Source organism: Devosia sp. J2-20 (assembly GCF_055808475.1).
Map to the genome: position 1 here is coordinate 2,976,056 of NZ_CM147870.1, position 54,662 is coordinate 3,030,717.

Sequence of the window (54,662 nt, forward strand, 5' to 3'; positions counted from 1 at the left end):
GTTTCATCACCTGGCAGTTGAGCGACGAGGCGCAGCTTGAAGGGCTGGCGAAAAACCTGATCCTGCCATCGCGCAGCGATCTGGCCAACAATGCCTATTTCCAGGATGAGCCACGTTACATCACCACGGCCAAGGCGGTCGGCATCGGGCAGACGCCCTACGCCTTCCACTTCAATGACATGGTCAATGCCGATCAGAGCCCCTGGCTGACCATGCTGCAGACGGCCGTGTTCGATGGTGACATTGAGGGCGCCATCGAGGATGCGCGCGCCACCATGCTCGAAATTGCCGCCGAGTAATCGCGGCACGGGCGGCGGCCCTCCCTTTGCCGCCGCCCAATCCTTATCATTCCTGCCGGGGCCAGACCGTGTCAGCCATTCCCAATCGCCATCTGGGCCTGCTCTACGTGGCCCCTGCCCTGATCTTCGTCACCGCTTTCGTGCTGGTGCCATTCGGACAGCTGATCTACCTGTCACTGACCGACACCTCACTGCTGGGCGGGGGCGACTGGGTGGGGCTGGCCAATTATGAAAAAGCGCTGGGCGACAAGGCATTCTGGCGGGCGCTGGGCTTCACCGCGAAATATACCATTGTCATTACCCCCATCCTGATGGGTCTGGGCTTCGGGCTTGCCCTGCTGACATCGCAGAACACGCCATTGCGGCTGCTGACGCGGGCCACGGTGTTTCTGCCGGTGGTGATCGGGCTGGGCACATCGAGCCTGCTCTGGTTCTGGCTGCTGGATCAGCAGGTGGGTCTGTTCAACAAGATACTGGTTGATCTGGGTCTGGTGGCCGATATGCCGGTCTGGTTCACCAAGGCAGATTCCGCCCTGATCGGGGTGATCATTTCGGTCACCTGGAAGGTGGTTGGCTTCGGCATGATCCTGTTCGTGGCAGCGATCCAGTCGATCAATGGCGAGGTGCTTGAAGCCGCCACCATTGATGGCGCCACCTATTGGCAGAAGGTCCGCCGTATCATCGTGCCGCTATCGATGCGAACCATCCTGCTGGTGACGCTGATTTCGGTGATCGGCTCGATCCTGGCGTTCGACCAGTTCTACATCATGACCGGGGGCAATCCGCGCGGGCAGACCTTCACCTCGGTCTATCTGATCTACCAGAACAGCTTCATCAGCTTCAAACTGGGTTACGGGGCGGCACTGTCGATTATCCTGACCGCGATCATTCTGGTGTTCGCCGCCATCCAGGTCTTCATCACCAGCCGGAGTGACAGCCAATGAGCGGGATCCTGCAATATGGCACGTCGCTGCTGCGCGGGCGCAGTCTGGTGGTGGCGGCAATCTGCGTGCTGGTGATCACGCTGATGCTGGGGCCGATCTTTCTCAGCCTGATGGCATCGATCAAGCCACCGGCCGAGGCGTCGGCTTCCCCGCCCAACTATCTGCCGCAAAATCTGAGCCTGGAGAACTACCAGAAGGTGTTCGATTATCAGGCCGGGCTGATGACCTATGCCGGCAATTCGCTGCTGGTGGCCGGGATTGCCATCGTGCTGTGCCTGGCGCTGGCAGTGCCGGCTGGATACGGGCTGGCGCGCTTTCAACTGCCGGGCAAGGAGTTCCTGTTCGTGCTGATGCTGGCGCCGCTGATGATCCCCTATCAAGCCATCCTGATGCCGATCTATCTCAACTTTTCCAAGATCGGGCTGGCCAATTCGCATCTGGGGCTGGCCATCGTGCATGCAGTGCTGCAGTTGCCCTTCTCGATCTATCTGATGCGCAATGCCTTTGAGGCCATCCCGCGCGAGATCGAAGAGGCCGCCATGATGGACGGCGCGACCTCGTTCACCGTGCTGCGGCGCATCTTCCTGCCACTGGTTCTGCCCGGCATGGTGACCGTGACGCTATTCACCTTCATCAACTCCTGGAACGAGTTTCTGGCCGCGCTGATCTTCATGAACAAGGAGAGCGCGTTCACCATGCCCATCATGCTGGTGTCGGTGCGCTCGGGACGGTTGGGCGCTGTGGATTGGGGCGCGCTGCAATCGGGCGTCATCCTGTCGATTCTGCCCTGCATTCTGATCTATCTGTTGCTGCAGAAATACTATGTGTCCGGCTTCCTCAGTGGCGCGGTCAAATAGGAGACGGGCAGCATGACCGACAAGACCGACATCGAGACGGGCGCCGAGCGCTATCCGGAGCGCGCTACCATTCGCGACGTGGCGGCTCGCGCCGGTGTGTCGATTGGCACAGCGTCCAAGGCGCTCAACGACAATGGACGGCTCAAGCAGGAAACACGCGACAAGGTCATCGCGGCCGCCCAGGAACTGGGGTTCCGGCCCAATGCCATGGCGCAAAGCCTGCACCGGACCAAATCGATGACCGTTGGCATCCTGACCACTGACAGTGTGGGCCGCTTCACCTTCCCGATTTTCGAGGCGCTCGAAGAGCGGCTGGCCGAGCACGGCATAGCGGTCTTCATGTGCAATGCCACCGAAGATCCAGCGCGTGAAAAGCAGCATATCGACCAGCTGCTGGGCAAGCGGATTGACGGGCTGGTGGTGACGGCACGGCGCATGGACCGGCGCCCGGCCATTGCCGTGCCAGGCAAGACCATGCCGGTGATCTATGTGTTCTCGCAGACGGACGATCCTGATGCGCTGTGCCTGGTACCCGATGACTATGGCGGGGCCGTATTGGGGGTGGAACACCTGATTGCCGGCGGGCGCAAGCGCATTGCCCATATCACCGGGCCTGAGCGTTTTGAGGCCGTGACGCTGCGTCAAAAAGGGTTTGCTGACGCCCTGAGCAAAGCAGGATTGCCACAGATTGCGGGCTTTTACCGCAATGGCAAATGGTCCGAGCAGTCGGGACGCGAAGCGGTGGCCGAACTGTTCGACGGCGAGCAGACCCAGCCAGACGCGCTGTTCTGCGGCAATGACCAGATCGCCCGCGGCGCCACCGATGCGCTGCGCGAGCGCGGCCTGCGGGTGCCGCAGGATGTGGCGGTGGTCGGTTTCGACAATTGGGACGTGATGGCATTGGCAGCGCGACCGCCACTGACCAGCGTCGACATGAATTTGCGCGCGCTGGGGCGCGCGGCTGGCGAGCGACTGATCGCCATGATCGCCGGGGAGCGCCTCAAGGGCGTCGAACGGCTGCCCTGTTCACTGGTGGTTCGCCAATCGTCGGACCCCTGCAATTCCAAAAAGACGACCGAGGAGAATCAATCATGAGCCGCTATGCCCCCGTCAACTTTCCCGACGTCAAACTGGAGGGCCAGTTCTGGCATGAGCGACTCGAAACCGTTCTGACCCGGACCATCCCCAGCCAGCACAAAAAGCTGAGCGAATATACGATTCTGGATTCGCTGAAGCTCAAACAGCCACCGCCACCCTTGCGGTTTCCGCGCCACGCCAACGGTTTCACCGTTCAGGTGTTCTGGGACAGCGATATCGGCAAGTGGATTGAAGCGGCCAGCTATGCGCTGGCACATCGCCGGGATGAAGATATCGAAGCCAAGATCGAGGCTATTGTCGATGATTTTGAGACGGCGCAGGCGCCCGATGGCTACCTCAATTGCTGGTATCTTGGCCATGAGCCAGACAAACGCTGGACCAATCTGCGTGACAATCACGAGATGTATAATGCTGGCCATTTGCTCGAAGGCGCGATTGCCTATTTCCAGGTAACCGGCCGCCGGCGCTGGCTCGACATCATGGAGCGCTATCTCGAGCACATCTATTCGGTTTTCGGTACTGGCCCGGGGCAGAAGCGCGGCTATGACGGGCATGAGGAGCTCGAGCTGGCGCTGATGAAGCTGTACTATCTGACGCGCGACAAGAAGCATCTCGATTTCGCCACCTATCTGATCAATGAGCGCGGCCAGCAACCACCGCATTTTTTCGACGTCGAACGCGAAGCGCGGGGCGATGCAGAAAAGCAGCAGCGTTATGTGCAGGGCAATTACGAATACAGCCAGAGCCACAAGCCGGTGCGCGAGCAGGACAAGGTTGTCGGCCACGCGGTGCGCGCGATGTATCTCTACACAGCCATGGCGGACCTTGCTGCCGAGATCGGTGACGCCGATCTCAAGCGTGCCTGCGAGGTGCTGTGGGACGATGTGATGGAGACCAAGATGTATGTGACGGCGGGCCTGGGCCCCTCGGCACAGAACGAAGGCTTCACCCATGATTTCGATCTGCCCAATCAGACGGCCTATGCCGAGACCTGTGCGTCGGTAGCCCTGATTTTCTGGGCCCAGCGCATGCTGCATCTGGACCTCGATGGCAAATATGCCGACATCCTTGAACTGGCAATGTTCAATGGCGCGCTGAGCGGGCTGAGCCGGGATGGGGAGCAGTATTTCTATGCCAATCCTCTTGAGAGTGACGGCACGCCGACCCGTTGGGACTGGCACACCTGCCCGTGCTGCACGATGAATGTCAGCCGGCTGGTGGCCTCGGTGGGCGGGTATTTCCTCTCTACCGCGCAGGATGGCGTGGCGTTCCACCTTTATGGCGGGATCGATACCGAGGTCGAGATTGCCGGCACCATGGTCGCGCTGCGTGAGATCTCGACCTATCCCTGGAGCGGGGATATCCGGATTGAAGTTGATCCCAAGGTGCCAACGACGTTCGACCTGAAGCTGCGCATTCCAGGCTGGTGCGAAGGCGCCAAGGTGTCCGTCAATGGCAATGCCGTGGACGTCGCGGCGGCAGTCCATGGCTATCTGACCATCAACCGTGACTGGTTCGAGGGCGATGTAGTGACCATGGATCTGCCCATGCCGCCGGTCCGGCTTTATGCCCATCCCGGCGTGATCATGGATGCGGGCCGGATTGCGCTCAAACGCGGGCCGTTGGTCTATTGCGTCGAGGAAGCCGACAATCCAGGCGGGCGTGTGCAGCGGCTCAAGCTGCCCCGGGATGCCCAGCTCAAGACCGAGACGCGTGCCGATCTGTTTGATGGCGTTGTGACCCTGAAGGCCGATGCCCTGGCAATCAAGGAAGGTGACTGGCAGGCGTTATATCGCACCGACCCACCGCAGGATGAAAAGGCGACGCTGACCGCGCTGCCCTACTATCTGTGGGCCAATCGCGGACAGGGATCGATGGTGGTCTGGGTGCCTGAAGTGCAATAGGCAAACAAAACCGGCGCTCCCGCAAGGGAGCGCCGGCGTGCAATGATCAGGTGATCAAAGCGGTTGGCGCGGGTTAGATCCAGTATGGAGCCACACCGTAATAGTCATAGACGCGCCGGCCGTTATCGGCAGTCCAGAAGTTCTCGTCGCCGTCATATTTTGGCGCGCCCTCAAGCTGCTGCTTGGTCACATCGACCTGATAGCCGCCGAGGTCTTCCACATAGTCCAGTTTGGACCATGGCAGCGGGTAATGGTCGTGGCCGATACCGAAGAAGCCGCCAAAGCTGAGCACAGCGTAGGATACCTTGCCGCCGCGCTTTTCGACGAGAATGCGCTCGATTGAGCCGATGTGCTCGCCGCTTGGATCGTAGACCTTGGTGCCCTCAACCTTGTCGGATGCGATGAGATCGTGGGTTTCCTTGACGTCTGCATTTCGGTCGCGAATGTCATCGTAAGCCATTTTACGAACTCCTCTTGGTTGCGTGTGACCGGCTAACGTGACGGTGCGCCGCTAAGTTCCACGATCGAAAAATGTGATCGGGGCGGTGCTTTAGGTGTGGAACCAAAGGCCGCTGTAATGCGCGACCCAAGCCCGCCAGCGGAACCGCGACACGCCTGTGGCGTTTACTGATCATCGAACACGAAGGGGATCACCATGGTTTTTGATAGCCTGCGCGAGCGTATGGGAGGGCACGACAATCTCTCGCCCATGCAAATCGCCCACAACACGCTCTTCACCGCCAAAGAGAAAATCGACCTGCTGCACCAGCTCAAGGCCGAAGTCACCAGTGCCAATGCCAATGGCAACGATGTCGGCTTCAGCGCGGACGAGATCGACGCTGCCATCGCCGAAGTGCGGCAGGGCGCCGAGAACGACGTTGGTGCCGACACCGTCCTGAAAGGGGATTTCTGATGGCTACTGCTCCAAAACAACCGGCGGCCAATGCCGCCCGCGTCGATGCCTTGATCGACGAGAATGGCGCGCGTCTTGACGTACCCGACAACTCGCCACTCAAGGTGGCGGGCGAACACGAGGCGACTGTGGGATCGACCGGCCCAACCAATTGGTGGCTCTATGGTCTGATCGGTCTGGCGATCGTCATCGCACTGCTGTTCCTGATGCAGATCCTGACAGGGGCGCCCGGCACAGATGTGCAGTCGGGGACGCCTGTGTCGGCACCTGTTGTCGAACCAGCCATCCCGACACAATAAAAAAGCGCGGCTCAATGGCCGCGCTTTTTCGTATCGATGATCTAACTGATCAGCCCTTATTGATAGGCGCGATCTGGATTTCCACGCGACGGTTCTGAGCACGGCCCTGCTCGGTTGCGTTGGAAGCGATCGGGCTCGTTTCGCCCTTGCCTTCAATATAGAAGCGGCGCTGATCGATGCCCTGATTGGCCAGGATTGTCGCGACCGAAACGGCACGACGCTGGCTCAGGCTGAGATTGTAGGCGTCGTCGCCCTGACTATCGGTGTGGCCGTAGACGTCGATGATCGACTTGTCGAACTTCTTGAGCACCAGGGCAACCGACACCAGGGTCGAGTTGAATTGCGGCTGAACATTGGACTGGTCGGTGGCGAAGGTGATGTTGGATGGCATGTTCAGAATGATGTTCTGACCAACACGGGTCACCGAAACGCCGGTGCCCTGCAGCTGTGCGCGCAGCTCGGCTTCCTGCTGATCCATATAGGCGCCAATGCCGGCGCCGGTCAGACCGCCAACACCTGCACCGATCAGGGCGCCAACGCGGGGATCGCCGCCAACGGCCGCGCCAACAAGCGCACCAGCAAGAGCGCCGCCGCCCGTGCCGATCAGCGCGCCGCCAGTGGTGTTGGAAAGCTGGGACTGGCCCGTGTACGGATTGGTGGTGGTGCAGGCGGTCAGCGCCAGCGTCGCGGCAAGCGCAACAAAAATCTTCGACTTCATAGAATATCCCCCTGAAGGATTCGGTTTGGTGGCCTGTAGGTGCCCCCTGAATACGGCAGGATGGTGATGAACGAAAGAGCCTGAACAGTTGATGAACGGGATCAGCTGTTGGCCCAGCCGCCATCGACAAGAAATTGTTGGGCTGAAATCATGGCGCTGTCGTCGGCGGCAAGGAACAAAGCCATGCGTGCAACGTCATCGGGATAGATGTGACCCGCCAGCGCCTGCGCGTCCGAAATGCCCTTGAGCGCGGCTTCATCAAGCCAGTGCGCGAGCTGTCGTTCGGTGACGATGGCGCCGGGAACCAGCGAGTTGACACGGATGCCGGACTTGCCCAGCTCGCCCGCCATAGCCCGGGTCAGACCATGGGTGGCAGCCTTGGCGGTTTCATAAACCGGCAGCTCAGGCGTCATGACCATCCAGCTGATCGAGCCGGTATTGATGATGGAGCCCTTGCCAGCCTTGATCATGCCCGGCGCCACGGCCTGAATGGCAAAGAAAGCGTGCTTGAGGTTGACCGCCATGCGGTCATCCCAATAGGCGGGCGTCACTTCTGTCCAGTCGTGGCGCTGATCGTGGCCAGCGTTGTTGACCAAAACCAGGGCATCGCCATGGGCTGCGGCAAAATCGGCGATCGCAGCCTGATAGGCCGCAGTATCGGTGATATCGCAGTCTGCGAACTTGACCGTCTGTCCACTATTGGTGAGTTCAGCGGCCAGAGCCTGGCCCGCCTCGCGCGCAATATCGACAAAGCCTACCCTGGCGCCCTGAGCCGCAAAATTGCGGACGAGCGCTGCGCCGATTCCCGACGCGCCGCCTGAAATGACGACCGGCATGCCTGTCAGGCTGGGGTAGTTGGCAAATTCGGTCATGATGGCTCCCGGTGTTTATCGCCCCCGATCTAGCGCGCACTGGTCGGGGCGACAAGCGCGGGAGGCGGGCGATCAAAGTGTCGGGAGGCGGCTGACTTCTGCTGCCTGCGAGCTTCTGGCACATTGGCAGCGCGGGCTTTGCAGTTTAGAACGAGTCTCATGTTGATGATCCAAATCGTGGGCCTCGACATTTCGGCGCGGCAAGCAGCGAGAGATTGACGTGGGTCAATGCACCAGCTGCCGCAGCTTATATGGCTAGTCGAGATCGGACGCCGACCTGTCCGCGGCAGACAAAAGGACGTTTCGATGGACTATCGCGGCATATTCGAAGATGCGGTTGATACGCTACGGGCGGAAAAGCGCTACCGGGTCTTTGCTGACCTCGAGCGGGTTGCGGGCCATTTCCCCAAAGCCATCTATCGCGACGATGCCGACAATGAGCGCGACATCACCATCTGGTGCTCCAATGACTATCTGGGCATGGGCCAGCACCCCAAGGTGATCGGCGCGATGCAGGAGACCGCAGGCAAGCTTGGCGTTGGTGCCGGCGGCACGCGCAATATTTCAGGCACCAATCGCCCGCTGGTCGAGCTTGAGCGTTCGCTCGCCGACCTGCATCGCAAGGAAGCGGCGCTGGTGTTCACATCGGGCTTTGTGTCCAATGAAGCGGGCATTTCGACCATTGCCCGGCTGCTGCCGGACTGCATCATCTATTCGGACCAGCTCAACCACGCCTCGATGATTCAGGGTGTGCGTCAGTCCGGCATGCAGAAGGTGATCTTCCGCCACAACGACGTGGCCCATCTGCGCGAACTGCTCAGCCAGGTCGATCGCAAGCGGCCCAAGCTGATCTGCTTTGAATCCGTCTACTCGATGGATGGCGATATCGCCCCGATCAAGGAAATCTGCGATCTGGCTGAAGAGTTCGGCGCCCTGACCTATATCGACGAAGTGCACGCCGTTGGCATGTACGGCCCCCGCGGCGGCGGCATGGCCGAGCGTGATGGCCTGATGGACCGGATCGACATCATCGAAGGCACTCTGGCCAAGGGCTTTGGCACCATGGGCGGCTATATTGCCGCCAACAAGGCGATCATTGATGCGGTGCGCTCGTATGCGCCCGAGTTCATCTTCACCACCGCCCTGCCCCCAGCGCTGTGCGCTGCTGCCCGGGCGTCTATCGAGCACCTCAAGGTCAGTGGCCATGAACGCATGATGCAGCAGCGTCAGGCACGCGTGACCAAGGCCATTCTGGCCGATGCCGGCCTGCCGGTGATGGACACCGAAACCCATATCGTGCCGTTGATGGTGGGGGATGCGCGTCAGTGCAAGGCGGCCAGCGACATGCTGCTGGAAAAGCACAACATCTATATCCAGCCGATCAATTATCCCACCGTGCCCAAGGGAACCGAGCGCCTGCGGATCACCCCGACACCGCTGCATACCGATGAGATGATCTTCGAGCTGCGCCACGCGCTGGTCAGCGTCTGGACCAGCCTGGAACTGCCGCGCGAGCGGGCCGATGCCCGGATCACTGCGAGCAAGCTCACCTCAGGCGATCTGACATTGCCCACCGTCGGCGGGTAGTTTTCGGCGCGATCAGGCAGCTCAGCTGGTCAGGACGATCCGCATCAGATCGGCCGTGTTGCGGGCGCCGAGTTTTTCCATGACCCGGGCGCGGTGCACCTCAATGGTGCGCGGCGAAATCCCCAGCGCACGACCGGCTTCCTTGTTGGACTGGCCATTGGTGATCAATTGCAGCACTTCGCGTTCGCGCGGGGTGAGTTGTTGAAAGCCGCGAACCTCAACAGCGCGGCGCCCGCCCTGCATGCCGTTCAAATGCACATCCTGGCAGAGTGCCTCGCGGATGTCGGTCAGCAGATGCTCGGTATCGATGGGCTTGCTGATGACATCGGAGGCGCCGATTTTCATGGCGGTGACGGCGGCTTCAAGCTGTGGATAATCGGCCAGCATGAAAACCGGTGTTCCCGTTCCCATCGACTTGACCCGCCGCAGCAGGCTTAGCCCGCTCTCCTCGCCCAGCCTGAGATTGAGCACCACGACATCGGGTTTTCGCCGTTCAAGCCCAATCAGAAAATGGGCGGCCTCCACCGAGAAGGTGGTCTGAAACCCCTCGAGCCGGAACAGTACGCTGAGTGCCTCGCATGTGGCCGGATCGGAATCGACGATGTGCACCAGCCGATCGCGGTTGAGTGAAGACCGATAATGGATGTTGTCGCTCATCTTGCCCCCTGCCCTGGCAAACTTGCTTCAAACCGACACCGCTCCAACGATGCGTTTGCGCTGGTAGTTTGCACTAAGGGTTCCCGCTCGCCGATACGGACTATACGGACTATACGTAGGCGTTGCTACCTACTATAGGTTTATTTGCCTATTTCTGATCTGTCAATGGACTATGTTCCTACCTTGTGAGCGCGAAAAAGGCCAGCCCGGAGGCTGGCCTTATCGACTTACTTCTTGCGCAGTGCGTCGCGAATTTCGGTCAGCAGCACCTCTTCCTTGCTCGGCGCCGGCGTGGCCGCAACTGGTTCGGCAGCGGCTTCGCGCTTCATCGAGTTGATACCCTTGACCACCATGAACAGCACAAAGGCCACAATGGTGAACTTAACCACAGCGTTGATGAACAGGCCGATATTGAGCGTGGCGATACCAGCTTCCTGAGCAACCGCAAGCGATGGCACAGCAATGTTATCCGGGTTGGAGAGCACGAAGAACAGGTTCGAGAAGTCGATGCCACCCAGGATCAGACCGATCAGCGGCATGAACACGTCGTCAACCAGCGAAGACACAATGGCACCGAACGCTGCGCCAATAATCACACCGATCGCCAGATCGACCATGTTGCCCTTGATGGCAAAGTCCCGAAATTCTTTAAACATTGGTAGCCCCTTTTGTTGTGTTCCGCCTTTCCCCAGGCGGCCCGCACGACCCGCGGGTAAGTAGCATTGATGAGTGATGGGTCAAAAGCAATGACCCGCGGGTTGTTCTTGCGCAGGTTTGCGAGGGGGCAGATAGTCCGGAATATCCCCACAAAGGTCGCCTCTCGCCCATGCCGCCAAACAGCCTTGCCCCAACCACCAGCCTGAGCCAGGCAATCGACCACATTCCGCAGGGCATAGCCGTGTTTGATGCCAGCCTGCGACTGGTAACGTCCAATGCGCGGTACAATTCGCTGCTTGAAGTGCCCGAAGTCCTGCAAAAGGTCGGCACGCCGCTGTTCGATATCGCGCTCTATCTGGGGGATCGCGGGGATCTGGGCGATGGCGACGCAGCGCGTCTGGCTATAGAGCGGATCAACATGCTGACTTCTTCACCCGTCACAGTGACACAGCGGCGGGGCAATGGGGGGCAGACACTGGAGTTTCATTCCAGCCGATTACCCGATGGCGGCCTGGTCATTGCCTTTGCTGATGTCACAGCGCGGGTCAAAGCCGAGCGCGAACTGGAACGGGTCAATCTTTCGCTCGAAGCGCGTGTTGCCGAACGCACGGCAGCGCTGACGCGGGTCAATACCGAGCTTGAAAGCGCCCGCGCCAAGGCCGACGCGGCCAATCATGACAAGACGCGGTTTCTGGCTGCGGCCAGCCATGACTTGCTGCAGCCGCTCAATGCAGCGCGACTCTATACCTCGACTCTGATCGAGCGGGCCAAATCAACGGGACTGGCGGAACTGGCCAATTCGATCGAAGCGTCACTGACGGCAGTGGAAGACATCATGTCGGCGCTGCTGGACATTTCGCGCATCGATAGCGGGGCACTCAAACCCGCTCCTGTGCCGGTCGCAGCGCGCGACATGCTGAAACGGATCGAGGTGGAGTTTGGCCCCATGGCGCGCGAGCGCAATATTACGTTGCGCATCGTGCCGAGCAAAAGCTCGGTGCTGGTGGATCGCTCCCATGTGGGTCGCATCGTGCAGAATCTGGTGTCGAACGCGATCAAATACACCAATCCGGGCGGCAAGGTGCTGGTCGGGTTGCGCCGTCGCGGCAATCGCATGCGGCTTGATGTGATCGACACCGGTATCGGCTTCAACAAGGACCAGCACCGGCTGCTATTCGCCGAATTTTCGCGGCTGGAGCGGGGCGCCCGCATGGCACAGGGGCTGGGGCTGGGGCTGTCGATCGTGCAGCGTCTGGTGACCGCCCTTGGGCTGACCATGGAACTGGATAGCAGCGAGGGACGCGGATCACGGTTTTCGCTGTTCCTGCCGCTGACCCGGACAATCCGTCCGACGGCCGAGATGGGGCCTGCGCCGGCTGAAACCAATTTCGGCACGCTGGGCCTCAAAGTGCTGTGTGTGGATAATGAGCGCGCCATCATCGAGGCCATGGAAGGGCTGCTGCGCCATTGGGGATGCGATGTTCGCAGTGCGCTATCGCTCAAGCAGATCGACAAGGAACGCCTGCTTGAGGGCTGGTATCCCGATCTGGTGCTGATGGACTATCACCTCGATCAGACCTCGGGGCTCGATGCCATTGAATGGCTACGGCACAATGTGGGGGGACATTTGCCGGCGGCGCTGGTGACGGCTGACCGCAGCCCTGCGGTGCGGGCACTGGCCGAGGAGCGCAGCATTGCGGTGGTGACCAAGCCGGTCAAGCCGGCAGCGCTGCGGGCGGCAATCAGTGGGCTGGCCAATCAAAGCCGCAGTCCCGGCGGCCGAAGCAGCTAGGCAGCGGGGCTGAACAGCCCGGCCTTACGACGTTCAAGCGCCCACCAATAGATCACGCCTCGGGCGATGAACCAGCTGTGCAGCGCCAGCCACAGCCCCCAATTGCCCAGCAATGGCTGCGCCACCAGCGCCACCGCCAGGAACACCACCAGCGAGATCACCATGCCATTGCGCATGGTGGCGTTGAGCGTGGTGCCAATCAGTATGCCGTCATAGACAAAGGCGGGCATGAAGGTGACGGTGCACAGCGCGGCGATGGGCAGATAGGTCAGGGCATAGGCCTGGACTTCGGCATTGGTGGTCATCACGCCAATAATCAGCGGGCCGGAAAAATACCAGGCCAGTCCCATGGAGACGGTCAGCACCAGACCCCAGACAAAGCTCAGTCCATAGGCCTGATCAAAGGCCGGACGCCAGTTGGCGCCCACGGCCTTGCCGGTCAATTGCTCGGCGGCCTGCGCCACCCCATCAAGGAAGAACGATACGACCATGAGCAGGTTGAGCAGCACAGCATTGGCTGACAGGGCCACCTCCCCCATGCGCGCGCCCTGCGCAGCAAACCAGGCATAGGCTCCCATCAGGGCTGCCGAGCGGATCATCAGATCGCGGCTGAGCCCGAACATGCGTTGCAGCGCCGTAGTATCGAGCAGTTCGATGCGCGGTGCCCGATCAAGCAGACGGCGCAGGCCACCATAGTGGCGCACCAGCAGAATCAAGCCAAGCACGGCAGCAATAGTGCCGCCCAGCACAGTGCCCAGAGCCACCCCACGCACGCCCATGCCAAAGCCGAACACCAGTACAATGCTGGCCACAATATTGATGCCATGCAGCAGGATCTGCAGCATCATCCCGGTCGCAGCGGCGGCACGCCCATAGAACCAGCCGAGCAGGCACTGGTTGATCATCACCACCGGGGCGGCCCAGATACGAACGAAGAAATACTCGCTCAATGCAGCGCTGACGCCGGGCCCGGGCGCCAGCAACGCCTGGCTGGCCCAGTGCAGCGGCACGGCCAGCGCAATCATGCCCAGACCGATGATCACGGCCAGCACCAAGGCGCGGCTGACGTGGAGCAGGCCGTCGCGCGGATCGCGTGCCCCGACCGCCTGTGCGGTCAGACCAGCAGTGCCGATGCGCAGGAAATAGGTCATCGAAAAGATGACATCAAAGACCAGGGCGCCCAGCACCAGACCACCGAGCAGGCCGGCATCACCCAACCGGCCAATGACGGTGATATCAACAATGCCGACAAGCGGCTCGGTGATGAAGGCCACAGAGGCCGGAACGGCTATCTTCCACACATCTGCATGGCGCACGACAAAGGGGTGTTGCGGACGGGCGCCGGTGGTCATGATGGGGCTCGCAGACTCAGTGGTCGGTGATCAGGGAGATCACCACATCTGCACGGTCCTGCGACAGACAGACAAGATCATAATTGGGCAGGTCGTTACGCTCGATATGGGCGCGGTTGCGCTCTTCGCTGAACAGGCCTTCCTCGCCATGCCGCTTGAGCAGTCTGGCTTGCACCAGATCACGCGGCACATCAATGAAGACGGCGTAGTCCAGTAAGGGCCGGGCGCCGGCAAACGGACCTTCGCTGAGCAGCAGATAGTTGCCCTCCACAATCAGCACGCGAACTTCGGGCGCAACGGTGAAGGCTTTTTCGACGACATCTTCGATCTTGCGGGAGTAGCCGGGGCCACTGACTTCCTGCTTTGCCGATTTGAGGTGGTGCAGGAAGCTGACGAACTCGGCGCCTTCGAAGGTATGCGGCGCCCCCTTGTAGTCGGTTTGCCCCATGGCCTCGAGCTTGGCGTGCTTCATGTGGAAGCCATCCATGGGGATCAATTGGGCGCTACCGGGATGGGTGGCATTGAGCATGGTCACCAGTTCAGCGGCGAGCGTGGACTTGCCGGTGCCCGGACCACCAGCGATGCCAATCGCAATGCGGGCGTGAGCCTTGGATTCCATTTCGAGGATATGGGGCACCAGACGCGACAGGGCTTGCTGCGGGGTGAGGTTGAGGTGCTCGGGTGCCATCAGCCTTTCCTCGTCAGTCGGATCAGCAGCCAGATGGGCACAACCAGAGCGGCGCCGGTGAGGATATAGCCGCCCAGGCTGCGGAACACACCAGCACCATCGCGCAGGGCTTCGCGGAACAGCTCGATTGTGCCGCGCACGATCTGCTGGGCATCGACACCAAAGACCGACATGAGAAAACCAACCAGCAGCGAGAGCAGAACGAGCCGGACAATCACCTTGCCCGGCCGGTCCCCGAGCAGGCGTTCGAACCTTGTGGGTCGATCATACTCGCTGCGTGATGGATCACTCATAATTGCTCCGGCTGTCTATTGTGCGTTGAGTGACCATATAGTGAGTTTTGTGATTTGCAGAAGCCTTCCGCGCTTCTGGCGGAGCTTCGATTTGGCTGAACTGCCTGCCATCATCGCCGACTGGTTTGCCACCAAGGGCTGGGCACCACGGCAGCATCAGCTTGATGTTCTGGGAAGCTGGCAGGCAGGCGCCTCGGCGCTGCTGATTGCGCCCACCGGCGCGGGCAAGACACTGGCGGGTTTTCTGCCCAGCCTGACCGATCTGGTCCAGAGCGATCATGACGGGTTGCACACGCTCTATATCTCCCCGCTCAAGGCGCTGGCGGTGGATGTGCAGCGAAATCTGACCGGCCCGATCGACGAGATGGGTCTCAAGATCAAGGTCGAGACCCGCACCGGGGATACACCGGCCAGCAAGCGGGCCCGGCAAAGGGCAAAGCCGCCGCATATCCTGCTAACCACCCCGGAACAGCTGTGCCTGTTGATCAGCCACCCGCATGCCGAGCTGTTCTTCAGTTCGCTCAAGCGCATTGTGCTCGACGAGCTGCACGCCCTGGTGACCTCCAAACGCGGCGAATTGCTGTCGCTGGCGCTAGCGCGCATTGCCACGCTAGCACCCGATCTGCAGATCACCGCACTCAGCGCCACGGTGGCGCGACCAGACCTGTTGCGGGACTGGATCGCGCAGCCGGTTTCGGGCAAGCCAACCCATTTGCTGGAAGCTTCGGGTGGCGCGCCGCCCGTGCTCAAAATCCTCGAAACCGAACAGCGCCTGCCCTGGGCAGGGCATTCGGCGAACTACGCCCACGCCGAACTCTATCAAACGATCAAGCGGCATCGCACCACGCTGTTGTTCGTCAATACGCGCAGTCAGGCCGAACTGCTGTTTCAGGGGCTGTGGGCGGTCAATGAGGAATTACTGCCCATTGCGCTCCATCACGGCTCATTATCGGTTGAGCAACGCCGCAAGGTCGAGACCGCCATGGTTGCGGGCACGCTCAAGGCGGTGGTGTGCACCTCCACCCTTGATCTGGGCATTGACTGGGGTGATGTCGATCTGGTGGTGCAGGTGGGGGCGCCAAAGGGCAGCTCGCGCATGCTGCAGCGCATTGGCCGCGCCAACCACCGGCTGGACGAGCCATCCAAAGCCATGCTGGTGCCGTCCAACCGCTTTGAGGTGCTCGAATGCGAGGCGGCGCTGGAGGCCGTGGCCGAGCGCCATCAGGACAGCGAAGACCCGGTCAATGGCGGCTATGACGTGTTGGCGCAGCATATTCTTGGTATGGCCTGTGCAGCGCCGTTTGCGGCAGACGATCTTTATGCCGAAATACAGCTCGCCTGGCCCTATCGTGATCTGGAACGCAGCCAGTTCGACCGCGTGCTCGAATTCGTGGCCACGGGTGGTTATGCGCTCAAGGCCTATGAGCGTTATGCCCGCCTCAAGATGACTGAAAACGGCAGCTGGCGCGTGGCCAATCCGCAGGTGGCCCAGCAATATCGACTCAATATAGGCACCATTATCGAAGAGCCGATGGTGCGGGTGCGACTGGTGCGGTCGCGTGGCTTCAAGAAAGGCCAGTCCAAGAGCCCCATCGGGGCGGGCGGGCGCGTGCTGGGTGAGATGGAAGAGTATTTCTTCGGCACGCTGCTGGTGGGCGACACCTTCATGTTTGGCGGCGAGATCGTGGCCTTTGAGGGCATGCGCGACAATGAGGCTTTTGTGTCGCGGGCGCAGGCGGCCAATCCCAAGATACCATCCTATATGGGCGGCAAGTTTCCGCTCACGACCTATCTGGCCGACCGGGTACGGCGGATCATGGATACGCCGGCAGACTGGGCCAAGCTGCCCGAGCAGGTGCGCGACTGGCTGGCTTTGCAGCGCGACGTGTCGGTGATGCCCAAGCGCGACAGCCTGCTGGTCGAGACCTTTCCGCGTGGGGCACAGAACTATCTGGTGTGCTACCCGTTTGAGGGTCGGCTGGCGCACCAGACGCTGGGCATGTTGCTGACGCGGCGGCTGGAACGATCACGGGCGCGGCCGCTGGGCTTTGTCGCCAGTGAATATGCGCTGGCGATCTGGGGACTGGGCGATCTGTCAGCTTTGATCCGTACCGAGCGGCTATCGCTGGACGAGTTATTCTCCGAGGACATGCTGGGCGATGATCTGGAAGCCTGGCTGGATGAATCGGCACTGATGAAACGCACCTTCCGCAATTGCGCGATCATTGCCGGGTTGATCGAACGTCGACATCCGGGCCGCGAGAAAAGTGGCCGGCAGATCACCATGAGCTCGGACCTGATCTATGACGTGCTCTATCAGCACGAGCCCGATCACATATTGATCCAGGCCACCCGTCGTGACGCGGCGCGGGGCCTGCTCGATATTGAGCGGCTGGGCGACATGCTGGCGCGCATTCGCGGCCATATCGTGCACAAGCCGCTGAACCGGATTTCACCACTTGCGGTACCGGTGATGCTCGATATCGGCAAGGAGCCGATTTTCGGCGAGGGGCGCGAATCGGCTATGGCTGATGCCGCAGATGAACTGATGCGTGAGGCGCTTGGGCAATCTTGAGCCAGGTCCAATATCAAGCCGAGATGACGGAGACACCGGTCTTGCGCTTTGCCGGCCATAATTTTGAACCCCTGCCTTCCGGCGCGCTGTACTGGCATAGCCGGCAGACGTTGCTGGTTGCCGATCTGCATCTGGAGAAGATGAGCAGCTTTGCCAGACGCGGGCAGATGCTGCCGCCTTATGATACCGGCATGACGCTTTCTCGGTTGGAGGCCGATCTGCGACGTACCGGCGCGCAGCGTCTGGTCTCGCTGGGTGACAGCTTCCATCGCGATGAGGGCACCACCACGCTCAGCGAGACGGACCGCGCACGGTTGGACCGGTTGACGGGGCTGGCGGAATGGCTCTGGCTGGCAGGCAATCACGATCCGCGCCCGCACGTACTGGGCGGACAGTGTCGAAACGAGGTTACGCTGGACGGGCTGGTTCTCACACACGAGCCGCGCCGAGGCACCGTTGGATTGATGGCGGGACATTTGCACCCGGCAGCCCATATCCAGATCGAAGGGCGCTCAACGCGTCGTCCGTGCTTCGTGCATGACAATCGGCTGATGATCCTGCCCGCCTATGGCGCCTCGACGGGGTCGATCAATATTCTTTCGGCAGCCTTTAACGGTCTGTTTTATCTGCCGGGGCTGGAAGTGACCATGCTGGGCAAGGATCGCACCTATCCGGTCAGTCCCAAGCGGCTGGTCCGCAACTGATCAGCGCTTGAACAGCACGCCACCAAGCCAGCCGGTAAACAAGGCCAGAATGACGCAGACCAGACCATAGAGCAGCGGCTGCTGCACGGCAGACAGGGCGATAAAGCGTTCAAAGCCAATCTTCCGCACCGAAAAACCCTCGGACTTCCGGGCGATGATTTCGCCCTGCTTGAAGACGTAGGTCAGCGCGATATAGGGCCCTGGCGGCGCATTGCTGGGCAGCGTCAGCCGGGCCGAATAGAAATTGTCGGACAGGAAATTGACGCCATTTTCCTGAATGCCGAACAGCCCCTCCTCGCGCATCAGCCGAACCAGTTGGGGGCTGAAAACAGCAGTTTTCCACCAGTCGGCCGTACTCGTGGCCAGGGTCAGGGCCTCGGGCAGGATGGCGTTGGCCGTCAGGGTGGTGACGTCGGTAATGTCCGTCAGCTTGTCGCTGGAGAGCACATGGAAGTAGCTGGGGAAGTTGTCGAATTCGACCTGATCGGTGTTCAACCAGATACCGAAATTGTGGGTTTTTTCGCGCGCGACACGGTTCTGTGTCGGCCCCAGCACCACGACCACAACGTGGAAGGGGCCGGTGACAAACTTCTGATCGGAACCAGCATCGGGCGCAATGGTGCCGAAGAAGGTCATCCTCTCGCCATCAAAGCTGGAGGTGATCTCGACGCTATCATTGGAGAGCTGGGAAACGAGGCGTTCGGCATGCGCTGAGGAGATCAGCAGCGCTGTCAGGATCACGATGACAAGAAACCGGATCATTGGCTACCTCCGACCACCGCCATGCTGAACACGTCAGCTGGGGTGAGGATCAGCGAAACACCAAAGCGGATCGCCACGGCCAGAACGAGCAGCGCCAGCAGGCCGCGCAATTGCTCGCCTCGCAGATACTTGCCGGCCGATGCGCCGAACTGGGCGCCGGCGGTGCCGCCCACCATCAGGCAGAAGGCGAGCAGAATATCGACGCTCTGACTCTGCACGGCATGCAGGATGGTGGTCGCGGCCATCATGGCAACCACCTGCGCCAGCGAAGTGCCGATGACAATGCTACCGGGCACACGCAGCAGATAGACCAACGCGGGCACCATGATGAAGCCACCGCCAATGCCCAACAGCGAGCCAACGAAGCCGATAAACAGCCCAATCAGCAGGACAGGCAGCACACTGATATAAAGACGCGACTTCTTGAAGCGCACGCGTAGCGGCAGACCGTGAATCCAGTTGTGCTGATTGGGCAGGCGTTCGCGCACCACCACGCCCTTGCGTGACTTGAGCAGCGAGCGCGCCGACTCCACCAGCATCAGCGTACCGACCGAACCGAGCAGCACCAGAAAGCCAACGGAAATGACCACATCGAGCTGACCGGCATCGCGCAGCATGTCAAACGCAGCCACGCCACCAATGGCACCCATAATGCCGGAAATAATCAGATACAGAGCGAGATGAAGGTCTATGCCGCCGCGTCGATAGTGTCCGAGGGCGCCAGAAGTCGATGCCGCGACGACCTGGCCGGTTACCGAAGCAACAGCGACAGGTGCGGGAACACCAGAGAAAATCAGCAAGGGAGTCAGCAGGAAACCACCGCCGACCCCAAACAGGCCCGACAGGAATCCGACTGCCCCTCCGATCCCCACGAGAAAGAAGAGGTTCACGGAAAGTTCGGCGATCGGCAGATAGATCTGCAAGACCCTGGTTCCGTTCGAAACAACTACATCGCAACGACCCTACAGGATCGTCCGTCAACAATAAGTCAAAGGCTCCCACCTTTTACAGGCAGGAGCCCCACTATTTTTTGCGCTGTATGGCGCATAAGGCACACAGTCAGAATACGCTTTGATGTCAGACCGGCTGACTGCCCAGAACGGCGAGCAGACGCGGGTTGATCACGCCGGTTTCACTCATGCCGGTGCCCCGCTCGAATGTGCGAATGGCTTCGGCAGTCTTGGGACCAACCAGACCGTCAGGGGTGCCGATGTCAAAGCCCAACTTCGCCAGCGCCATCTGCACCTTGGTGATCACTTCACGCGAGGTGATGGGTTCGCCGGCCACGAACTTGTCGGACCACGTCCCGATGGGCGCAAAATTGGCAGCCAGGTTGATCGGTGCTGACTTCCAGGCAGCCACCTCGGCCCCGACGCGGCTGACGGCTTCTGCGCTGAGCGACTTGGCGATATCTTCGCGTGCCTTGGCAGCGTCGGCGTCGCCCCCAAGGGCAGCCAGGGAGAACCATTTATAGGACTGCTCGAAATCCTGGGTAACGCCAAGACCGCGGGCATAGAGCATGCCCAGATTGAACTGACTGTCGGTCATGCCGCGTGCGGCCGCCTGAGCGAACCATTCGGCTGCAGTTTCAAAGGCCTGCTCGCCCATCTGCCCGCTGGCATAGAGTGCCGCCAGATTATGCATGGCCATGCGGTTGTCGGCATCGGCAGCGCGCTGATACCAGAGCTTGGCCAGTTCGAGATCTTTATCAACGCCGGTACCGGTCTCATAGAGATTGCCCAGGCGATACTGCGCGGGCACGAAACCCTGCGCTGCCGAGCGTTCATACCAGACGGCGGCTTCTTCATAGCTCTGATCGACAGCGCGACCTTCGCTAAAGATGGCAGCCACTTCGAACTGAGCCTTGGCGTCGCCATCGGCAGCGGCCTGACGCAGTTCAACTGGTCCGACGGATTCGGTCGGCAGATCAAAGGTCTCGGGAATGGTAATCTTGCCACCAATGCTGCCCGTAGTGGCGGGCACGTCACCCATGGCGCCGTTCGGGGCAAAGGTCGCGCCGTTGCCACCGGTACTGGCCAGCAGCGATGGCGGCATTGGCGTGGTGGCCACATTGGAGCGGCTGAAGCTGGACACGTTGGGGTTGATCGAGGCCGTCGCGGTATCATCGACCATATCGATGACGCGCGGCTCGGGCCGGACCAGCGATACGTCCTGCGATGCGGTTGGCTCACCAGCAGGCGCGGCAGGGGCCGCGGCGGGTGCGGGCTCTTCGACGGCTGGCTGTTGTGGCTGTGCAGGCGCCATGCGCTGCATGACCAGATTGAGGGCCAGCATGGAGACAGCCACCAGCGTAGCGGCCAGTAGCAGCGGCCTGCGGTGGCGCACCAGGAAATTGGGCTGCGTGTCTGTGTCGGGCTCGGCAGTCACGCCGGCCGAGGTGACGGCATCAACTGGGGGAGCCTTGGGCTCGGACTTGCCCAGACGGATCCGGCGCTTGGGTTTTTCGACCTTGGCTGGTTTCTCCGCCTTGGCAGGCTTTTCGACTTTGACTGGCTTTTCCGGGGTCGGCTTGACGTCCGGCTCGCGCAAGAGGGGCGCTGGCTCGGAGGCCTTGTCGGGCATGAAGCGCGACAGGGCGCGGCTGATGACTGAGCCGCCGGCAACTTCAGGGACCGCAGTTTCGGCACGCGCACGCTGGGCGCGACGGGCGGCGGCCACGAAGGTGCTGGTACTGTTCTGGCTAGCCTGAGCTTCAGCGGGCGATACCGCAGGCGCAGACGACTTGAAGGATTCAGCGCCCGACGGGGAAAAGCTGGACTGCGGGCGCGGTGGACGCTCCACGCTGCCTGGATCAAAGGCGGGGCGGTCTACTGGCGTGGTTGCGGCTGGCTTTTCGACAGACGCAGCTGGGGCTTCTGGTCTTGCTGTCTGGGGCGGCGCCTCGGGCTCGTGTGCCATTGGCGGCGGCTGGGTAGCGCCAACTTTGGCAGCCAGAGCCGAGCGGACAGGGCCGGCATTCTTGAAGCCGGGATCAACCAGTGGTGCGTCATCGCCCGGATTGGCGGGCATGGCATCATCGTCGTCGTCAGACGGCGCGGTGCCCAGAGCAGACAGCATGGCTTCGAGCCGCTCGGCGCGGCTTTCTCCGGGCGCTTCAGTGGGCGGTGTGGTCAGACCAAAACCAGTCGAAGATCTGGTGGCTGGCTGGGCGGGTTGAATTTCAGCCGCAGTGGGCGCAGTCGGGGCGGATGCAGCGGATGCAGCCGCACGATTGGTGAGCACCGCTTCGAGCCGCGTCAGGCGCTCGGCGGTATCCTTGCCAGCTGTGTTGAACAGCGCCGTCATGCGCTCTTCTAGAGCATTCATGCCGTCGGGGCTCATCCCGGCAGCAGCCGGGGTCGATTTGGCGACGGCCTGCGAGGTGCGTTCAGCAACCAGTTCGGCCAGGGTTTCGTAATCGGGGGGTTGCCGGCGCTCTTGATCATGCCGGCCAGGCGGTCTTCAATGCTCTTGAGGCTGTCCGGACCGAACATGGCGACTGGTGCGGGTGCCTTGCGGGTTAGGGCATCGCTGGTGCGCTCGGCAACCAGTGTTGCAACGGCCTCGATATCGGCGGCATCGCTGGAGTCCGAATAGAGCTTGGCCAGGCCATTGAGCTGGGCGCCGGTTTCATCCATGCGCTGCATCAGCAGCTTGAGCTGGCTTTCAACATTGGCGCTGTCTGCGGCCGGCTGGATGCGCTCAGAGAGGGCGCCAATCTGGCTTTCAATTCGGTCAAAGCGCGGCTCCATGCCCGAAAGCACAGCTTCGCGAAGGGCCGATACATCCTGCTTGAGACCAGCAACGTCGCCATTGGCGACCTCGAAATCGCCAATACGGGCGGCCAGGGCATCAACCTTGCTGATCAGCGCGCCAGGGGCCGCATCGCCATTGTGCATGGCCTGGGTAAAGGCGGCCATCTCGGCTGTCAGTCGTTCGAAGTCGCCTGAGGGCAGACCGATGTTCTTGTCGATGGAATCAATGCGGTCATAGACATTGCGCACGCTGGCTTCGATGGCCTGCATGGTGGGGACAAGGCTTGCGGCGCCTTCCGTCTGCGGTGCAGCGGCGATCCGATCCTCGCGGACGATCTCGCGCTCCATTTGCTGGGCCTGCAGTTCGGCAAGCTTGCCCACTGTGCTGGACACGTCGTCAAGGCGCTTGTTGATGGCGGTCAGGTCCACCTTGGGACCCTGCTCGATCAACTGGGCCAGTGCGCCGATCTGGGATTCGAGGCGCTTGACCTGACCAGTTTCACCGACGGCACCGGCAAGCAGTTCCACGACATGGGTAAGCTGCTCAACCTGGCTGGCAACTTCGTGCACGCTGCCATGGTTGTTACGCTGCGATTTCAGTTCGGTTTCAAGCCGACCAAGGCGACCCGAGAGGCCACCGACCAAGGAATTGAGTTCACGGAATTCAGGGGTATCGACAACACGACGCCCCAACCCGGCCGCGGTGCCCGACATCTGTCGGCCGCGAATTTCGGCGATGGCGCTGGCCAGCGCGTCGTCTTCATCATCGTGATGGGCGGCTTCATCGCGTTCGCTGAAACGATCAACGGCACGCTTGACGGTGCGCAGAGCCTCGCGACGGCGGACGGCAGGTTCGGGGCCGATCACCTGATCGCGCAGGTTGCGGACGCGCTGGGTCAGCCCCGTCAGGGCGGGCTCGGGCTCTTCGACCTGGGCGTAGCGCCCCTCAACCTGATCAAGCAGGGCTACCAGTTCACCACGCAAGGCCTGCCACTCGCCCGGCTGCGGTTCACGAGCCGGGTCGGTCATATCCTGAAAAGAGTGCGCGCGGGCCATAAACGATACCTGTCATGAAAAGACGGTCCCCCCCGCGATTCAACACGAAGGTATGACGCTCACTCTTGGGATTTTATGGTAAAGAACCCGTTAAGCATTGCCGCATAAAGCCAGTGCCGGACCCCTAGAGAGCTGATTTTCTAGTGGTTTACGACTACAGGGTGACGATACACCCCTATTGTCCACGCGCTGGGAGGCCCACGCCAATATGACACGCCGCCGTATCATCATCGTTGACGACCATCCGCTGTTCCGCGCTGCCTTGCGCCAAACCCTTTCTGGTGGCGATGCAACCGTGACGGTCGAAGAGGCAGGTGATCTGGCTGGCTTGAGCTCTGCGCTCGACGCTGATCGCGATTGCGATCTGGTGCTACTGGACCTCAACATGCCCGGCGTGCGGGGGTTTTCGGGGCTCTTGCTGCTGCGGGCGCAATATCCCGATATTCCCGTGATGATCATTTCTGCGGTCGAGGACAGCACGGTTGTGCGCCGCGCGTTCGAGTTGGGAGCTGCGGGCTATCTGCACAAATCTGTGGGGCCAACAGAAATCCGTCGCGCCATCGAAACCGTGCTCTCGGGCGAAGTGTTCGTGCCCGAAGGGACGACGCTGAGCGGCGATGATGATCACACGGCCCTGATGCGCCGCCTGTCAACGCTCACGCCGCAGCAGGTCCGCGTGCTGATGATGCTCAGTGACGGGCTGATGAACAAGCAAATCGCCTATGAGCTGACCATCTCGGAAGCCACGGTCAAGGCGCATGTCTCTGCCATTCTGCAAAAGCTGGACGTCGATAGCCGCACCCAGGCGGTGATCGCGGCGGCGCGGATTGAGGATGGCCAGTTCGAGGCGTTGTTTTCCACGGGCCCCGAAAAAGTCTAAAGGCGTCCCTTGCCCTGCGCCCAGTCTGCAGATCTGCTCCCGACCAGCTGGGCGATATTGGTCTTGCCCTGCGCCCGAACGGCGGCAACAAGACCACGCTTGATGGTGTCGAGCAGTTCAAGACCGCCAAACACCAGCGCGGAGTAGAGCTGAACGGCGTTGGCACCTGCCTCGAACTTGGCCAGGGCCGATTGCGGCGAGTGGATCCCCCCCACCCCGACAATGGGCAGATCGCCAACGCGCTGTCGCATCTGGGCAAGCTTCCGGGTCGACAGATCAAACAGCGGCTTGCCCGAGAGCCCACCAGTTTCCTCGGCATTTGCCAGCCCGGCCACCGCATCGCGGGTGATGGTGGTGTTGGAGATGATCAGCCCGTCCAGGTCGGTGGCCAGAACGACCCTAGCGATGGAATCCAGCGCCGCCTCATCGAGATCGGGGGCAATTTTGAGGAAGACCGGCACCCGTGTCCTGGCCTTGGCCCGGGCTGAAAGAATTTCACCCAGCAGGCGCTGCAGGGCTTCGTCAGCCTGCAGATTACGCAGGCCAGGGGTGTTCGGGGAGGAGATATTGGCGGTCAGGTAATCGGCAATGTCCGCGAACTTCCGCACTCCGAGCACATAATCGGCGACGAAGTCGTCACTATCCTTGTTGGCACCGATATTAACGCCCAAGGCGGCGGGAACACGCAGCCCCTTGAGCCGGGCGAAGGCGGCTTCATGGCCCTCATTGTTGAACCCCATGCGGTTGATAACGCCATCAGCATCGGACACGCGGAACAGGCGCGGCTTGGGATTCCCCGTCTGGGGGCGCGGCGTGACCGTGCCGATCTCGACCATGCCGAAGCCCATCTGGGCCAAGGGGCGCGGCACTTCGGCATTCTTGTCAAAGCCAGCCGCCATGCCGACAGGGTTCTGCAAATCAAGACCGCACAGAGTGGTGCGCAATTCGGCGCTATCGGGGTGGACCTGATCGGGTGCCAAACCGAGCCGAAGCGCGGTAATCGTCGCCAGGTGCGCGGTTTCGGCGTCCATCTTGAGCAGGGTCTGCTTGGTCAGGCCAGAAACGGCGGGCACACGTAATAGCGGCGCAAGCGCGGAAAAAATCATTTTACCGCCTCCGGCAGTTCGCAGCTACCGTCGGCCGTCACACTGAGCGGCGCCTCCCAGGCAATGTTGGCGATGGGCAATGGCCCGCCATAGAGGTGGGGAAACAGCGCGCCGCCGCGCGACGGCTCCCACACCAGATCATCACCCAAATCGGCGCTGCGTACCGCCAGCAGGACGAGGCCAGACTGGCCAGCGAAGTGCAGGCGCAGGGTTTCCGCCAGCTGCGCGGCAGTGGAAAAATGGATGTAGCCATCCTTGGCATCGATCGGCATGCCGGCAAAAGACGCCGCTTTGCGTGCCGGGGCGAAACCAATTTCGGTGGCGATCTTATAGACGAATTCCGGGGTGCTCATGAGCGCGAACCTAATGGGGAGCGCAGACGGCGGCAAGCGCTGGATGGATGCTCTTTACAGGGGATGGGGAGCGGCATATATCTAGGACTTAATTCCACATATAAGACATGTTTCCTCTTCAGGCCTCTCGCCATGCTGTCACATAGAGCCATCTGGGATGGAATAGATGCCCTGGCGCGACGCCATGGTCATTCCGTCTCGGCCCTTGCCAAGCTGGCCGGTCTGGATGCCACGGCATTCAATGTATCCAAGCGGGTCAGCAAGGATGGGCGCGAACGCTGGCCATCGACCGAGAGCATTTCCAAGATCCTGGAAGCGACCGGGGAAAGTTTCGACACGTTCCTGTCGGGCGCCGGGGCCTTCATGCAGCTCAACGACAATGTCCCCAACCGCACGGTGCCCCTGTTGGGGCTGGCACAGGCAGGCAGTGGCGGCTTTTTTGACAGTGCGGGCTTCCCTGCCGGGCAAGGCTGGGACGAGATTTCGCTGCCTACACCTCAGGAGGGCGGCATCTACGCGCTCGAGGTGCATGGCGATTCCATGGAGCCGCTCTATCGCGAAGGCGACCGCATTGTCGTTTCCCCCACCGAGCAGGTACGGCGCGGCGACCGGGTGGTGGTCAAGACCCGCGATGGCGAAGTGATGGCCAAGATCCTGGCCCGACAGACCGGGCGCCAGATCGAACTGCACTCGCTCAATCCGGCCTATGAGCCCCGCATCTTCGACTTGGTCGAGGTCGAGTGGATCGCGCGGATCATCTGGGCCAGCCAATGATCATCACGGCGGCGACCGCGAGTGATGGTGCAGATTGGGCAGCGTTGCGCCAGGCGCTGTGGCCGCGCCATGGGCTCGACACTCATGCTGCAGCCATTGCCCAGATACTGGCGGCGCCAAAGGATCTGGCAAACTTCGTTGCACGAACGGCAGATGGCTCGGCAGTGGGGATAGCTGAGGCTGCGCTTCGGCATGACTATGTCAATGGTTGCCAGACGAGCCCGGTTGCGTTTCTCGAAGGCATCTATGTCGTGCCCGAGCATCGGCGCAATGGCGTTGCCAGCATGCTGGTGGACGCCGTCGAGGATTGGGCCAGGCGGCTGGGGTGCAGCGAATTTGCATCGGATGCCGCGATAGACAATACCGAAAGCCATCGCATGCACGCCGCTTTGGGGTTCGAAGAGACACAGCGCGTCGTCTATTTCCGCAAGGCGCTCTCCAATGACCCCGCCGACCATTGATCCCAAACGCGCCGACAAGGTCGCGCGGTGCTTTGATGGTTTGGGCCGACTGCTGCGCTGGCCATCCAAGCGGGCCGAACAGTTGCTGGTATTGGGGGTGGTCTGGTCATACCTGCCGGAAGATCGGCAGATGACCGAAACCGAAGTCAGCTCGATGCTGCGCGACGGACGCGACTGCGAGGACTTCGCCCTGTTGCCTCGTGAGCTGTGCGATCTGGATCTGCTCCGCCGCACGCCCGATTGCCGGGTCTGCCGGCACATCGCGCATGTACCAGGCGACGTGGCAGCGCGGCTGGCCGACACGGGGCACAACCCCTCCTGATCATCGTGCAGCCGACCTAACGACACCCTGCCCTGTCGAACATGTCGGCGACAATGATGAGCGTAGCTGGCGTATTGCTCCATCTCGCACTATCCGGTGCCGCTGCGTGCAATGCCTCAAGAACGCTGTGCTTGGTGAGGCTGATATCGGTGTTGCACCTGACTGGGGAGATCCCGCGCGCCTCGGCCTGCTGCAACAGAGCCCTGGTGGTCTCACCCAGAGCCGCCAGATAGGCAGTCACAGCCATACGAGCGCCGCGATCGCCGTCAGCGCGTTCGGCGAGCTCAAATACCTGCGCAATCGAGATCATTCCTGTGTCGGTGCTGCCCGCTGTCTGGGCGACCGCAAGCGTTGGCGTCAGGGAGAGCAGCGCTGCGAACAGCACGGGCTTGAGTGCAGGTGACATTGCATGGCCTTATCGTTCTATGATGGTTCCGTATTCTTTTGCGATGTTTTATTATTGTCAAACAATAATTATTGGGCTACACCTATATCATCGAATGGAGACCGATGATGATCGACACACGCGTGAACCCGCTGCAGAGCGATATCGCCAATTTCAGAATACCAGTCGCTTCGCGCACCGCGTTGACCTTCAACACGCTGGCGCTATGCGTGATCGCTGCAGCGGCGCTGCTGCCCGTTGCGCTGGTGCTTTACTGGGGCCTGGTGGACCGCCAGGACATACTGGCCATGACCGGGATAAGTAGCGACGCTCTGGGTGTCGTGACGCCGGTCAGGCGCCTGCTGGCCGCCGGGATCGGCATAGTGGGCGTTGCGCCCCTGATATGGGGGCTCGTGCGCCTGCGGCGCTGCTTTTCCGAGTTTGCCCAGGGGCGACCATTTTCGGCGCGCGGGATTGGCGGATTGCGGGATTTTGCAGCCGGCATCGGCCTGGGCATCATCACCAAGGCGTTGAGTTTCAGCGCACTGACGGTATTGCTGAGCTGGCATGCGCCGGCGGGCATGCGGCAGCTGTCTGTGCAGATCAGTAGCGACATGTTGCTGATGACGCTGTTTGCCGCGACTATCGCCGCCTTGGCATGGGCAATGGAAAAAGCCGTAATCCTCGCTGAAGAAAACAGTCAGTTCGTCTGAGGCTCATGAGTATCAAAATCAATCTCGCCGTCATGCTCGCCCTGCGCAACGTCAAGTCCAAGGATCTGGCCGAGCATATCGGAATTACCGAGGCCAATCTGTCACTGCTCAAACAGGGCAAGGTAAAGGGCATAAGGTTCGAGACGCTCGATGCCATTTGCGATTACCTAGACTGTCAGCCCGCCGACATTCTCGAATACGTTCCAGCAACGGTCGCCGCTGACTGACCAGTCGCGGCACTTGGCAGCGTCAACACTCCATCTTTTTCATTGAGGTCAACCAGATGCGGTTGCAGCCTACCTTTCCGCTCGCCCTGTTTCTTGCCTGTCTGCAGGCACTGCCAAGCTCCGCAGCGCCCGATGTCCACACGCTTTCCCGGGCGGATGGCAGCCTTATCCACTACACGCTGGATCGCCCGCCAGCACATGCCGGGGGCTTGATCTTGATCAGCCAGGGCTCGGGCTGTGCGCCCGGCGCCAATAATGCGTCTCTGGCAACCGTTCGTGCAGCATTTCCCAATTATGCCGCACTGATTGTCGAGAAAATCGGGATCGCACCGGATAGCGCGATAGTGGACGGTTACGCCGACTGCCCCCAGGAGTTTGTAACGCAGTATACGCTTTCGCAGCGCGTCGACGATTACCGAGCAGTTCTCGACCATCTGCGCAGTCAGTCAAACATGCCCGCGGCAGATCTGGTGCTGTTTGGTGGTTCGGAGGGTGGCTTGGCTGTCGCAATGCTGGCAGCACAGTTGCAGCCGCGGGCGACAATCATGCTGTCATCATCCTCAGGCACGACATTTGCCGAAACGGTACGGCGCACAGTACCACCGGAGGGGCATGCGACCATTGATGCCGGCTTTGCCGCGGCCCGTGCCAATCCTGACAGCGACGAGCTGTTTGCTGGTTCAACGTATCGGTTCTGGGCCGATATTCTGGATGTCAAAGCCGTCGACTACATGCTGGCAGGCAGCAGTCCAATCCTGCTGATCCAAGGCGGCCTCGATACCTCCAGCCCTTTGGCATCGGCCCGGCTTGCCGCCGATGCCTTTGCCGCCGAAGGCCGCTGCACACTGACCTATTGGGAATTCCCGAGCCTGGACCATGGCATGAAGATGCCCGATGGCCGTTCGCGAATGGCGGAAATCGCGGCTTTGGCCGCCCAGTGGGTGGAAGCACCATCGCCAGCCTGCTGAAAACAAGAAACGCGCGCACGGAGTTGTCCTCCATGCGCGCGTCAGACCGTTATTTGGACAGCATTTTTCCGGCTAGCGCGTCGGCAATGAGCCTTCGGGTATTGTCGATACCATAAAGCGCGGCAAAGGAGCCGAAGCGGGGGCCGCGTTCCTGCCCGATCAGCACCTGATAAAGCATCTGGAAGAAGTCGCCAGACACGCCTGGACCGCCATTGGGGCCCTTTCGCGTATGATCCTGATAACGCTCGATGCCGCGTGCGACATCCAGCGCCGCATTCTGAATCGCTTCGTTATCTGCATCAGCGGGCAAATCTGCAAACGACGCGGACAGGGCTTCAAGGGCCGCCCGCTCGACGTCATCGGGCGCGCGATAGCTCTTCTCGACGAAATCGCGGAAATAGCGCATGGCATAACCAACCAGGGCGTCGAGATGCGGATGCGTCTGCGGCGATATCCCCGGAGCGTAAGCGGAGATATAGCCCCACATGACTTCGGGCGTTTCCGGGTTGGAAGCCGTCGCCAGGTTGAGCAGCAGCGCAAAAGTGACCGGCATGTCGATCTTGGGCACATTGCCCGAGTGGACATGGAAGGCCGGATTTTCCATCCGTGCCGTGGCGTCCTGCTTCTGAAAAGACGCGACATGAGCGGCATATTCGTCCACCGCCCGTGGGATGACGTCGAAATGCAGACGCTTGGCCGTGCGGGGCTTCTGGAACATATAGAGCCCCAGGCTCTCATTGCCGGCATAGGTCAGCCATTCGTCAATGGTCAGGCCGTTACCCTTGGACTTGGAGATCTTCTGACCTTCGGAATCCAGGAACAGTTCATAGACGTAATGCTCGGGGGCTTTGCCGCCCAGAATGGTGCAGATCTTGTCGTAGATCGGCGCATTGGTCTGGTGGTCCTTGCCGAACATCTCAAAGTCAACGCCCAGAGCGGCCCAGCGCATGCCAAAGTCGGGCTTCCACTGCATTTTGACGTGGCCGCCAGTGACAGGCAGCGTGGTGTCCGTGCCGTCTTCATCAGCAAAGGTTATCGTGCCGTCCGTGGCGTTGACTTCCTTCATTGGCACATAGAGTACGCGCCCCGAGATCGGGGAGATCGGCAGGAAGGGGCTGTAGGTAGCCTGGCGCTCCGCCCCCAAAGTGGGCAGCATCACCTTCATGATGTCGTCATAGCGCTCGGCGGCCAGGCGCAGCACGGCGTCGAACTTGCCAGACTTGTAATAGTCGGTGGCGCTGATGAATTCGTAGTTGAAGCCGAACGTGTCCAGGAAGCGGCGCAGCATGGCGTTATTGTGGTCGCCGAAGCTGGCAAACTCATTGGTCCAGGGATCGGGCACAGCGCTAAGGGGCTTCTGCAGATGGGGCTCCATAGCCTCCCTTGACGGCACATTTTCAGGGATCTTGCGCATCCCATCCATGTCGTCGGAGAAACAGATCAGCCGGGTCGGAATCTGGTCGCGTGTGAGCAGCCGAAAGGCCGTCCGTACCATGGTGGTGCGGGCCACTTCGCCGAAGGTGCCGATGTGCGGCAGGCCCGAGGGGCCATAACCGGTTTCGAACACAGCTTCACCCTTGCCCGATTTCTCCAGCCGTTTGACCAGCTTGCGTGCTTCTTCAAACGGCCAGGCACGGGCGGTCTGAGCAGCGTCAAAATACGCAGGATCGAGTTCGGGCAACGGAGCGGGCGACAAAGGGCGTGCCTTTCAGAATGGAGGAAATGCCGCGTTGTGTTGCATCCCCGCGCTGTGGCGTCAACGATTTCGAGACCCGCTGAGCTTGCCAAGCCTGGACGGCGCGCCTAGCTATCATGTTCAGACACCAGCCCTGGAATGTTCAATGCCCAATAGCGCCCATGACGCCCTGATCCACCTGATGATCGTCGCTGCCTCTTCGGACAGCGAAATGACCGAAAAGGAACTGGAGCAGAATCCAGGGGCTGATCGGCCGCCTGCCGGTGTTCGAGACCTTCGATTCCAGCCGGCTGGCGGTGGTGGCCAATGCCTGTGCAGACAAGCTCAATGGTCCCGGTGGCCTTGATCAGGTAATCGATGATGCCATTGCGGCGCTGCCCCACAAATTGCAGGACACCGCTTATGCAGTGGCCGTGGATGTGACCTCCGTGGATTTGCATCTGGAGCAGGAAGAACTGCGGTTCCTCGAAATGCTGCGCGACCGGCTGGATCTGGACCGCCTGACCACCGCGGCCATTGAAGTGAGCGCCCGCGCCCGCCATCGGCGCATGCCCGACTAGGTCGTCAGATCGAGCTTGTCGAGCAGTGAAAGCATTGCCGGCAGGTTTTGGCTGGGCTCGCAGATCGATTGGCCAGCGCCAGGCTCGAATAGCGTGGATGGGTGACAACGACAGCGGGCCCATGGCAGCATGCGGTTTTAGGTTTCTGGCCATATACCACCGGGCTGGGCATTCGGCACGCTATGGCTGGCGATCAGGCTACACACCGGCAATGGATGACACGCTCGATCGCGCTGACATTGGCAGCCGTTACCCTGCGCCTTTATCTGCCAATCCCGCTGCTGTTCGAGCTGAACTTCTCTGCGGCATATACGGCAATCGCCTGGCTGTGCCAGTTCCTAATCTGCTGCTGGCCGAATATCTGATCCGGCAGCGGTCCTGCCTCTGCGGCCTAATAAAAGCCGACCGGGAACCAGCGCAGATAGAGCTCATCGAGCACGCCATTGTCCTTGAGGCGCACTAGCGCCCAGTCAATGGCATGCCGGATGGCATCGTGCCCAGCCGGTACGGCAATGGACAGGCCCTCGCCGAACAGGGCGGGCCGGAAATAGGCACTTCCGGCGAAACTGCAGCAATCGAGATTTTCGTTGAGCCAGAAAGAGGCGCGCAAGGCGTCGCCAAAGAAGGCATCGACATTACTGGCCTTGAGGGCGGCCAGACCTGCCAGTTCGGTGTCGACCGCCTGCAAGGGGACGTCTGGCAGATAGCGCTGCATGAACGCCTGATGGGCACTGCCGCGCCGCACGGCAACCGTCTTGTCACTCAAGGCATCAATGTCAAAGTCAGCCACATCAGCAGCGCGCGTGGCAAACCGGCCCGGCAACGCCATATAAGTGGCCGAAAAGTCGAACGCCGCGCCATTGGCCTGGGACATTTCGAGCCCGGCGATCAGTGCGTCGCCCTGATTGTCGGCCAGGGCATCGGTGGCCTGCTCCCAAGGCCAGGCCTGGATGGTGCAGGCGACGTTGACCTCAGCACAGATGGCCTTGGCCAGATCGACATTGAAGCCAATCATCTCGCCACTGGCATCACGGAAGTTGAAGGGCGGGAAATCTACCGTGGTCAAAAACCGAATGGCGGGCACGGCTGTACTGCCGGGCAGGATTTCTCGCGCCGAGGGATCAGCGTGATAGGGCAAAGCCTGCGCAAAGGCAGGGGTGCCGGACACAGCCAGCGCCAAAGCCGTTATCAAACCCAGTAGCCGCAATCTGGATGGTCTCCCTAGATCTGATCCAAGCCGTACAACAGATCGGCGATCAAATCATCACTGGCTTCAAGACCAACCGACAGGCGCAGCAGGCCCGGTGTGACACCCACTTCAAGCCGGGCCTCTTCGGTCAGCCGCTGATGTGTTGTGGTGCGCGGATGGGTGATGATGGATTTGGCATCGCCCAAATTGTTGGAAATCAGGATGACTGCCAGCGAGTCAGCCAATTTGAAGGCTGCCTCCTGCCCGCCCTTGACCTCAAGCGAGACCAGCGTCGACCCCTCCGCCATCTGAACCTTGGCCAGATCATATTGCGGATGGCTGGCGTGATGGGGATAGATCACCCTGTCGACCTTGGCATGGCTGGCCAGTGCATCGGCGATCTTGCCAGCGCTGTCTGTCATCTGACGGACGCGCAGCGGCAGGGTCTCAAGCCCCTTGAGCAGCACCCAGGCGTTGAACGGGCTGAGCGACGCGCCGGTCTGGCGCAGGAAAGTGTGCAGATCGCCCTCGATCAGCTTTTTTGAGCCCAGCACGATGCCGCCGAGCACCCGGCCCTGGCCGTCAATGTGCTTGGTGGCCGAGTAGGTCACCAGATCGGCTCCGAGTGCGAGCGGCTTCTGCCAGAGCGCGGTGGCAAAGACATTGTCCACGATCAGCACGGCGCCATGGGCGTGGGCGATGTCGGCGACAGCCTTGATATCGACCAGCTCGAGCGTTGGATTGGTCGGGGTCTCAATAAAGACCACCTTGGTATTGGGCTGCATGGCGGCCGCAAAATTGGCCGGATCACGGCCATCGACCAAGGTCGAGCTGACACCAAAGCGCGGCATGAAATCTTCAACAACAAAGCGACAGCCGCCGAACAGTGCCCGCGAGGCCACGATATGATCGCCGGCGCGCACCTGGCTCATCACCGCGTCGGTGACGGCGGCCATGCCGGTGGCAAAACCGCGAGCGGCCTCGGCACCTTCGAGCAGCGCCATGCGCTCCTGAAAGATATCGACGGTGGGATTGGCAAAGCGGGAATAATTGTGCGCGCCGGGGATCTCACCCTTGAACAGGCGTTCGGCGTGATCGGATGTGGGATAGCTGTAGCCTGAGGTCAGAAACAGCGCTTCGCTGGTTTCGTTGAACTCGGAACGATGCGTGCCACCATGGACAAGCTGGGTTTCGGCCGACCGGCGGGCTGGATCGAGAAGAGGATTGTTCGCCTTGGACATGGTCACGCTTTCAAAACAAAAAACCGGCTCGCTACAGGCGGCCGGTTCCCAAACGGTCTTTAGCTATTTGTTTAAAGTGGCTGCAAGCGACCGGCCAAATCACCACTGGGTTGTGATCTAAAGCCAATTGGCTGTTGGCGTCAATTGCTGGGGTTGCTAGGAACAGCCAAAGCATCAGGAAGCGCAATAGCATGGACAAGCAACAGACCTGGCCACAGGGCGTGTTCCCGGCGCGTCTGATCGAGCTGCTGCACAAGCAGGGCTCCATCGCCGCCGTCCGCCCCTTTGACACCGATCAGGTACAGCCTGCCAGTCTGGATCTGCGGCTGGGCGATGTGGCGTATCGGGTGCGCTCGAGTTTCCTGCCCGGCCCGAGCCATTCAGTGGCCGAGCGTATCGAAGCACTCAAACTGCATGAAATCGACCTGACGCGTGGCGCTGTGCTCGAGCGCGGCTGTGTCTATCTGGTGCCGCTACAGGAAAGCCTGGAGCTGCCCGATGCGGTCAGCGCCTCGGCCAACCCGAAAAGCTCGACCGGACGGCTTGATGTGTTCACCCGGGTGATCGGTGATCGCGCCCGTGGGTTCGACCAGATGCCCAAGGGCTACAAGGGGCCGCTTTATCTTGAAGTCAGCCCGCGCACCTTCCCCGTGCTGGTACGCACTGGCTCGCGATTGAGCCAGATGCGCTTCCGCTGCGGCGACAACCGGCTGACCGTGGCCGAGCATCAGGCGCTGCATGCCAGCGACACGCTGGTGTTCGACAATGATGTGCCGGTGGGCGAAGGCGTGGCGCTATCAATCGATCTCAAGGGCGCCAACCGCAATGGGCTGGTCGGGTTCCGCTCCAAGCGCCACACCGCCGTGGTCGATGTGGACAAGAAGGCCGCGCTTGATGTGCACGAGTTCTGGGAGCCGCTGCATAATCGAGGGCGGGAAGAGCTGATCCTTGACCCTGATGAATTCTATATTCTGGTCAGCGACGAGGCGGTGCATGTGCCGCCCACTCATGCAGCCGAAATGGTGCCGTTCGATCCGCTGGTCGGTGAATTCCGCGTGCACTATGCAGGCTTTTTCGACCCCGGCTTCGGTCATTCCTCAGCGGGTGGCACGGGCAGCCGTGCGGTACTGGAAGTGCGCAGCCGCGAAGTGCCGTTCCTGCTCGGACACGGCCAGACGATTGGCCGACTGATCTATGAGCGGCTGGCAGAAGAACCCGATCGTCTCTATGGCTCGGCGCTGGGATCAAATTATCAGGCCCAGACCCTCAAGCTTTCCAAGCATTTCAAACCCTATACCGAATAGGGCTGGCGCCCCGCGGCATCAAGCTGGGCACGATAGTCAGTCAGGGTGGCTTCATCGCGCTGCGCGGGCGGGATCGGCAAGGCGATGTCAGCCACGATCTGTGCGGGACGTCCGTCGAACAGAACGGCGCGATCGGCCAGGCGCGCGGCGTCATCAATCAGGTGCGAGACAAAGATCACGGTGGGCCGGGTGTGGGCGACCAGTTGCAGGAAGAGTTGCTGGATTTCATCCACCAGCGTGCGGTCGAGTGACACGAATGGCTCATCAAGCAGCAACAGGCGCGCATTGACCGAGAACGCGCGGGCCAGCGCGACGCGCCGCTGCATTCCACCAGAAAGCTGGTGCGGATAGAGCGCGCCGGCATCGGCAAGGCCGACCCGTGCCAGCGCTGCCTGCGCCATTTCTGCGCTGATCGCCGGATCGACCGCCATGATATTGTGGGCCGCTGTGAGCCAGGGCAAAAGACGCGGATCCTGAAACACGAAGCCGGGCGTGCTGGCCTGATGCGCGGCGACACCTGCAATCAGCACGTCGCCCGAGAAGGCAGTATCAATCCCGGCGATAATGCGCAGCAGGGACGACTTGCCAACGCCTGATGGGCCGACCAGCGCGACTACGCTGGAGGGGGCGATAGCCAGCTCCAGATCGGCAAGCAAGGGCTGGGACGCCCCGGCAAAGCGCTTGGCGCTGATGTCGATGCTCAGGGCTGGACCGGACGCCATCGCACTACCCGCCGCTCGAGCGGCCGCAAGAAACCATATTCAAAAGCCAGAACGACCAGAATGAAGGCGGTCGTATAGGCGAGAATGCCGGTGATATCGAAGAACTGGAACTGAATGGCAATGCGATAGCCAACGCCGCCATCGCTGCCCAGCACCTCGAACACCAGCACGATCTTCCAGATCAGGGACAGGCCGGTACGGGCTGCAGCCAGCACAAACGGCACCAGTTGGGGCACAAAGATCAGGCGCAACCGCCGCCACACGGACATACGGAACACTGCGCCCAGTTCGTCAAACTCGTGGGCGAAGCTACGTACGCCTTCGCGCACGATGGAAGTCACCAAAGGCAGCTTGTTGATGGTGACGGCCAGGATCAAAGCCAGATCGGTCAGGCCCAGCCAGATATAGAGCACGATGGCCACGACAATGGCGGGCAGATTAAGCCCCACCAGAAGCCAGCCGGAAAACAGGCGGTCAGCCCAGCGCACCCGGCCAAGACCGATGCCGAGCGCGCTACCCAGCACCATGGCCACGACAAAGGCGATACTGGCGCGCAGGAGGGTGCGCCCCAGATCGATCAATAGTGGCCCATTGATTGCGGCATCCCACATCTGCAGACTAACAGCCACAGGCGAGGGAAACAGGCGATGGGCGACAAGCATGGAGAGGCCCTGCCACAACACCAGCAGCAAGGGCAGTGAGAGATATTCCAGACCCGGACCTGCTCGGTCGCGATGCGGTGTCTGTTCAGCCGATGGGGGTGACCGGTGCTCTATTTGCTGTAGCCCCGCCAGAATGTGCCGGGCGCCAGTGTGTCAGTTTCGCCCACCAGATCGCTGCCGCCAAATTTGGCCATCAAAGCAAAGGCTTCTGCGGCTGCGCCAATCTCGTCGGGCTTGAAATGGGTGACGATGCCGGCGCGATAATCGTCGCGCAATTGGTTGAACAATGCCGCATCTTCGGTGGCGCCCATCAGTTCGCGCAGATTGTCCCACGCCGTGTCGTCGGCCAGCAGGACAGCCTTGGCGTCAAATGAAGCGTCGAGGAAGGCGGTAATGGCCGCCGGCTTTGCCTGTGCTGTCGCGTCGCTGAAAGTCCAGCCAAGCAAGGGCGGCTGCTCGGTGACGCCGAGCTCAATCAGCATGTCTGCCACCGAGATCAGTTCAGTCAATCCCGCGGCCTTGGCACGGGCATTCCAGTGCCAGAAATTAAGCCCGGCATCTACGCGGCCAGCGGCCAGCAGCTCATTGACCAATGGGGGCGCGCCATAATTGGCGGTAGCGTCGTCCACCAGAGCGGCACCGGTCAGCTTGTTGTAGTACGCCTGCAGCACGACCCAGCTCTTGTCGACCGGTCCGCCAGCTACCGCGATGGTCTTGCCCTTGAGGTCACGCACATTGGCGATGCCACTATCGGGAGCCAAGATCACCCCGCCAACGGCAAGCGAGTGCGGCACCATGGTGACAGCATTGCCCTGATTACGCTGGATCGACACCCAGACAAAGTCCGACAGGATCACATCGACCTCGGCCGCCTGCAGCGCAATCTGGCCCGCGCGGCTGTCGGCGAGTGGCCGCACCTGCAGATCCAGCCCATGCGCGGTATCGAGCCCAAGCGCCTTGATGGTCTGGATTTCCCACTGCACCGTGCCGCTTTCCTGCACACCCACGGTCAGCTTCTGCTGGGCTGCAGCGGGCGCCGCGGCAAGCCCCATTGGCAGCAGGGCAAGGACGGAAAGCATCAGAGTCGTCAGGCGCATGGTTGCTCCCATTGAGGTGTCGTCGCGCTATATCGGGATCAACACAGCCGTGCCGCGATATGCATAAAGAGTGTTGGAGTGCTCTTACACCGTTCGAAGGGCTCAGGTCATCGGCACAATGCGATGATTTCCCATTTTGCCGCGGCGGGCTGTCGATCAGAGCGCCAGCTTTAATCCAAATGTTGCCGCCTCGACCGGCAAGCTGTCGATGGCACCCACCATGTCGGGACCAAGATGGGAGACAAGCAGCCTTTTGGTCTGCAGCCGGTCGATATTTCTGGATAGCGTTTCGAAGCTGATATGTGTGTCATAGGGTTGGTCGATCCGCTCATTGCACTCACAGATGAACAGGTCGCTGTCCCGCGCCAGTTCGATCAACTCATCGCGCCAGCCAGTGTCACCGGAAAAGGCAATTAACTTGTCGTCGGTTTCGATGCGCAGGCTCAGACAGTCCTGCGCACCGGCAAAATGCCGGGCCTTCTGCGCCGTGATCTTGCGGCCCAGCACGGTCGTTGTCTGATCCGGCACGATGTCGACGAAATCGATGGCAAAGCGCCATTGGCCTTCCCAAAGGCCGGGATACATGCAGTCCATGAGGGCGGCGATGCGCCCCTGCAAGCCGGGTGGCCCGGCGAGCGTGAGCGGCCGACAGCTCGATGCTGCGTATTGGCGGTGCAACAGCAGGAAGGGCAGACCGCCAAAATGGTCACCATGCAGGTGCGACAGCACGACCAGTTCGATCTCTGCCGCATCAATGCCGAGTTGGCCCAGTGCGACCATGCTGGTAGCGCCAAAATCGATGGCAAAGCGACCATGACTGTCATCAACGATAAAGCAGGTCTGGAACTGCCCGCCGCTGCCAAAGGCATCCCCGCCACCGGCAATCTGGATATCAACGCCGACATTGTCGGGTGTGGTTGAATTATTCAAGATCGTCTAACGCCCCATTGCCAGAAACCCATGCCTGCCGCGGACAGCCTAGATTTGCGGGCAGGTCGATCACAAGATGAATTTGACTGGACTGTTTTACCGCGGGCGTCTGGCTGTGAATGGCAGCGGCTTCACAGTGCCTTGACGCCTGCCGCGATTTCCAGCATCTATTCGCGCGTTGCGGGTGTAGCTCAATGGTAGAGCTTTTGCTTCCCAAGCAAGTGACGAGGGTTCGATTCCCTTCACCCGCTCCATTTCCATTTATTGTCTGCTAGACCGGCTCGCTGGCCCTGTCGCGTGTGTGCCAGCCGTCATCGCGCCATTCGCGCACCGTTACGGTAATGCGTTCCGCACCGATCTCGATCAGGTTGTAGGCATTGGGCTCGCCGCGCAAACGCGTTGAAATGGCTGACGATGCCTGAGCAACCAGAATTGGCGCCACCGGCGATTTGCTCAACCCGATAGGCTCGCCTTCCTGCGGAACTGCATCAGTCTCGTGCTTGCGCAGGTAGGACAGGTGAAAATGGCCCGACAGCACCAGTCGCACGCCCAGTCCGGCAAAAGTTTCAAGCGCATCGTCAGCGCGTTTGACCCGTTTGGTCTTTTGCAACATCGGCTCGGTGGGAAACAGCAGCGGATGATGCGCCACAATCACCCGCACCGCGTCTGGAGATGCCTTTGCAAAGCGCTCTTCAAGGTCTTCGAGCTGACTGCGTGAAATGGTGCCGTGGCCCCAGTTCCACTCCAGACGGGCGCGCCGGGAGGTGCGCATGCCCACCAGCGCCACGCCATCCATTTCAAGAAATGGCTCAAGGTCAGGCGAGATGTACCGTCGATACAGCCCATAGGGATTGAAGAAGCGACGAAGGATATTGACCGCGGGGACGTCGTGGTTGCCCGGAACGGCAAACACAGGAGCCTCAAGCTCATCGAGAAATTCGCGCGCCTGCTCAAACTCCTGCTTGGTCCCGATCTGGGTGAAGTCGCCGCTGGCCACGATGAGGTCCGGTTTCTGCGCGTTGATGTCAGCAGAAAACCCCTTGGCCAGAGCAGGATCATGGTGGCCGAAATGCAGGTCCGAGATGTGTAGAATCTTCATGCTACCGCCTGCTCAACGGTCACGGCCGGCACGATAACCGACAGAGCCCGGGGCCTGATCGAGAAATTGAACGGGGTCTGGAACGTCTCGACCTCGCCATCGAACATGACATTGAGCATGGACTTGTGCGCGTCAATGGTCACGGCCTTCACACTCTCTATCCACAATGCCTCGTCGCTGCGCCAATGTCCCAGCAGCATGCCCGTTGTCAGGCGAAAGAAGTCGATCACCGTCAGATGGCGCAGCACGTAGAGCGTCAGCGTGCCGCGATCGAGCCCGTGACGAGCAAATATCTGTCCGGGGCCCTCGTCATAGGCATTGCTAGCCACCGCGATTGCCTGAACCCGTTCAACGCGCCGCTCGCCCTGACTGGTCTCGATGGCCACCGCGATCCGGCGGGCTCTGGTCAATCGGCGGAAAAAATAGCGCATGAAGCCGATTTTCGCCGAAAGGGTCTGGCGACCCCGGATGTGCTCGCGACCAGCGGCGAGCTCGGGGATGAGCCCGACCACCACCTTGTGCAGGAATACCCGTCCATTGACCTCGCCGACATCGATCCAGTGCGAGCGCCCGGTGGCCAGGGCCGCCACTGCCTCTGCCAGGTTGAGCGGAATATTGAGATCCTTGGCCAACGCATTGACGGTACCAAGGGGCAAAATGGCGAGGCTCTTTTCGGAGCCGACAAGGGCCGCAGCCACCGCCGTTATGGTGCCATCGCCACCCGCCGCTACAATTGTCTGCGCATCGCTGGCCATGGCATCCTTGATGCGCTCGTTCAGATCGCGATCATTGTTGGCCTCGATGGTGGCCTTGAGACCATTGGCCTCAAACAGTGCGCCAACGCTTTCGGCAGTTACCCCTGTGGCGTGGGCGGTTCCGGCGTTGGCGTTGAGAATGACGAAATAGCTATTGTCGGTCATGATGGCTCGATCCAGTGCCCGGCGTGGTGCGTCTGTGGAACGTGCGCGCGGCGTGGACGTTGCATTGTGAGCAAAAGGAAAGCGTCAAATGCTCGATCGTCTGGTTCAGTCCCCCGCCTATCGCCGTCTGCATGGATTTGTGACTGGCGAGGCCCGCCTATTGGCCTCCATCGCCATTGTCAGTGGCTTGATACTGGCGTTTTTGCAGATCGCCGACGAGATGATCGAGGGGGAGATGGAAGCCTTTGATCAGGCCATATTGATGCTGTTTCGCGATCCGGCAAATCTGGAAACAACAATTGGCCCGGTCTGGCTGCACGAGATGGTGCGCGACATCACGGCCCTTGGCAGCTTTTCCCTGTTGGGCCTGATCGTGGTCGGGGTTTGCATCTATCTGCTGCTCGCGCGCATGCGCGCAGAGGCGCTACTGGTCGTCACCTCCGTGGTGGGTGGCACAATACTAAGCACGCTGCTCAAGATGGGCTACAACAGACCGCGACCGGATTTGACCACCATGTCCGAACAGTTCACTGCCAGCTTTCCCAGCGGCCATGCCATGCTGTCGGCCGTTACCTTCCTGACGCTTGGCGCGGTGCTATCGCGGTTCGCCCCGACGCGCCCCCTGCGATTTTTCACCATCGGCATGGCGGTTCTGCTCACGCTGATGGTCGGCCTGAGCCGACTTTATATGGGCGTGCATTACCCCAGCGACGTATTGGCAGGCTGGTGCCTTGGGGCGGCCTGGGCCCTGATATGCAGCACCGTGGCCATGTATCTGCAACGGACAGGGACGGTTCGGAAGGACGCTTTGCCGGAGTAATACGTAGCCATGCTGGAACCACACCCGCGATTGCCCGTTGGGTTGATGGGACAACACGGGGGAGCATGAGCGTGGGCGAACACAAGAACGCGGTCGGGCGCCGCCATCACCTTCCCAGCGAAGTCACATAGACGAGCGCGGTGCGGATGGAAGCGTCACAAATCAGCACAAGCTATTGCGGTCCTGCTCCCCTTCCAGATGATCTGCTGGGACGATGGAATTTTGACCCCGCCCTGATCGCGGCAATGGTTCTTGCCGGGCTGTCATTCGCCTTTCTGCGCAGAAACGCCACGCAGCGTGAAAGCGCCGGTTTTGTGCTCGGCATGGTGACGCTGATAGTCATTTTCATCAGCCCACTCTGCGCCCTGACGGTGTCGCTGTTCTCTGCCCGGGTGGTGCACCATGCTTTGCTCGTCGCGATAGCCGCGCCGCTGCTCGCCATGGCCCTGCCCCGCCTGCAACGAAATCTGGCCTCGCTGGCGTTTCCGCTTTTGGCCTTGCACACCGTGATCTTCTGGCTCTGGCATGCGCCAGACTTTTACGCTGTCGCTCTGGCTGACACAGCTGTGTACTGGTTGATGCAGATATCCCTTCTGGGCAGCGCTGTGTTGCTCTGGGCGGCCGTTCTGGGAGCGCCTGCTGGATCCGCTATTGCAGTCCTGCTGGGTGCAACCGCGCAGATGGGTTTTCTGGGAGCTTTGCTGGTGTTCGCCAGCCAGCCACTTTACCTCCCCCACTTTTTGACCACTCAGCCATTTGGCTTTGATCCACTTGTCGACCAGCAATTGGCCGGGCTGGTCATGTGGGTGCCGGCAAGCCTGCCCTATCTCGCCATTGCGCTGGTTCGGCTGCTTGGCTGGCTGCGCCAACCGCGCGTGCAGCCATCGTGATCGCAACCCTTCTCAAAGCCGCGCATATTCTGGCCATCGGCCTGTGGGCTGCCGGTCTGCTCAGCCTGCCGCTGCTGTTTGCGCAGCGGCGAGGGCTGGAGAACAAGCCACTCTATGATCTGCACAACTTCACGCGGTTCCTCTATGTCGCAATTGTATCACCGGCGGCCTTTGTCGCGATCGCCTCGGGCACGGGCCTGATCTTTGTTGAGGCGACCTTCACCCCGTGGTTCAGCGTCAAACTGGCCTTTGTCGGTGCCATGGTGCTGATCCACGTCACCACCGGTCTGGTCATTCTGCGCCTGTTCGAGCCTGGACAGCGCTATTCGCCGCTGCGCCTGGCCATCACCATGGTGCTGACCGGAACAGTCATCGCCAGCATTCTGATCGTGGTTCTGGGCAAGCCCGAACTGATGCGGTTTGGCCCGCTTGATGATTTCTTCGCCCCCGGCGCGCTGGGCCAGGGGCTGCCTGACTCTATTGCTTGGTGGAGATGATGAGGCCAACACCGTGATCGAACACCAGCTTGCCACCATGCCAGCCCGCCAGAGCGGTCAGAATTGTCGCCAACACGGACAGCAAAATGCCGTGCGGCAGGATGGCCTCCGGGTAATTGAGGCGCAGCCCCCAATTGGCACCGATCACGGCCAGCAGCGTCATGGCGGCGATGGCGTGGTTCCAGCTGGCCACGCGGACGCGAATGCCGGGCACAGCCAGCAGCTCGGCGGTACCGGCGATCGAGGCGATCAGCCCAAACACAAAGGCCACGCCGCTGGCCCAGATGCCCACTTCGCGCCAGAACAGATCGCCATTGAGCCAGTAGAGTCCGTCGACGCCGAGTGTGCAGACCACCAGCGCAATGGGAAAGTGCACCAGCATGGCGTGGATGGGGTGGCCGGCCACTGCGATGGCAGAGCCGATATCCTGGCCGGCAACGTCGCGGATAGCGGGGTTTGGATGCTGGGACATCGCCTCGGGCGGCGTCTCTTCGTGCTCGACTTCATTCTCAAAACTGTCGCTTTTGGCCATCACCGAATTCCCCTGCCCAAGTTTGCTGCTCTAGCAGCAACGCCGCTACTGCTGTCTGGTTGCGCCACACCGCTCTCGACCTTGAACCCGGCAGGGCCTGCCGCCGCCAATATTGCGCTGCTGTGGTGGGTGATGTTCTGGGGTTCCGTAGTGCTGTTCGGTGTGGTGCTGACCCTGCTGACACTGAGCTTTGTGCGCCCTGAGTGGATCAGCGCCATCAAGCCGCGACAGTGGATCATCGGCGGGGGGCTAGTACTGCCAGTGCCCATTCTGATCGCCCTGCTGGTCACCGCCCTTATCTTGGGTGAAAGCCTGCTGCCGCGACAGACCGGTGCCGCTCCAATGCGCGTGCAAGCCCATGCCAGCCAGTGGCAATGGCAATTCTCCTATCCGGGGACCGATCTTCAAACCGAAGACCTGCATCTGCCAGCGGGTGTGCCGGTCGATATCGTGGTGACGGCGAGCGACGTCATCCACGGGTTCTGGGTGCCACGCCTGGGTGGCAAGATCGATGCCATTCCCGGCCACACCAATATCATTCGCCTGCAAGCAGACGAGCCCGGCATCTATCGCGGCATCTGCGCCGAATATTGCGGCGAAGGCCATGAACGCATGGGTTTTGTGGTCGAGGCGCACGCGCCTGACGCCTTTTCTGGAATCATTGGAGCCGGGCAATGAGCCAAGCCGAACAGTCCCCCATTGGATTGCACAAAGCGCTTGAGGAGATCTGGTCGACGCCGCCCGGCTGGGGGCAGTTCTCGGCCGTCAATCACACCATTCTGGGCAAGCGCTTCATGGCGTTGGCGCTGATCTTTTTCACCATTGGCGGCGTGCTCGCCATGTTGATCCGCGCGCAATTGGCGACACCGGCCAGCGCTTTCATCGGCCCCGAAATCTACAACCAGATCTTCACCATGCATGGCACGGTGATGATGTTCCTGTTCGCCATTCCGATGTTCGAGGGTCTGGCGATCTACATGCTGCCCAAAATGCTGGGCGCCCGCGATCTCGCCTTCCCGCGCATGACGGCCTACGGCTTCTGGTGCTACCTGTTTGGCGGGGCGATCCTGATCATTGCCATGCTGGCGGGCTATGCACCCAATGCTGGCTGGTTCATGTACACCCCGCTCTCATCGGGAACCTACTCGCCGGGCATCAATGCCGATATCTGGTTGATCGGCATCACCTTCGTAGAAATTTCGGCGATTACTGCCGCCATTGAAATCGTGGTGAGCGTACTCAAGATGCGGGCGCCGGGCATGTCGCTGGAGCGCATGCCGATCTTTGGCTGGTACATGCTGGTCACCGGCGGCATGATGGTGGTGGGTTTCCCACCGCTGATCCTGGGTTCGATCCTGCTCGAAATGGAGCGGGCTTTCGACCTGCCCTATTTCGATCCGACAAGAGGCGGTGATCCGCTGCTGTGGCAGCACCTGTTCTGGCTGTTCGGGCATCCCGAGGTCTATATCATCTTCCTGCCCGCTGCCGGCGTGCTCTCCACCATCATTCCGACCTTCGCGCGCCGTCCCCTGATCGGCTACGAGGCGGTGATCGTGGCCATTGTCGCCATGGCCTTTCTCAGTTTCGGGCTATGGGTGCACCACATGTTCACCGTCGGCATCCCGCAGCTGGCGCTGGCCTTTTTCTCGGCTGCCAGTGCCCTGGTGGCCATTCCCACTGCCGTGCAGATCTTCACCTGGATCGGCACCATTGCCGGCGGGCGGCCGAAATTCAATATCCCCATGCTCTATGTCGTGGGCTTCTTCATCGTCTTCGTGTGTGGCGGGCTGACCGGGGTGATGCTGGCCATGGTGCCGTTCAACAGCCAAGCCCATGACAGCTATTTCGTCGTTGCGCATCTGCACTATGTGCTGGTTGGCGGGTTTGTCTTTCCAATGCTGGCGGCTCTCTACTACTGGCTGCCCCACTTCACCGGGCGGCGTAGCGTCTACCGGCTTTCAGTGCCCGCGTTCTGGCTGATCCTGATCGGCTTCAACCTGACTTTCTTTCTGATGCACCTGACCGGATTGATGGGCATGCCACGGCGCATCTCCACCTATCCCTCCAATTGGGGTTGGGACTGGCTGAACCTGCTCTCCTCATTTGGCAGTTTCATCATGACCATGGGCTTTGCCCTGGTGCTGACCGATATCATTCTGCAATTCCGCTTCGGCCCGCGCGGCCAGCGCAATCCCTGGGGTGCTCGCACGCTGGAATGGGCCATGCCGACACCACCGGCCAGCTACAATTTCGCAGCGCTGCCCGCCATTGACCGCCGGGCCGATGATCTGGACACCAATGCGATCGGCCCTGATCTGGCGCGTGGCGCTGGCTATCTTGGCTTTGCCCGGGAAGGGCGCCAGGAGACGCTGGGGATCGACACGCTCAGTGGTCGACCCGACCACGTCATTATCCTGCCCCAGCGCAGCTTCCTGCCGCTCTGGACCGCCTTGGTGACAGGGGTGTTCTTCCTCAGCCTGCTGTTCAAGCTTTACTGGCTGACGCCGGTGGCAGCCTGTGCGGTCATCGCTCTGTTTTGCCTGTGGCCACGCGGACTGGGCAGCACACGCGATACCGGTCCCATCGACATAGGCCAGGGCGAGGCTGTTCCGACCGATAATGAGGTCAAGAACAACGTCACCTATTGGGCCAGCCTGCTGGCCATTGCGGCCGATGCGACGCTGTATAGCGCGCTGTTGTTCGGGGCGCTGTATCTGCCCGTGGTGAGCAGTGGCTGGACCGGTGAGGCGGCACCGGTGAATGGTCTGGCCGCCCTGTCCGTTCCGGCGGCTCTGGCTGCGGCTTTTGCGCCCGGCGGGCCCGTCGCGCCAATGCTGGTGCGCGCGGCCCAGCGGGCTGGCTGCTGGGTGCGGTTGGGCTGGCACTGCTGGCAGCCTGCGCCTGCCTGATCGGTACCATGATGCTTGATGATCCCACCAGCCACGCCAATCCGGCCCTGCGGCTGGCGCTGTTCGCCTATGGCGCCCTGCATGCCACGATCGCTGCGATCATGGCCGGACATGCGTGGTGGCGATGGCGGACGGGATTTGTTTCCGCGTTGCGCGCCACCGATCTTCGCCTGACCGTATTGTGGGCCGATTATGCGGCGCTGACCCTGTTGCCCGCCTGGGCTATTCAACTGGTCCTGCTGCAGGCGGGTGGTGGCGCATGACCCGCATCATCGCGCCCTTTCTGATCGGCTTTACGCTGTGGAGCGCAGCGTTTGTTGGGCTATACGCCGTGCAGGGGCTGGGCTGCCATTGGGGCTGGGGCCCCGGCCTGCACCGCGGCGTTCTGACCGCCGGCTATCTGCTCACGCTGGCCATCATCGGCTGGGTGATCCACTGGCAGTTAGCGCGGCGATCAGACCCCAGCACAATGGTTCAACGTGTCGGTGTGATGCTCTCGATCTGCGCCCTGATCGCCAGCGCCGTCATTTTCGCCCCCAGTCTCTACGCCAGCCTGTGCATCTAGGCCGAGGGCGACATGATCAACCGGAGAGCCCGCCAATGCAGGCATATTTTAGCTCGGTGAACTCCAGAATGCCGTGATGTGATCCTTCACGGGAATTGCCACTCTGCTTGACGCCGCCGAACGGTGCCAGTTCGGTCGAGATCACGCCGGTATTGACGCCAACCATACCGTATTCAAGGCGCTCCATGACCGAGAACATGCGGGCAGCATTCTGGGTATAGAAGTAGGCGGCAAGACCGGTTTCGGAGTCATTGGCCGCGGCAATCACCTCGTCCTCGTCGGTGAAGCGGAAAACCGGCGCGAGGGGACCAAAGGTCTCCTCATTGGCCAGTGCCATGGTGGCGTTGACGCCGGTCAGTACGGTGGGTTCGAAAAAGGTCTGCCCCAGAGCATGTCGCTTGCCACCCAGTTCAACCCTGGCGCCTTTGGCGAGCGCATCGGCGATATGGGACTGAACCTTGGCCACCGCTTCCTCGGTTATCAACGGTCCCTGGACAACCCCATCGGCAAAACCGTCACCGACCTTTAGCGCCCGGACCCGTTCGACCAACCTGGCAATGAAGGCATCGTGGATCTTGTCCTGCACATAGATGCGATTGGTACAGACACAGGTCTGGCCCATATTGCGGAACTTGGAGAGAATGGCGCCGTCCACCGCCGCATCGAGATCGGCATCTTCGAAGACGATGAAGGGGGCATTGCCACCCAGTTCAAGCGCCACTTTCTTGACGGTGCCAGCGGCCTGCCGCATCAGGATCCTGCCCACCTCGGTGGACCCGGTGAAACCGACAAGGCGAACCTTGGGATGAGAGGTCAGCACGCCGCCAATGGCGATGGCGTCGCCGGTGATCACATTGAGCGTACCCGCCGGAAACCCGGCGCGCTGCGCCAGTTCAGCCAGAGCCAATGCGGTCAGGGAGTCTCGGGCGCAGGCTTGAGCACGACGGTGCAGCCAGCGGCCAGGGCCGGGCCGACCTTGCGCGTGATCATGGCTGCGGGAAAATTCCAGGGGTGATCGCGGCCACCACACCGATGGGCTGGCGCAATACCATAATGCGCGCGTCGGCACGATGGGCAGGCAGCAGTTCACCCGCAATACGTTTGGCCTCTTCGGCATAGAATTCGACATAGGAAGCGGCATAGTCGATCTCGCCCAGCGCCTCGGCAAAGGGCTTGCCCTGTTCGCTGGTCAGTATGGTCGCAAGATCATCGCGATTGGCGATGATCAGTTCAAACCATTTGCGCAGGATGGCGCCCCTATCCTTGGCGGTGCGCGCCGCCCATGGGTGGAAGGCGGCCTGAGCCGCCTCGACGGCTTCAGTCGCCTCGGCAGCCCCATGATGGGGGACCTTGGCGATAAGCTCGCCATTAGCCGGATTGAGGACCGCTGTGGTGGCCTCGCCGATGAACTGGCCATTGATCAGGCTTTGCGTCCGCAGCAGGGTGGGATCGGCGAGAGTGCGCATGTGTGGCTCCTGAACTATTGCACTGCAACCAGAGCGCGGCCGAGCTTGACGAGCCCCTCTTCGAGCAGTGCATCAGATATGGTCAGTGGGTTGAGAACGCGGATGGTGTTGCCATGGATGCCGCATGAGAGCAGCACGAGACCATCGGCCAGCGCTGTCTGAATGACGCGTTTGGTGGTTGCCGCATCGGGTTCGCCACTGTCGGTGACGATATCAAAAGCAATCATGGCGCCGGGGCCACGAATAGCCGAGATGGGCACGCCGTCATTGCGCAGAGCCAGTTTATCCAGCGCGCCACGGATGGTGGCACCAATCGCATCGGCGCGGGCCAGCAGGCCCTCTTCGGCAATCACATCGAGCACAGCCAGTGCGGCGGCACAGGCCATGGGGCTGCCGGCGTAGGTGCCGCCTAGGCCACCGGGTTCGGCAGCATCCATGATGTCCGCCCGCCCGATGACGCCCGAGAGAGGGAAACCACCCGCCAGGGATTTGGCGACGGTCAGTAGATCGGGTTCTACCCCGGAATGCTCGATGCCGAACATCTTGCCTGTGCGGGCAAAGCCGGTCTGGACTTCATCGGCGATCAGCACGATGCCATGGGTGTCGCAGGCTTGGCGCAACGCCTGCAGCAGTTCGGTTGGCGCAGGCAGGAAGCCCCCTTCACCCTGTACAGGCTCGATAATGATGGCGGCCACATCAGTGGGCGCAATGTCGGCCCGGAATAAGGTGTCCAGCGCGCGCAGCGTGTCAGCGACACTGACGCCATGACTCGCTGCCGGGAATGGCAGGTGGTAGATGGCTGGTGGCGCGACGCCAAATTTGACCTTGTAGGGCGCGACCTTGCCGGTCAGCGCCATGGTCAGCGTGGTGCGACCATGAAAACCGCCGCTAAAGGCGATCACGCCGGGTCGCCCGGTGGAAGCCCGGGCAATCTTGATGGCGTTCTCAACCGCTTCGGCGCCGGTGGAAAACAGTACTGACTTCGCTGGTGCGTTGAACGGCGCCAACCCATTGAGCCGCTCGCACAGCGCGACATAGGGTTCATAGGGCATGATCTGGAAAGCGGTGTGGGTGAAGTGATCGAGTTGATCGCGCACGGCCGCCATCACCTTGGGGTGACGGTGACCCGTATTGAGTACCGCAATGCCTCCCGCAAAATCGATGTAGCGATTGCCGTCAATGTCCCAGATTTCCGAATTCTCGGCGCGCTGGGCATAGACCGGGAAGGCACTGGCGAGCCCGCGCGGGATGGCGGCGAGGTGGCGGTCGCGAAGGTCGGAATTGTGGGACATGGGGCGCACTCTGGGAGCAAGATATGATCCCCCATTGTTACCGTGCGCAGCATCACACCCGTAGCAGATTGATTTGCATACAGTGGTGCATTAAAGCTTCCACTCATGAGTGCTGACGGACCCAACCTCCCCCATTGATCATGCTGCGCGCCTTCGAAGCGGTGGCGCGAATGGGCAGCATGCGCAAGGCGGCGGACGATATTGGCGTCAGCCATACGGTGGTGAGCCGCCATGTGCGCAATCTCGAACACTGGATGGACCAGAAACTGGTGACGGCGACGCCGCGCGGGGTGGTGCTGACAGCAGCGGGTGAAACGCTGGTCGCGTCTGTTACCCGAGCCTTCCGGATTATTGCCAACACCACGGCCGAACTGCGCCCCGCCTCGCCGCGCGCCGGTCTGCGTATCTGGTGCATGCCGGGACTGGCCACACGCTGGTTGACGCCGCGTCTATCGGATATCGAAGCGGCAATGGGATCGGTGGAGATCAGTCTGCGGGCGATTGATCGCCTGCCCGACTTTGCCGCGCACGAAGCCGATCTGATGATCGGGTTCGGCCGGTTTGATGATCTGCCGACTGGCGCCCGACGGCTGATCCTGCCGCGCATGTTTCCGGTTGCCAGTCCGGCATGGATTGCCCGCAACGGCGCACCAGCGGATCTTTCAGCCTTGGCACAGGCCCCCCTGATCCACGAGGAAAGCCGCCAGCAATGGACGGACTGGTTTGAGGCGATGGGCACCCGGCTGAGCGCGCAATTGCGTGGGCCGCGCCTGTGGGATGCCAATCTGGGCTTTGACGCCGCACTGGCGGGTCAGGGTATTGCGCTGGTGACCCGACTGACGGCTGGCAGCGAGATCGACAATGGCCGGCTGGTGGAAATCCTCGACAGCAAAGTGCGGCTGGGTGGCTATTATCTGGTGGCGGCACCGCAGCGTCTGGGTGACCCTACGCTGACCCGGTTCGAGCGTTGGCTCGAGGACAACCTGCCGCGCGAGTGAGCGTTGCGCACATACGCGAGCGCGCATGATTGTGGGCCGCGCAGCACGGCTGTCCAGAGCGTTTTTGACAATTGTCCGGCTTGACGCGACAGGGGAGCAACCCGACTTTAATGGGGCCTTTTGTCAACAACACGCGTCCCATCATGCCCAGCACCCGCAAACCCGTTATCGGGGTCATTTCCTGCACCCGCACCGTCGAGGGCGAAGACGCCTATATCGTCAAAACCCGCTATGTGGATGCCCTCGCCAAGCATGCTGATGCGGTTCCCCTGATCTGCCCTGCCATCACAACGCGAGACGATGCGGACGCAATGCTCGCGCGGCTTGACGCCATTCTGCTGACCGGCAGCAACTCGAATATTGAACCGCACCATTATGGCGCCGCGAGCGGGCGTGCGCCATACGATCCGGGGCGTGATACGATGTCGGCCTTGCTGATCAAGGCAGCGGTGGCTGCGGGCAAACCGGTGTTCGGGATTTGCCGGGGACTGCAGGAAATCAATGTGGCTCTGGGCGGTACACTGGTGGACCAGCGGGATGGCGCAGAGCCACCTGAATTAACGCACCACGCCCCAGACGATGCGTCGCTTGAGCAGATGTTTGGACACAGCCACCCGATCGACGTGGTGGCGGACACGCCCCTGGCCGCCATTACTGGCGAGCCGACGCTCACCATCAACAGCGTTCACTTCCAGGCGATCGGGGCACTGGGCGCGGGACTGGTGGTCAACGCGCGTGCTGAAGATGGCGTAGTGGAAGCAGTTTCCTCGGTCGAGGGATCGACGAAAATCCTGGCGGTGCAATGGCATCCGGAGTGGCAACCAGAGACCCGGTTGCACGATCTGGCATTCTGGCAGGCGCTGGGCGAAATCGCGCGCGACGCCACAGCGCGATAAGAATTCATTATAGGCTGAATTTTGAATAGGAATTGGACAGCGGCGCTGGAAGGCCTTTGATTGTTGGAGCAAACCAACTTATGGCGATCCATGACCGACAAGAAATTCTATCTCAAATTCGTCGAAGCCAACGTTCAGGGTATCATCACGCTTTATTGGGATAACGCGCCCAAGACCTGTGAAGCCCTGTGGAACGCGCTGGAAACGCCGATCCAGTGGGATGCGACCCACGCCATCTTTTCGGGTCCCGAAATCATGATGGGCCTGCCTGAGACCCACCGCAATTTCGATCCAACCGCCCTGCCACCGGAAAACCAGACAGTGCTGCCCGAGCCGGGCGAACTGCTGTGGTTCTATCAGCCCAAGAACTTCTTCAAGATTGATCCCAGCGAGTTCTGGGAAATCGGCATGTTCTATGGCGTCGGCGGCCGCACCTTTGGCCCCACGGGTTGGATTCCCTGCACCTATTTCGGCAAGATGACCGAAAATCTGGATGCCGTGGCGGAGCAGTGCCGCCTGATCCGTATCGAGGGCGCCAAGACCGTTGAGCTGGGCCGCCTGTAGAGACACTGGCCCAAATTGACCACGTGACGGCTGTTGCGTCACCGGTTGCGTCTTCGGGCCACAATGCAACGACCTCGTCCCTCGACGGACTCGGGATGAGGTCCACTCCAACGCCGGACACACGCAGTACTGGCGCTGTCGCAATCATTTCAGCAAAGGGAGACGACCAATGAAAGCTATTCTCGGTACAACCGTTCTGAGCCTTTCGGCTCTGCTCAGCACCACCGCCTTCGCGCAGGACACCACCTTCACGATCAACTCGTTCGGTGGCGCCTATGAGACGGCCCATCGCGCCTGCATCATCACCCCGTTCGAAGAAGAGACTGGTGTGAGCGTCAATGTGGTCACCGCTTACTCGGCAGATGCCTTTGCCCAGTTGCGCGCCCAGAAGGATGCGCCGCAGTTTGACGTGATCCACTTCTCTGGTGGCCAGGAAATCGTCGGCGCAGCTGAGGGGCTGCTGGCACCAATCGATGCGGCAAGCCTGACCAATGCAGCAGACGTGTATGACTTCGCAAAGGCCAATCTGGCCAAGGGTGAAGGTCCGGCCTATTCGATTGCGGCGATCGGCCTGATCTACAACACCGACGCTGTCTCGCCAGCGCCGACCCAGTGGGCCGATCTGCTCAACCCCGAATACAGCGAACATCTGGTTCTCACCGACATCTCCAATGGCTATGGCATGCTCGGCTTCCTGATGCTGAACCAGTCGCAGGGCGGCGATCTGAACAACATCCAGCCCGGCCTTGATGCGGTTGCCAAGCTGCTTGAAGCGGGCGCGCTGATCGTGTCGACCTCGCCCGAAATCCAGCAGGAATTCGCGCAGAACGACGCGTGGATTGCCCCTTACGCTTCGGATTATGCGTTCACGCTGCGCAAGGCCGGCCTGCCGTCGGGTTTCGCACAGGGTGCTGAAGGTACACCAGCCAGCTACATCACCACCAATGTCGTGGCCGGTCGTCCCAACACCGATCTGGCGCTGAAGTTCGTCGACATGTCGATCTCGCCAGAGGCACAGGAATGCTTTGCCGAGGCACTGCGCTACTCGCCCACCAACTCCAAGGCCGAACTGAGCGCTGAAGTCGCTGCCGACGTCGCCTATGGCGAAGAAGGGGTTGCCGGTCTCATCCGCTTTGATCCCGCCGTGATCGAAGCCAATCGCACCGCCTGGGTTGAAGAGTGGAACAAGACTATCGCTCGCTAAGGCGGTCGATCTGCAAGGCTCTGCTCTGTTCCAACTTGCCCCTGGGCGCAGTCAGAACAGGGCAGAACCGACCTCCCCCAGGGAGACCATGATAGCGGTCCGGACGCGCCACTCCTTTGCCGCCCGGACTGCAGGCCTCTCCAGCCCAAGATGGAGAGGCCACCTTTTTCAGCAATCTTTGGCCTGGCGGCGACCTGGACAAAAATGGGCGCAATCTCATTGTTCGACTCGCGCGCCATAAAGTCTACACATAGATGGAATGCCCGATTTCGCCGGGCTGCGTGGAGCAAGGAAGACGCAACGCATGAACGACCGCACAGAGAACCTGCTGCTGGCCTTGCCCGGAATTCTGCTGCTGGGGCTCGCCTTCTTCCTGCCGATCGCCCAGATGTTGCTGCTGAGCATTTCGGGCCCTGAAGGCCCTACTCTGGCGCATTTCGTGCGTTTCCTGTCCGACCCTTACTATCTCAATATTCTGTGGCGCACGGTGAGACTGTCGCTGCTGATCACCGTGATCTGCGCGCTGATCGGTTTTCCGTTGGCCTATATCATGACCAAGGTTGGTCCCAAGCTACGGCTGTGGCTGGTGGTGATCGTGATCCTGCCGCTGATGACCAGTGTGGTGGTGCGCACTTTTG

At 61.1% G+C, this 54,662-nt stretch carries 58 protein-coding genes, 1 tRNA gene, 2 pseudogenes and 1 riboswitch (2 of these 62 running past the window's edge); of the genes and pseudogenes, 34 read left to right on the forward strand and 27 right to left on the reverse strand.

Features of this window, described 5'->3' with window-relative positions; all coding sequences use genetic code 11:
- The 5 genes from AC0L37_RS14580 to AC0L37_RS14600 all read left to right on the forward strand — a co-directional run.
- Positions 1-299, forward strand: the end of a protein-coding gene (locus AC0L37_RS14580) for an ABC transporter substrate-binding protein (protein ID WP_282222846.1). Its footprint begins 955 nt before the window's first position; only the last 299 of its 1,254 coding nucleotides appear in the window; its start codon lies beyond the left edge, outside the window; its stop codon occupies positions 297-299.
- 68 nt (positions 300-367) lie between these two features.
- Positions 368-1,243, forward strand: a complete 876-nt coding sequence (locus AC0L37_RS14585; protein ID WP_282222845.1) for a carbohydrate ABC transporter permease — start codon at positions 368-370, stop codon at positions 1,241-1,243.
- Positions 1,240-2,100, forward strand: a complete 861-nt coding sequence (locus tag AC0L37_RS14590; protein ID WP_212658978.1) for a carbohydrate ABC transporter permease — start codon at positions 1,240-1,242, stop codon at positions 2,098-2,100. Before AC0L37_RS14585 ends, AC0L37_RS14590 begins: the two co-directional genes overlap by 4 nt.
- A gap of 12 nt (positions 2,101-2,112) precedes the next feature.
- Positions 2,113-3,195: a LacI family DNA-binding transcriptional regulator gene (locus AC0L37_RS14595; protein ID WP_282222844.1), complete on the forward strand. Its 1,083-nt coding sequence runs from the start codon at positions 2,113-2,115 to the stop codon at positions 3,193-3,195.
- Positions 3,192-5,102 (forward strand): glycoside hydrolase family 127 protein, encoded by a 1,911-nt coding sequence (locus AC0L37_RS14600; protein ID WP_282222843.1) that lies wholly within the window; start codon positions 3,192-3,194, stop codon positions 5,100-5,102. Before AC0L37_RS14595 ends, AC0L37_RS14600 begins: the two co-directional genes overlap by 4 nt.
- Positions 5,103-5,175: 73 nt before the next feature.
- On the opposite strand, the gene AC0L37_RS14605 is transcribed toward AC0L37_RS14600, so the two are convergent.
- Entirely contained in the window at positions 5,176-5,562 is a 387-nt protein-coding gene (locus tag AC0L37_RS14605; RefSeq protein WP_282222842.1) for a PRC-barrel domain-containing protein, read from the reverse strand.
- Positions 5,563-5,757: 195 nt separating this feature from the next.
- Between AC0L37_RS14605 and AC0L37_RS14610 the strand changes: the two genes are divergently transcribed.
- Together AC0L37_RS14610 and AC0L37_RS14615 are read left to right on the forward strand one after the other, a co-directional pair.
- Positions 5,758-6,015 carry a hypothetical protein gene (locus tag AC0L37_RS14610; protein ID WP_212658982.1) on the forward strand — a complete coding sequence of 86 codons (258 nt, stop codon included), beginning with the start codon at positions 5,758-5,760 and terminating at the stop codon, positions 6,013-6,015.
- Positions 6,015-6,314, forward strand: a complete 300-nt coding sequence (locus tag AC0L37_RS14615) for a hypothetical protein (protein WP_269367958.1) — start codon at positions 6,015-6,017, stop codon at positions 6,312-6,314. Before AC0L37_RS14610 ends, AC0L37_RS14615 begins: the two co-directional genes overlap by 1 nt.
- Positions 6,315-6,363: 49 nt before the next feature.
- Here AC0L37_RS14615 and AC0L37_RS14620 read toward each other — a convergent pair whose 3' ends face one another.
- Together AC0L37_RS14620 and AC0L37_RS14625 are read right to left on the reverse strand one after the other, a co-directional pair.
- Positions 6,364-7,032, reverse strand: a complete 669-nt coding sequence (locus AC0L37_RS14620) for a YiaD family glycine zipper/OmpA-like lipoprotein (protein ID WP_212658984.1) — start codon at positions 7,030-7,032, stop codon at positions 6,364-6,366.
- Between the two features lie 101 nt (positions 7,033-7,133).
- Positions 7,134-7,904, reverse strand: a complete 771-nt coding sequence (locus tag AC0L37_RS14625; RefSeq protein ID WP_269367956.1) for an SDR family NAD(P)-dependent oxidoreductase — start codon at positions 7,902-7,904, stop codon at positions 7,134-7,136.
- Between the two features lie 306 nt (positions 7,905-8,210).
- On the opposite strand from AC0L37_RS14625, the gene hemA reads away from it, so the two are divergent.
- Positions 8,211-9,491 (forward strand): 5-aminolevulinate synthase, encoded by a 1,281-nt coding sequence (gene hemA / locus AC0L37_RS14630; protein WP_212658986.1) that lies wholly within the window; start codon positions 8,211-8,213, stop codon positions 9,489-9,491.
- A 21-nt stretch (positions 9,492-9,512) separates the two neighbouring features.
- Here hemA and AC0L37_RS14635 read toward each other — a convergent pair whose 3' ends face one another.
- Both AC0L37_RS14635 and mscL read right to left on the reverse strand, forming a co-directional pair.
- On the reverse strand, positions 9,513-10,148 hold the full coding sequence (locus tag AC0L37_RS14635) for a response regulator transcription factor (protein WP_212658987.1): 636 nt from the start codon (positions 10,146-10,148) through the stop codon (positions 9,513-9,515).
- A 227-nt stretch (positions 10,149-10,375) separates the two neighbouring features.
- Positions 10,376-10,804, reverse strand: a complete 429-nt coding sequence (gene mscL, locus AC0L37_RS14640; RefSeq protein WP_212658988.1) for a large conductance mechanosensitive channel protein MscL — start codon at positions 10,802-10,804, stop codon at positions 10,376-10,378.
- 170 nt (positions 10,805-10,974) lie between these two features.
- Between mscL and AC0L37_RS14645 the strand changes: the two genes are divergently transcribed.
- Positions 10,975-12,597: a hybrid sensor histidine kinase/response regulator gene (locus AC0L37_RS14645; RefSeq protein WP_212658989.1), complete on the forward strand. Its 1,623-nt coding sequence runs from the start codon at positions 10,975-10,977 to the stop codon at positions 12,595-12,597.
- Here the strand turns inward: AC0L37_RS14645 and AC0L37_RS14650 are convergent.
- Genes AC0L37_RS14650 through AC0L37_RS14660 form a run of 3 tightly spaced genes read right to left on the reverse strand, consistent with a single transcriptional unit; the run spans position 12,594 to position 14,930 of the window.
- The gene (locus AC0L37_RS14650; protein ID WP_282222841.1) at positions 12,594-13,949 is read right to left on the reverse strand and encodes an MATE family efflux transporter; all 1,356 of its coding nucleotides are present in this window, start codon (positions 13,947-13,949) and stop codon (positions 12,594-12,596) included. The two genes, AC0L37_RS14645 and AC0L37_RS14650, sit on opposite strands and share 4 nt — an antisense overlap.
- Before the next feature lie 16 nt (positions 13,950-13,965).
- Positions 13,966-14,637: a nucleoside/nucleotide kinase family protein gene (locus AC0L37_RS14655; RefSeq protein WP_282222840.1), complete on the reverse strand. Its 672-nt coding sequence runs from the start codon at positions 14,635-14,637 to the stop codon at positions 13,966-13,968.
- Positions 14,637-14,930 (reverse strand): DUF6460 domain-containing protein, encoded by a 294-nt coding sequence (locus tag AC0L37_RS14660; protein WP_282222839.1) that lies wholly within the window; start codon positions 14,928-14,930, stop codon positions 14,637-14,639. Before AC0L37_RS14660 ends, AC0L37_RS14655 begins: the two co-directional genes overlap by 1 nt.
- Positions 14,931-15,021: 91 nt before the next feature.
- Here AC0L37_RS14660 and AC0L37_RS14665 point away from each other — a divergent pair, with 91 nt between their 5' ends.
- Both AC0L37_RS14665 and pdeM read left to right on the forward strand, forming a co-directional pair.
- Positions 15,022-17,505, forward strand: a complete 2,484-nt coding sequence (locus AC0L37_RS14665) for a ligase-associated DNA damage response DEXH box helicase (RefSeq protein WP_282222838.1) — start codon at positions 15,022-15,024, stop codon at positions 17,503-17,505.
- Positions 17,502-18,209 carry a ligase-associated DNA damage response endonuclease PdeM gene (gene pdeM, locus AC0L37_RS14670; RefSeq protein ID WP_282222837.1) on the forward strand — a complete coding sequence of 236 codons (708 nt, stop codon included), beginning with the start codon at positions 17,502-17,504 and terminating at the stop codon, positions 18,207-18,209. Before AC0L37_RS14665 ends, pdeM begins: the two co-directional genes overlap by 4 nt.
- Here pdeM and AC0L37_RS14675 read toward each other — a convergent pair whose 3' ends face one another.
- From AC0L37_RS14675 to AC0L37_RS14690, 4 genes are all read right to left on the reverse strand, one after another.
- Positions 18,210-18,971 (reverse strand): TIGR02186 family protein, encoded by a 762-nt coding sequence (locus AC0L37_RS14675; RefSeq protein ID WP_282222836.1) that lies wholly within the window; start codon positions 18,969-18,971, stop codon positions 18,210-18,212.
- Positions 18,968-19,894, reverse strand: coding sequence for a sulfite exporter TauE/SafE family protein (locus AC0L37_RS14680; protein WP_212658995.1), 927 nt, complete (start codon positions 19,892-19,894; stop codon positions 18,968-18,970). The genes AC0L37_RS14675 and AC0L37_RS14680 overlap by 4 nt, the downstream gene beginning before the upstream one ends.
- 154 nt (positions 19,895-20,048) lie before the next feature.
- A complete protein-coding gene (locus AC0L37_RS14685) occupies positions 20,049-22,298 on the reverse strand; it encodes a peptidoglycan-binding protein (RefSeq protein WP_282222835.1) in 2,250 nt (749 codons plus the stop codon).
- An 11-nt stretch (positions 22,299-22,309) separates the two neighbouring features.
- Positions 22,310-23,755 carry a hypothetical protein gene (locus tag AC0L37_RS14690; RefSeq protein ID WP_473313194.1) on the reverse strand — a complete coding sequence of 482 codons (1,446 nt, stop codon included), beginning with the start codon at positions 23,753-23,755 and terminating at the stop codon, positions 22,310-22,312.
- 235 nt (positions 23,756-23,990) lie between these two features.
- Between AC0L37_RS14690 and AC0L37_RS14695 the strand changes: the two genes are divergently transcribed.
- Positions 23,991-24,662, forward strand: a complete 672-nt coding sequence (locus AC0L37_RS14695; RefSeq protein ID WP_212658997.1) for a response regulator — start codon at positions 23,991-23,993, stop codon at positions 24,660-24,662.
- On the opposite strand, the gene AC0L37_RS14700 is transcribed toward AC0L37_RS14695, so the two are convergent.
- Together AC0L37_RS14700 and AC0L37_RS14705 are read right to left on the reverse strand one after the other, a co-directional pair.
- The gene (locus AC0L37_RS14700; RefSeq protein ID WP_282222833.1) at positions 24,659-25,768 is read right to left on the reverse strand and encodes a quinone-dependent dihydroorotate dehydrogenase; all 1,110 of its coding nucleotides are present in this window, start codon (positions 25,766-25,768) and stop codon (positions 24,659-24,661) included. The genes AC0L37_RS14695 and AC0L37_RS14700 overlap by 4 nt on opposite strands.
- Positions 25,765-26,121 (reverse strand): DUF952 domain-containing protein, encoded by a 357-nt coding sequence (locus AC0L37_RS14705; protein ID WP_269367941.1) that lies wholly within the window; start codon positions 26,119-26,121, stop codon positions 25,765-25,767. The genes AC0L37_RS14700 and AC0L37_RS14705 overlap by 4 nt, the downstream gene beginning before the upstream one ends.
- A gap of 132 nt (positions 26,122-26,253) precedes the next feature.
- On the opposite strand from AC0L37_RS14705, the gene AC0L37_RS14710 reads away from it, so the two are divergent.
- The 3 genes from AC0L37_RS14710 to AC0L37_RS14720 are packed head-to-tail and all read left to right on the forward strand — an operon-like array spanning position 26,254 to position 27,678.
- Positions 26,254-26,895, forward strand: coding sequence for a S24 family peptidase (locus tag AC0L37_RS14710; protein WP_269367940.1), 642 nt, complete (start codon positions 26,254-26,256; stop codon positions 26,893-26,895).
- Positions 26,892-27,356 (forward strand): aminoglycoside 6'-N-acetyltransferase, encoded by a 465-nt coding sequence (gene aac(6') / locus AC0L37_RS14715; RefSeq protein ID WP_282222832.1) that lies wholly within the window; start codon positions 26,892-26,894, stop codon positions 27,354-27,356. Before AC0L37_RS14710 ends, aac(6') begins: the two co-directional genes overlap by 4 nt.
- Positions 27,337-27,678, forward strand: coding sequence for a DUF2087 domain-containing protein (locus tag AC0L37_RS14720; protein ID WP_282222831.1), 342 nt, complete (start codon positions 27,337-27,339; stop codon positions 27,676-27,678). Before aac(6') ends, AC0L37_RS14720 begins: the two co-directional genes overlap by 20 nt.
- Before the next feature lie 16 nt (positions 27,679-27,694).
- Here AC0L37_RS14720 and AC0L37_RS14725 read toward each other — a convergent pair whose 3' ends face one another.
- Entirely contained in the window at positions 27,695-28,084 is a 390-nt protein-coding gene (locus AC0L37_RS14725) for a chlorophyllide reductase (RefSeq protein WP_282222830.1), read from the reverse strand.
- Between the two features lie 107 nt (positions 28,085-28,191).
- On the opposite strand from AC0L37_RS14725, the gene AC0L37_RS14730 reads away from it, so the two are divergent.
- Genes AC0L37_RS14730 through AC0L37_RS14740 form a run of 3 tightly spaced genes read left to right on the forward strand, consistent with a single transcriptional unit; the run spans position 28,192 to position 29,971 of the window.
- Positions 28,192-28,776 (forward strand): hypothetical protein, encoded by a 585-nt coding sequence (locus tag AC0L37_RS14730; protein WP_282222829.1) that lies wholly within the window; start codon positions 28,192-28,194, stop codon positions 28,774-28,776.
- 5 nt (positions 28,777-28,781) lie between these two features.
- Complete coding sequence (locus AC0L37_RS14735; RefSeq protein WP_212659005.1) at positions 28,782-29,003, forward strand: helix-turn-helix domain-containing protein; 222 nt, start codon at positions 28,782-28,784, stop codon at positions 29,001-29,003.
- Between the two features lie 56 nt (positions 29,004-29,059).
- Entirely contained in the window at positions 29,060-29,971 is a 912-nt protein-coding gene (locus tag AC0L37_RS14740) for an alpha/beta hydrolase (RefSeq protein ID WP_282222828.1), read from the forward strand.
- Between the two features lie 49 nt (positions 29,972-30,020).
- Here the strand turns inward: AC0L37_RS14740 and AC0L37_RS14745 are convergent, their stop codons facing one another.
- On the reverse strand, positions 30,021-31,667 hold the full coding sequence (locus AC0L37_RS14745; protein ID WP_269367936.1) for a lysine--tRNA ligase: 1,647 nt from the start codon (positions 31,665-31,667) through the stop codon (positions 30,021-30,023).
- 145 nt (positions 31,668-31,812) lie between these two features.
- On the opposite strand from AC0L37_RS14745, the pseudogene AC0L37_RS14750 reads away from it, so the two are divergent.
- Together AC0L37_RS14750 and AC0L37_RS14755 are read left to right on the forward strand one after the other, a co-directional pair.
- Positions 31,813-32,227, forward strand: a pseudogene (locus tag AC0L37_RS14750) (tellurite resistance TerB family protein).
- A gap of 182 nt (positions 32,228-32,409) precedes the next feature.
- Positions 32,410-32,592 (forward strand): DUF2306 domain-containing protein, encoded by a 183-nt coding sequence (locus AC0L37_RS14755; protein WP_473313210.1) that lies wholly within the window; start codon positions 32,410-32,412, stop codon positions 32,590-32,592.
- A 26-nt stretch (positions 32,593-32,618) separates the two neighbouring features.
- Here the strand turns inward: AC0L37_RS14755 and AC0L37_RS14760 are convergent, their stop codons facing one another.
- Together AC0L37_RS14760 and metZ are read right to left on the reverse strand one after the other, a co-directional pair.
- A complete protein-coding gene (locus AC0L37_RS14760; protein WP_282222827.1) occupies positions 32,619-33,434 on the reverse strand; it encodes a transporter substrate-binding domain-containing protein in 816 nt (271 codons plus the stop codon).
- A gap of 14 nt (positions 33,435-33,448) precedes the next feature.
- Positions 33,449-34,657, reverse strand: coding sequence for an O-succinylhomoserine sulfhydrylase (gene metZ, locus AC0L37_RS14765; RefSeq protein ID WP_212659011.1), 1,209 nt, complete (start codon positions 34,655-34,657; stop codon positions 33,449-33,451).
- Positions 34,658-34,697: 40 nt separating this feature from the next.
- Positions 34,698-34,773: riboswitch (SAM riboswitch) on the reverse strand.
- A gap of 75 nt (positions 34,774-34,848) precedes the next feature.
- Between metZ and AC0L37_RS14770 the strand changes: the two genes are divergently transcribed.
- Complete coding sequence (locus AC0L37_RS14770; protein WP_282222826.1) at positions 34,849-35,961, forward strand: 2'-deoxycytidine 5'-triphosphate deaminase; 1,113 nt, start codon at positions 34,849-34,851, stop codon at positions 35,959-35,961.
- Here AC0L37_RS14770 and AC0L37_RS14775 read toward each other — a convergent pair.
- From AC0L37_RS14775 to AC0L37_RS14790, 4 genes are all read right to left on the reverse strand, one after another.
- Positions 35,949-36,683: an ABC transporter ATP-binding protein gene (locus AC0L37_RS14775; protein WP_282222825.1), complete on the reverse strand. Its 735-nt coding sequence runs from the start codon at positions 36,681-36,683 to the stop codon at positions 35,949-35,951. The two genes, AC0L37_RS14770 and AC0L37_RS14775, sit on opposite strands and share 13 nt — an antisense overlap.
- Positions 36,662-37,345, reverse strand: coding sequence for an ABC transporter permease (locus tag AC0L37_RS14780; protein ID WP_282222824.1), 684 nt, complete (start codon positions 37,343-37,345; stop codon positions 36,662-36,664). The genes AC0L37_RS14775 and AC0L37_RS14780 overlap by 22 nt, the downstream gene beginning before the upstream one ends.
- A gap of 110 nt (positions 37,346-37,455) precedes the next feature.
- A complete protein-coding gene (locus AC0L37_RS14785) occupies positions 37,456-38,442 on the reverse strand; it encodes an ABC transporter substrate-binding protein (protein WP_282222823.1) in 987 nt (328 codons plus the stop codon).
- A gap of 156 nt (positions 38,443-38,598) precedes the next feature.
- The gene (locus tag AC0L37_RS14790; RefSeq protein ID WP_282222822.1) at positions 38,599-39,372 is read right to left on the reverse strand and encodes an MBL fold metallo-hydrolase; all 774 of its coding nucleotides are present in this window, start codon (positions 39,370-39,372) and stop codon (positions 38,599-38,601) included.
- A 180-nt stretch (positions 39,373-39,552) separates the two neighbouring features.
- Between AC0L37_RS14790 and AC0L37_RS14795 the strand changes: the two genes are divergently transcribed.
- A tRNA-Gly gene (locus AC0L37_RS14795) sits at positions 39,553-39,626 on the forward strand.
- 17 nt (positions 39,627-39,643) lie between these two features.
- Here the strand turns inward: AC0L37_RS14795 and AC0L37_RS14800 are convergent.
- Together AC0L37_RS14800 and AC0L37_RS14805 are read right to left on the reverse strand one after the other, a co-directional pair.
- Entirely contained in the window at positions 39,644-40,471 is an 828-nt protein-coding gene (locus AC0L37_RS14800; protein WP_269367927.1) for a metallophosphoesterase family protein, read from the reverse strand.
- Positions 40,468-41,391 (reverse strand): diacylglycerol/lipid kinase family protein, encoded by a 924-nt coding sequence (locus AC0L37_RS14805; protein WP_282222821.1) that lies wholly within the window; start codon positions 41,389-41,391, stop codon positions 40,468-40,470. Before AC0L37_RS14805 ends, AC0L37_RS14800 begins: the two co-directional genes overlap by 4 nt.
- An 88-nt stretch (positions 41,392-41,479) precedes the next feature.
- On the opposite strand from AC0L37_RS14805, the gene AC0L37_RS14810 reads away from it, so the two are divergent.
- From AC0L37_RS14810 to AC0L37_RS14820, 3 genes are all read left to right on the forward strand, one after another.
- Entirely contained in the window at positions 41,480-42,211 is a 732-nt protein-coding gene (locus AC0L37_RS14810) for a phosphatase PAP2 family protein (RefSeq protein WP_282222820.1), read from the forward strand.
- Between the two features lie 146 nt (positions 42,212-42,357).
- Entirely contained in the window at positions 42,358-43,101 is a 744-nt protein-coding gene (locus AC0L37_RS14815; RefSeq protein WP_269367922.1) for a cytochrome c oxidase assembly protein, read from the forward strand.
- Positions 43,098-43,598: a CopD family protein gene (locus tag AC0L37_RS14820; RefSeq protein ID WP_269367919.1), complete on the forward strand. Its 501-nt coding sequence runs from the start codon at positions 43,098-43,100 to the stop codon at positions 43,596-43,598. The genes AC0L37_RS14815 and AC0L37_RS14820 overlap by 4 nt, the downstream gene beginning before the upstream one ends.
- Here the strand turns inward: AC0L37_RS14820 and AC0L37_RS14825 are convergent.
- Positions 43,579-44,070: a DUF2231 domain-containing protein gene (locus AC0L37_RS14825; protein WP_212659021.1), complete on the reverse strand. Its 492-nt coding sequence runs from the start codon at positions 44,068-44,070 to the stop codon at positions 43,579-43,581. The two genes, AC0L37_RS14820 and AC0L37_RS14825, sit on opposite strands and share 20 nt — an antisense overlap.
- A 21-nt stretch (positions 44,071-44,091) precedes the next feature.
- Here AC0L37_RS14825 and coxB point away from each other — a divergent pair, with 21 nt between their 5' ends.
- From coxB to AC0L37_RS14845, 4 genes are read left to right on the forward strand one after another with little or no spacing between them, the layout of a single operon-like run.
- On the forward strand, positions 44,092-44,808 hold the full coding sequence (gene coxB, locus AC0L37_RS14830; protein WP_282222819.1) for a cytochrome c oxidase subunit II: 717 nt from the start codon (positions 44,092-44,094) through the stop codon (positions 44,806-44,808).
- On the forward strand, positions 44,805-47,039 hold the full coding sequence (gene ctaD / locus AC0L37_RS14835; RefSeq protein WP_348984732.1) for a cytochrome c oxidase subunit I: 2,235 nt from the start codon (positions 44,805-44,807) through the stop codon (positions 47,037-47,039). The genes coxB and ctaD overlap by 4 nt, the downstream gene beginning before the upstream one ends.
- An 8-nt stretch (positions 47,040-47,047) precedes the next feature.
- Positions 47,048-47,302 (forward strand): hypothetical protein, encoded by a 255-nt coding sequence (locus AC0L37_RS14840; protein WP_348984731.1) that lies wholly within the window; start codon positions 47,048-47,050, stop codon positions 47,300-47,302.
- The gene (locus AC0L37_RS14845; RefSeq protein ID WP_269367914.1) at positions 47,299-47,604 is read left to right on the forward strand and encodes a hypothetical protein; all 306 of its coding nucleotides are present in this window, start codon (positions 47,299-47,301) and stop codon (positions 47,602-47,604) included. The genes AC0L37_RS14840 and AC0L37_RS14845 overlap by 4 nt, the downstream gene beginning before the upstream one ends.
- A 16-nt stretch (positions 47,605-47,620) precedes the next feature.
- On the opposite strand, the pseudogene AC0L37_RS14850 reads toward AC0L37_RS14845, so the two are convergent.
- A pseudogene (locus tag AC0L37_RS14850) lies at positions 47,621-49,070 on the reverse strand (NAD-dependent succinate-semialdehyde dehydrogenase).
- Positions 49,071-49,084: 14 nt separating this feature from the next.
- Positions 49,085-50,362: a 4-aminobutyrate--2-oxoglutarate transaminase gene (gene gabT, locus AC0L37_RS14855; RefSeq protein WP_473313217.1), complete on the reverse strand. Its 1,278-nt coding sequence runs from the start codon at positions 50,360-50,362 to the stop codon at positions 49,085-49,087.
- A gap of 140 nt (positions 50,363-50,502) precedes the next feature.
- Between gabT and AC0L37_RS14860 the strand changes: the two genes are divergently transcribed.
- The 5 genes from AC0L37_RS14860 to AC0L37_RS14880 all read left to right on the forward strand — a co-directional run.
- Positions 50,503-51,360 (forward strand): LysR substrate-binding domain-containing protein, encoded by an 858-nt coding sequence (locus AC0L37_RS14860; protein ID WP_212659217.1) that lies wholly within the window; start codon positions 50,503-50,505, stop codon positions 51,358-51,360.
- Between the two features lie 143 nt (positions 51,361-51,503).
- A complete protein-coding gene (locus AC0L37_RS14865) occupies positions 51,504-52,256 on the forward strand; it encodes a gamma-glutamyl-gamma-aminobutyrate hydrolase family protein (protein WP_282222818.1) in 753 nt (250 codons plus the stop codon).
- A 90-nt stretch (positions 52,257-52,346) separates the two neighbouring features.
- Positions 52,347-52,820, forward strand: a complete 474-nt coding sequence (locus AC0L37_RS14870; protein ID WP_212659028.1) for a DUF3830 family protein — start codon at positions 52,347-52,349, stop codon at positions 52,818-52,820.
- A gap of 169 nt (positions 52,821-52,989) precedes the next feature.
- Positions 52,990-54,024 carry an ABC transporter substrate-binding protein gene (locus AC0L37_RS14875; RefSeq protein WP_212659029.1) on the forward strand — a complete coding sequence of 345 codons (1,035 nt, stop codon included), beginning with the start codon at positions 52,990-52,992 and terminating at the stop codon, positions 54,022-54,024.
- 304 nt (positions 54,025-54,328) lie between these two features.
- Positions 54,329-54,662, forward strand: partial view of an ABC transporter permease gene (locus AC0L37_RS14880; RefSeq protein ID WP_212659030.1) — the beginning only. 488 nt of this gene lie beyond the right edge of the window; the window shows 334 of its 822 coding nt (coding positions 1-334); it begins with the start codon at positions 54,329-54,331; the stop codon falls past the right edge of the window.

What these genes read in the sequence shown, in the direction of transcription:
- AC0L37_RS14590 (WP_212658978.1), top strand. Translation starts at nt 1,240, where the DNA reads ATGAGCGGGATCCTGCAATATGGCACGTCGCTGCTGCGCGGGCGCAGT.
- AC0L37_RS14595 (WP_282222844.1), top strand. Translation starts at nt 2,113, where the DNA reads ATGACCGACAAGACCGACATCGAGACGGGCGCCGAGCGCTATCCGGAG.
- AC0L37_RS14600 (WP_282222843.1), top strand. Translation starts at nt 3,192, where the DNA reads ATGAGCCGCTATGCCCCCGTCAACTTTCCCGACGTCAAACTGGAGGGC.
- AC0L37_RS14605 (WP_282222842.1), bottom strand. Translation starts at nt 5,562, where the DNA reads ATGGCTTACGATGACATTCGCGACCGAAATGCAGACGTCAAGGAAACC.
- AC0L37_RS14610 (WP_212658982.1), top strand. Translation starts at nt 5,758, where the DNA reads ATGGTTTTTGATAGCCTGCGCGAGCGTATGGGAGGGCACGACAATCTC.
- AC0L37_RS14615 (WP_269367958.1), top strand. Translation starts at nt 6,015, where the DNA reads ATGGCTACTGCTCCAAAACAACCGGCGGCCAATGCCGCCCGCGTCGAT.
- AC0L37_RS14620 (WP_212658984.1), bottom strand. Translation starts at nt 7,032, where the DNA reads ATGAAGTCGAAGATTTTTGTTGCGCTTGCCGCGACGCTGGCGCTGACC.
- AC0L37_RS14625 (WP_269367956.1), bottom strand. Translation starts at nt 7,904, where the DNA reads ATGACCGAATTTGCCAACTACCCCAGCCTGACAGGCATGCCGGTCGTC.
- hemA (WP_212658986.1), top strand. Translation starts at nt 8,211, where the DNA reads ATGGACTATCGCGGCATATTCGAAGATGCGGTTGATACGCTACGGGCG.
- AC0L37_RS14635 (WP_212658987.1), bottom strand. Translation starts at nt 10,148, where the DNA reads ATGAGCGACAACATCCATTATCGGTCTTCACTCAACCGCGATCGGCTG.
- mscL (WP_212658988.1), bottom strand. Translation starts at nt 10,804, where the DNA reads ATGTTTAAAGAATTTCGGGACTTTGCCATCAAGGGCAACATGGTCGAT.
- AC0L37_RS14645 (WP_212658989.1), top strand. Translation starts at nt 10,975, where the DNA reads ATGCCGCCAAACAGCCTTGCCCCAACCACCAGCCTGAGCCAGGCAATC.
- AC0L37_RS14650 (WP_282222841.1), bottom strand. Translation starts at nt 13,949, where the DNA reads ATGACCACCGGCGCCCGTCCGCAACACCCCTTTGTCGTGCGCCATGCA.
- AC0L37_RS14655 (WP_282222840.1), bottom strand. Translation starts at nt 14,637, where the DNA reads ATGGCACCCGAGCACCTCAACCTCACCCCGCAGCAAGCCCTGTCGCGT.
- AC0L37_RS14660 (WP_282222839.1), bottom strand. Translation starts at nt 14,930, where the DNA reads ATGAGTGATCCATCACGCAGCGAGTATGATCGACCCACAAGGTTCGAA.
- AC0L37_RS14675 (WP_282222836.1), bottom strand. Translation starts at nt 18,971, where the DNA reads ATGATCCGGTTTCTTGTCATCGTGATCCTGACAGCGCTGCTGATCTCC.
- AC0L37_RS14685 (WP_282222835.1), bottom strand. Translation starts at nt 22,298, where the DNA reads ATGAATGCTCTAGAAGAGCGCATGACGGCGCTGTTCAACACAGCTGGC.
- AC0L37_RS14690 (WP_473313194.1), bottom strand. Translation starts at nt 23,755, where the DNA reads ATGACCGACCCGGCTCGTGAACCGCAGCCGGGCGAGTGGCAGGCCTTG.
- AC0L37_RS14695 (WP_212658997.1), top strand. Translation starts at nt 23,991, where the DNA reads ATGACACGCCGCCGTATCATCATCGTTGACGACCATCCGCTGTTCCGC.
- AC0L37_RS14700 (WP_282222833.1), bottom strand. Translation starts at nt 25,768, where the DNA reads ATGATTTTTTCCGCGCTTGCGCCGCTATTACGTGTGCCCGCCGTTTCT.
- AC0L37_RS14705 (WP_269367941.1), bottom strand. Translation starts at nt 26,121, where the DNA reads ATGAGCACCCCGGAATTCGTCTATAAGATCGCCACCGAAATTGGTTTC.
- AC0L37_RS14710 (WP_269367940.1), top strand. Translation starts at nt 26,254, where the DNA reads ATGCTGTCACATAGAGCCATCTGGGATGGAATAGATGCCCTGGCGCGA.
- AC0L37_RS14720 (WP_282222831.1), top strand. Translation starts at nt 27,337, where the DNA reads ATGACCCCGCCGACCATTGATCCCAAACGCGCCGACAAGGTCGCGCGG.
- AC0L37_RS14725 (WP_282222830.1), bottom strand. Translation starts at nt 28,084, where the DNA reads ATGTCACCTGCACTCAAGCCCGTGCTGTTCGCAGCGCTGCTCTCCCTG.
- AC0L37_RS14730 (WP_282222829.1), top strand. Translation starts at nt 28,192, where the DNA reads ATGATCGACACACGCGTGAACCCGCTGCAGAGCGATATCGCCAATTTC.
- AC0L37_RS14735 (WP_212659005.1), top strand. Translation starts at nt 28,782, where the DNA reads ATGAGTATCAAAATCAATCTCGCCGTCATGCTCGCCCTGCGCAACGTC.
- AC0L37_RS14740 (WP_282222828.1), top strand. Translation starts at nt 29,060, where the DNA reads ATGCGGTTGCAGCCTACCTTTCCGCTCGCCCTGTTTCTTGCCTGTCTG.
- AC0L37_RS14755 (WP_473313210.1), top strand. Translation starts at nt 32,410, where the DNA reads ATGGCTGGCGATCAGGCTACACACCGGCAATGGATGACACGCTCGATC.
- metZ (WP_212659011.1), bottom strand. Translation starts at nt 34,657, where the DNA reads ATGTCCAAGGCGAACAATCCTCTTCTCGATCCAGCCCGCCGGTCGGCC.
- AC0L37_RS14770 (WP_282222826.1), top strand. Translation starts at nt 34,849, where the DNA reads ATGGACAAGCAACAGACCTGGCCACAGGGCGTGTTCCCGGCGCGTCTG.
- AC0L37_RS14775 (WP_282222825.1), bottom strand. Translation starts at nt 36,683, where the DNA reads ATGGCGTCCGGTCCAGCCCTGAGCATCGACATCAGCGCCAAGCGCTTT.
- AC0L37_RS14780 (WP_282222824.1), bottom strand. Translation starts at nt 37,345, where the DNA reads ATGCTTGTCGCCCATCGCCTGTTTCCCTCGCCTGTGGCTGTTAGTCTG.
- AC0L37_RS14785 (WP_282222823.1), bottom strand. Translation starts at nt 38,442, where the DNA reads ATGCGCCTGACGACTCTGATGCTTTCCGTCCTTGCCCTGCTGCCAATG.
- AC0L37_RS14800 (WP_269367927.1), bottom strand. Translation starts at nt 40,471, where the DNA reads ATGAAGATTCTACACATCTCGGACCTGCATTTCGGCCACCATGATCCT.
- AC0L37_RS14805 (WP_282222821.1), bottom strand. Translation starts at nt 41,391, where the DNA reads ATGACCGACAATAGCTATTTCGTCATTCTCAACGCCAACGCCGGAACC.
- AC0L37_RS14810 (WP_282222820.1), top strand. Translation starts at nt 41,480, where the DNA reads ATGCTCGATCGTCTGGTTCAGTCCCCCGCCTATCGCCGTCTGCATGGA.
- AC0L37_RS14815 (WP_269367922.1), top strand. Translation starts at nt 42,358, where the DNA reads ATGGAAGCGTCACAAATCAGCACAAGCTATTGCGGTCCTGCTCCCCTT.
- AC0L37_RS14825 (WP_212659021.1), bottom strand. Translation starts at nt 44,070, where the DNA reads ATGTCCCAGCATCCAAACCCCGCTATCCGCGACGTTGCCGGCCAGGAT.
- ctaD (WP_348984732.1), top strand. Translation starts at nt 44,805, where the DNA reads ATGAGCCAAGCCGAACAGTCCCCCATTGGATTGCACAAAGCGCTTGAG.
- AC0L37_RS14840 (WP_348984731.1), top strand. Translation starts at nt 47,048, where the DNA reads ATGATGCTTGATGATCCCACCAGCCACGCCAATCCGGCCCTGCGGCTG.
- AC0L37_RS14845 (WP_269367914.1), top strand. Translation starts at nt 47,299, where the DNA reads ATGACCCGCATCATCGCGCCCTTTCTGATCGGCTTTACGCTGTGGAGC.
- gabT (WP_473313217.1), bottom strand. Translation starts at nt 50,362, where the DNA reads ATGTCCCACAATTCCGACCTTCGCGACCGCCACCTCGCCGCCATCCCG.
- AC0L37_RS14860 (WP_212659217.1), top strand. Translation starts at nt 50,503, where the DNA reads ATGCTGCGCGCCTTCGAAGCGGTGGCGCGAATGGGCAGCATGCGCAAG.
- AC0L37_RS14865 (WP_282222818.1), top strand. Translation starts at nt 51,504, where the DNA reads ATGCCCAGCACCCGCAAACCCGTTATCGGGGTCATTTCCTGCACCCGC.
- AC0L37_RS14870 (WP_212659028.1), top strand. Translation starts at nt 52,347, where the DNA reads ATGACCGACAAGAAATTCTATCTCAAATTCGTCGAAGCCAACGTTCAG.
- AC0L37_RS14875 (WP_212659029.1), top strand. Translation starts at nt 52,990, where the DNA reads ATGAAAGCTATTCTCGGTACAACCGTTCTGAGCCTTTCGGCTCTGCTC.